Here is a 55,148-nt window from a genome sequence, read left to right as displayed (position 1 = left end):
CATGGCTGCAGTCGCGGAACTGGCAGCCTTCGGCCAGCGCGGCGATGTCCTTGAACGACAGCTCCAGCTCGTCCTCGTCCGCATCCGGCTGCCACGCACGCAGGCCGGGCGTGTCGATGATGCAGGCGCCACCCGGGCAGCGGTGCAGCGAGCGCGCCGTGGTCGTGTGGCGGCCGCGGTCGTCGCCGTGGCGGGTGCCGCCGGTGGCCTGGGCTGTGCCCGCCAGCGCATTGGTGAGCGTGGACTTGCCCACGCCCGAGGAGCCGAGCAGCACCAGGGTCTGCCCTGCTCCCAGCCAGGGCGCCAGCGCGCCGTCGTCCCGCTGCTCCGAGGGAATCAGCTGCAGCAGCGGCACATCCATCGGGATGCGCTGGCGCAGCTGGGCGATCCGCTCCTCCACCGCGCTGCCGATGTCGGGCTTGGTCAGGACCATCACCGGCGCCACGCCGCAAGCGCGCACGATGGCGATGTAGCGCTCCATGCGGCGCGGATTGAAGTCCTTGTCCAGCCCCATCAACAGCAGCGCGGTATCGACGTTGCTGGCCAGCACCTGGCGTCCGGACGGGGTCCGCCTGGACAGCTGGGTGAAGGCCTCGAGGGTGGCGTCGATCCACCAGTCGCCCAGGCCGTGGGTGGCAAGCACCCAGTCGCCCACCACGGGCTGGCCGCCTCCAAGGAAGCGTGCGCTGCGGGCCGGGAAGGCGTCGCGCCCGTCGTCGAGCGTCAGCCAGTCGCGCTGGACAGAGGTGACGCGGGCAAGCCGCTGTTGCGGCGAGGCATCCGCGCATTGTGTGACGAAGTGCTGCTTGAAACCGATCCCGTGCAGGGTCGGGAAATCGAAGTCGATCATGACGATGTGTTTTCCAATCTGATGGCGCAACAGGCGTGCGCAGGCAGCCGCGGCAATGGCGGCAGGATCAAGGAATGGAAGGTCGGCGCGCTGGCGCGCTCAGGACATCGTCGGGATGGACGAGCGGATCAGGCGGCCGACCGGAGGGCGGTATCAGGCTGGTTCATGCGGCGTCTCCGTAGGTCGATTGAAGGGAAGCCTAGTCTGGCAGCGCATTGCCGCAGCGTCAAGGGGCTGGCGGACGAAAGCATCCTGCCGTTTGCGCTATGCTGCACGATTATTCAAACAGCGAGATTGTTTCCGTGACGCCAACCAATCCCTCCGTCCTGCCCTCCCGCGAATATGCTGCTTTCCTGTTCGACATGGACGGCACCATTCTGACCTCGATCAAGTCCGCCGAGCGGGTCTGGACTGCGTGGGCGATCAGGCATGGCCTCGACCCGGTGAGCTTCGTGCCGACCATCCACGGCAAGCGCACCGAAGACACCATCCGCCATCTCGGCCTGCCAGGGGTCGATCCGGTCGCCGAAGCGCTGGGCATTGCCCTGGCCGAGATCGAGGACGTGGCTGACATCGAAGAAATCGCCGGCGTGGGGCGTTTCCTGGCCAGTCTGCCAAGCGACCGCTGGGCCATCGTCACCTCGGCCTCGCGTGCCCTGGCGACGGCCCGTATCGCCGCCGCCGGCCTGCCGCTGCCGCCCCTGCTGGTATCGGCCGATGACGTCAAGCGCGGCAAGCCCGCGCCCGATCCCTTCCTGCTGGGCGCGCAGAAGCTGGGCGTGGCGCCCCAGGATTGCCTGGTGTTCGAGGACACGCCGATCGGCCTCGCCGCGGCGGAAAGCGCGGGCATGGACAGCATCGTCGTCACCGCCACCCACACCCACACCCATCCGGTCGAGACGCGCTCGGCGCCGGTGCCGGACTATGCGGACCTGGTTGCCGTGAGAACAGAAAGTGGTTTGCTGAAGGTGCAGCGCAAGATCGGTCACTGAGAACGCTTGTACCGGCGCGGACAATACCCACATACCGGGTATCGACGTAAATCATGGAGGTGCGCATGCACCGCTACCGCAACACGAGCGGCGAATCCGGCGTCGTCGCCTATGACATCGACAAGGACTCGATCACCATCCAGTTCAGCGGCGGTGATCGCTATCTGTATACCGAGCGCAGCGCCGGTGCCGAGAACATTGCCAGGATGCAGGAACTGGCCCGCGAAGGCCGTGGGCTATCGACCTTCGTGAGCCAGCACATCCGCTCTCGCTATGCGCGCAAACTGAACTGACTCAGCCGCGCGGAGGGTAAGGTGTGCCGTCCTTGTGCGTATAGGAATTCGTGGCGCCGTCATAGCGGAGGTCGACGTCCGGGTAGCTCGCCACATCCTCCTTCACGCGCGAGCCCACGCACAGGAACACGCCCTGGCCCCAGCTGCGGTTGATCAGGTGGTGTCCGTTCGGCTTTCCCGCCGGGAAAGCCGCGCAGTCGCCTGCGCGCATCAGGGTCTCGCCTTGGTCGGTGACCAGTACCAGCTCGCCCGACACCACCATCACGAACTCGTCCTCGTGCGAGTGCCAGTGGCGCTGCGAAGACGCGGCGCCCGGCTGCAGCTCGACAAGATTGACGCCGAACTGGGTCAATCCGCCGGCGTCGCCCAACGCCTGTTTGGTACGTCCGTCCACCAGTTCGGCGAAAGGCTCGGGATAGCCGGTGCCGCCCACCACGGGAATGCTGCTCAGGTCCAGTCTCGACATGCGATAAGTCTCCTTGGTTGTGGCAGCGGACGGCGCCTCGCGTCATCCTAGCCGCGCTTTTGTACCAGCGTCAGGATATCGTAACTCGCCACCAGTTCGTCGTGTTGATTCGTTACCTGCACGTCCCAGGCCACCACGCCCTGGCCGCGGCCCTGCTCGTCCGTCCGGTTGCGGTCGACCTTGCGCTTGCAGGTCAGGCGCGCGCGGATGGTGTCGCCGATCGCCACCGGCGCCACGAAGCGCAGGTTGTCCAGGCCGTAGTTGGCCAGCACCGGACCCGGGGCCGGCGACACGAACAGGCCGGCCGCCGCCGACAGCACGAAGTAGCCGTGGGCGATGCGCTTGCCGAACTGGGTGTCCTTGGCCGCGATCTCGTCGAAGTGCATGTAGAAATAGTCGCCCGAGACGCCGCCGAAGTTGACGATGTCCGCCTCGCTCACGGTGCGGCGGTGGGTCAGCAGCGAATGGCCCACTTCGAGGTCTTCGAACCAGCGGCGGAACGGGTGGATATCGGTTTCCTTGACGGCGCCGCCGCGCACGTATTCGCCGGTGACGGCACCCAGCATGGTCGGCGAGCCCTGCACCGCGGCGCGCTGCAGGAAGTGCTTCACGGCGCGGATGCCGCCCAGCTCTTCGCCGCCGCCGGCGCGGCCCGGACCGCCGTGCTTCAGCTGCGGCAGCGGCGAACCGTGGCCGGTGGAATCCACCGCCGATTCGCGCTCGAGGATGTGGACGCGGCCGTGCGAGGCCGCGGCGACCGGCACCGCATGCGCCGCGATCGCCGGGTCCTTCGTCACCAGGGTGGTCACCAGGCTGCCCTTGCCGCGCGCGGCCAGGTCCAGCGCCTCGTCGATGTCGCGGTAGGTCATCAGGGTCGAGACCGGACCGAAGGCTTCGATGTCGTGCACGGCCTCGTTGACCGAGGCATTGCGGCACAGCAGCAGGGTCGGCGCGAAGAAGGCGCCGTTGGCGCAGCCCTCGCCCACCGGATTGAAACCGTCGCGGGCGCTGAACAGCACCTCGTTACCGCGCGCGAGCATCTCGACCCGTTCCGACACGTCGCGGTGCTGGTCCATCGAGGCCAGCGCACCCATGCGCACGCCTTCCATCTTCGGATTGCCGACCGTGATCTTGGCCAGGCGCTCGCGCAGGCGCTGGCCGACGGCGTCCACGTGCTGTTCCGGCACGATGACGCGGCGGATCGCCGTGCACTTCTGGCCGGCCTTGCCGGTCATCTCGCGCGCGACTTCCTTCACGAACAGGTCGAATTCCGGATCGTCGGGCGTTACGTCCGGCGCCAGGATGGCGCAGTTCAGCGAGTCGGCTTCGGCGGTGAAGGGAACCGACTGACGGATCAGGTTCTGGTTCGCCTTCAGCTTGGCGGCGGTGTCGGCCGAGCCGGTGAAAGTGACGGCGTCGAAGCCGCCCAGGCGGTCGAGCAGGTCGCCGGTCGAGCCGATGACCAGCTGCAGCGCGCCTTCCGGCAGCAGGCCGGACTCCATCATCAGCTTGACGGTGGCGTGGGTCAGGTAGCTGGTGGCGGTGGCCGGCTTGACGATGCAGGGCATCGCGGCCAGGAAGCTCGGCGCGAATTTTTCCAGCATGCCCCAGATCGGGAAGTTGAAGGCATTGATGTGCACCGCCAGGCCGCCGCGCGGCACCAGGATGTGGGTGCCGGCGAAACCGCCGCGCTTGCCCAGGGCGATCGCCGGGCCTTCGTGCAGAACATTCGAAGACGGCAGCTCGCGCCCGCCCATGCTGGCGTAGGCGAACAGGGTGCCGATTCCGCCTTCGACGTCGACCCAGCTGTCCGGGCGGGTGGCGCCGGTCAGGTGCGAGATCTCGTACAGCTCTTCCTTGCGCTCCATCATGTAGAGGGCCAGGGCCTTCAGGCGCTGGGCGCGCTTCTGGAAGTCGAGCTGCATGAGCTGCTTGACGCCGGTCTTGCGGGCGTAGGTGACGGCTTCGTCGAAGTCGATCTTTTCGGCGTGGGTATGGAAGATCAGTTCGTTGTTCAGCGCGCTGTGCAGCGGGGTCTGTGCTTCGGTACCGTGCCAGCGGCCGGCGATCAGGCTTTGCAGGGTTGCGATGTTGCCCATGTTGTTAGTCTCCGTTCAGTTGTCTCTTCAATCCACCGTCAGCCTTAAAACCGTCGTTCCGGCGAAGGCCGGAACCCAATTTTTATGTGCGTCGTGCTAACGCTTTCCTTGGCTACGGCACGAAATTGGATCCCGGCCTTCGCCGGGATGACGTTGATGAAGGGTGCGGGGTCTTCCTAGCTTTTCGGCTTGTGTGCCGTCGCAGAATCAAATTCGATGCCGCGCCGGTCTGCTTCCACTTCCGTAAAGGCCTCCACCTCGCGCATCGTCTGCAGCGAGCGCAGGTTCAGCTCGTGGTACTGCCGCGTCCCGAAACTCTTCCACTTCACGTCATCATCGGTGAGCTCGCGCATGACCTTGGCGGGCGTCCCCATCACCATGCTGCGCGGCGGGATGATCATGCCCGCCTTCACGAAGCTCATCGCGGCCACGATCGACTCTTCGCCGACGACGGCCTTGTCCATCACCACGGCATTCATGCCCACCATCGCATTCCGCTTGATGCGGCAGCCGTGCAGGACCGCGCCATGTCCGATATGGCCGTCGACTTCGACCACCGTGTCTTCGCCCGGGAAGCCGTGCATCACGCAGGTATCCTGCAGGTTGGCGCCCTCTTCCAGGATCAGGCGGCCGAAGTCGCCGCGCATCGAAGCCAGCGGGCCGATGTAGCAGCGCGGGCCGACGATCACGTCGCCGATCAGGACCGCCGACGGGTGCACGTAGGCGCTGGGATGCACCACCGGCCGCACGCCGTCGATCTCGTACACCTTGACCATGCCTACACCCGCTCGACGATGATCGCGATACCCTGGCCGACGCCGATGCACATGGTGCACAGGGCGTAGCGGCCGCCCGTGCGGTGCAGCTGGTTGACGGCGGTCGTGATCAGGCGCGCACCGGATGCGCCCAGCGGATGGCCGAGCGCGATCGCGCCGCCGTTCGGGTTCACGTGGGCGGCATCGTCCGGCAGGCCGAGCTCGCGCATCACGGCCAGGCCCTGGGCGGCGAAGGCTTCATTCAGTTCGATGACGTCCATCTGGTCGAGGCGCAGTCCGGTTTGCAGCAGCAGCTTCCTGACGGCCGGCGCCGGGCCGAAGCCCATGATGCGCGGCGCCAGGCCGGCGGTGGCCATGCCGACCACGCGGGCGCGCGGCGTGAGGCCGTTGCGTACGGCGGTCGTCTCCGAGGCCAGCAGCAGCGCGCAGGCGCCGTCGTTCAGGCTGGAGGCATTGCCGGCGCTGACCGTCCCGTCGGGCATGACCACGCCCTTCAGTTTCATCAGCGCGTCCATGCTGGTCTCGCGCGGCTGCTCGTCGGTGTCGAAGACGCGCGACTCACCTTTTTTTCCATGGATCGTGACCGGAACGATCTCGTCCTTGAAGAAGCCTTCGGCATGGGCGCGCGCCCAGCGCTGCTGGCTGCGCAAGGCGAATGCATCCTGGTCCTGGCGGTTGATGTTGAATTCCAGCGCCACGTTCTCGGCGGTCTCCGGCATCGAGTCGATGCCGTACTTCGCCTTCATCAGCGGATTGACGAAGCGCCAGCCGAGGGTGGTGTCTTCGATCTTGGCCGCGCGCGAGAAGGCACTGTCGGCCTTGGCCATCACGAAGGGCGCGCGGGTCATGCTTTCGACGCCGCCGGCGATGATCAGGTTCGCTTCGCCGGCGCGGATCGCACGTGCGGCGGTGCCGACGGCGTCCATGCCGGAACCGCACAGGCGGTTGATGGTATTCGCCGGGACTTCTTGCGGCAGCCCGGCCAGCAGCGCGGCCATGCGGCCGACGTTGCGGTTGTCCTCGCCGGCCTGGTTGGCGCAGCCGTAGAACAGGTCGTCCACGGCGCCCCAGTCCACGTCCTTGTTGCGAGCGATGAGGGCGGCGATGGGCAGCGCGCCCAGGTCGTCGGCGCGCACACTCGACAGCGAACCGCCGTAGCGGCCGAAGGGGGTGCGGATGGCGTCGCAGATGAAGGCGTCGGTCATGAATGTCTCCTTGTTGTTCAGTTCTTCGGGCGCTTGTCGACCACGCGCCGGGCCTTGCCGGTCAGGGTGCGCTCGATCCCGCCGGGCGGGGTCAGGGTCACGCGCGTGGTCACGCCCACATAGGTCTTGATGCAGTGCTGGAGTTCGCGGCACAGCGCGTCCACGTCAGCTTGAGAAAGCGAGGCTTCGCGCAGCTCCCCCAGCACTTCCAGTGTGTCCAGATGCCCTTCGCGCGCGACCACCAGCTGGTACTGCGGCGCCAGTGCCGGCATCTTCAGGACGATTTCCTCGATCTGGCTCGGAAACACGTTGACGCCGCGGATGATCAGCATGTCGTCCGAGCGGCCCGTGATGCGGCCCATGCGGCGCATCGAGCGCGAGGTCGGCGGCAGCAGGCGGGTCAGGTCGCGGGTGCGGTAGCGGATGATCGGCAGGGCCTCCTTGCTCAGCGAGGTGAACACCAGCTCGCCCTCCTCGCCGTCGGGCAGCACTTCGCCGGTCTCGGGGTCGATGATCTCGGGGTAGAAATGGTCTTCCCAGATGACCGGACCGTCCTTGCTCTCGATGCACTCGCTCGCCACGCCCGGGCCCATCACTTCGGACAGGCCGTAGATGTCGACCGCATCGATGCCGGCGCGGGTTTCGATCTCCCTGCGCATGGCGTCGGTCCAGGGTTCGGCACCGAAGATGCCGACCTTCAGCGAGGACGCGGCCGGGTCGAGCCCCTGGCGCGTGAATTCCTCGATGATGTTCAGCATGTAGGAAGGCGTGACCATGATGATCGCGGGCTGGAAGTCCTGGATCAGCTGGACCTGCTTCTCGGTCTGGCCGCCCGACATCGGGATCACGGTGCAGCCCAGCTTCTCGGCGCCGTAGTGCGCGCCCAGGCCGCCGGTGAACAGGCCGTAGCCGTAGGAGATGTGCACCATGTCGCCGCGGCGTCCGCCGGCGGCGCGGATCGAGCGCGCCACCACGCCGGCCCAGGTGTCGATGTCCTTCTGCGTGTAACCAACCACGGTGGCCTTGCCGGTGGTGCCGCTCGAGGCGTGGATGCGCACCACCTGCTCGCGGGGCACGGCGAACAGGCCGAAGGGGTAGTTGTCGCGCAGGGTCTTCTTGTCGGTGAAAGGGAACTTGGCCAGGTCACTCAGCGTCTTCAGGTCGCTCGGGTGCACGCCGGCGGCATCGAAAGCCGCGCGGTAGTGCGGCACGTTCTCGTAGGCGTGCTGCAGCGACCACTTCAGGCGCTCCAGCTGCAGGGCCTGCAGTTCGTCGCGGCTCGCGCGTTCGATCGGTTCCAGCTCTTCTGGCAACGGATTGCGTTGGACCATCTCGACCTCCTAGTTTTTACTCAAGCTCCGCCACCGTGCCGCTGACACGGTGCGACTTCCCGCGGAACAGCGCCACCGTGCGCCCTTCCTGGTTGCTCACCCTGATGTCGTAGACACCGGTCTTGCCCTGCAGCGCCTGCTCCACCGCTTCGGCCACCAGCACATCGCCTTCGCGGCCCGGCGCCAGGTAATCGATCGTGCAGCCGGCGCCCACGGTATTGAAGTTGTGCGAGTTGCAGGCGAAGGCGAAGGCGCTGTCGGCCAGCATGAAGATGTAGCCGCCGTGGCAGGTGGCGTGGCCGTTGAGCATCTCGCCGCGCACGCGCATCGACATGCGCGCATAGCCGGGACGGATCTCGTCGAGCGTCATGCCCAGGGCCTGGCTGGCCGGGTCGCGCTCGTACATGGTCTTGCCGGCCAGTTCGGCCAGCGCCTGCGGATCGCTATGCATGGAAGCTGGCTCCGTGCGGATTGGCAGCCAGCTTGCGGCGCAGCAGCGGGGAGACGCGGTAACGATCTTCACCATAAGTGGCGGCCAGGTTCGACAGCACGGCCACGATGTGCTCCAGGCCGACGCTGTCGGCCCAGGCCAGCGGCCCGCGCGGATAGTTGACGCCCTTCTGCATCGCGATGTCCACCGCCTTCGCGCTGCACACGCCCTGGTTGACGGCGTCCGCCGCTTCGTTGGCCAGCATGGCGACGGTGCGCATCACGGCCATGCCGGGCACGTCGTCGAGGCGCGTCACGGCAAAACCGGCGGCCTGGAACATGCCCACCACGGCCTGCCAGGCTTCAATGCTGCACTGGTCGGCGCGCGCCAGCGCGATGCGGGTGGCGCCGGCCGGGTCGAGCAGCAGGTCGTAGACGACGGTGTCGTCGTGCCAGCTCTCGGCGGCGCGCTCGGTGGCGCTGCGGCCATCGGTGAGATACACGGCGGCGCCCTGGCATACGAAGCCCGGCGTGCTGTCGAGGGTCTCTTCGTGCGGCAGTTCGTAACCGGCAGCGGTGAGGCGCGCGGCCAGCGCAGCGATCGCGCCCGGTTCGCCGCCGACGATAGCCACCGATGCGGGCCGCGCTTGCGGCGCTTCGGTCTGCACGGCCGGCTTCTCGACGCCTTCGCCGTAGCGGTAGAAGCCGCGGCCGGTCTTGCGGCCCAGGAAGCCGGCGTTGACCAGTTCCTGCTGCAGGATCGAGGGCGTGAAGCGCGGATCGCCGAAGTAGGCGTCGAAGACCGAGTTCGTGACCGAGAAGTTGACGTCGTGGCCGATCAGGTCCATCAGCTCGAAGGGCCCCATGCGGAAGCCGCCGCAGTCGCGCAGCACGGCATCGATGGTGGCCGGCTCGGCGGCCTGCTCCAGCAGGAGGCGCAGCGCCTCGGCGTAGTACGGGCGGGCGACGCGGTTGACGATGAAGCCGGGTGTCGATTTCGCATGCACCGGGCTCTTGCCCCAAGCTTCGGCGGTGGCGTAGGTGGTGTCGGCCACCAGCTTGTCGGTGGCGATGCCGCTGATGACTTCGACCAGGGCCATCAGGGGCACCGGGTTGAAGAAGTGCATGCCCACCAGGCGTTCCGGACGGCGCAGTTTGGCCGCGATCGCGGTGACGGAGATCGACGAGGTGTTGGTGGCCAGGATGCAGTCGTCGCTGACGATGTCCTCCAGTTCCGCGAACAGGGCGCGCTTGGCGTCCAGGTTCTCGACGATGGCTTCGACCACTAGCGCGGCACCTGCCGCTTCCTGCAGCGTAGCGATGCGTTTCAGCCGGCCGCGCGCCTGGTCGGCCGCGGCGGCGTCCATGCGGCCCTTCTCGACCAGCCTGGCGTAGGTCTTGCCGATGTCGGCGATGGCCTTGTCGGCGGCGTCTGGACGGGTGTCGAACAGCAGTACCTGGTGGCCGGCAGTGGCCGCGACCTGGGCGATGCCGCTGCCCATGGCGCCGCTGCCGACGACGGCGATGATGCTGTCTTGCGGGAGTGCCTGCATGGTCTTACTCTCCCTTGAAGTGCGCGGGGCGCTTGGCGATGAAGGCGGCGACGCCCTCGCGGTAGTCGTGGCTGTAGCCCAGTTCGCGCATCATTTCGCCTTCCAGCTTGAGCTGCTCCGGCAGGGTGTTGGCCCAGCTGGCCTGCAGCGCCTTCTTGGTGAAGGCCAGGCCGCGGGTTGGCGCGGCGGCGAAATGCTCGGCCATGGCCATGGCCTGGTCCATCAGGGCTTCGTCCGGGACGCAGGCCCAGATCAGGCCCCATTGCTCGGCTTTCTCGGCGCTCAGTTTGTCGCCCAGCATGGCCAGGCCGGTGGCGCGCGCCTGGCCGATCAGGCGCGGCAAATGCCAGGTGCCGCCGGTGTCGGGGATCAGGCCCAGCTTGCAGAAGGCTTCGATGAAGCTGGCCGATTTCGCGGCCAGCACGATGTCGCAGGCCAGGGCCAGGTTGGCGCCGGCGCCGGCGGCCACGCCGTTGACCGCGCAGATGACCGGCATCGGAAGCGACTTCAGGGTCAGGACCAGGGGAGCGTAGAACTTCTCGACGGATTCGCCGAGGTCGACGCCGGGGGCGCCCGGCGCCACCGCGCGGTCTTGCAAGTCCTGGCCGGCGCAGAAGCCGCGGCCGGCGCCGGTCAGGACCAGCACGCGGACCGATTTATCGGCCTGCAGCTTGTCGAGGGCGTCGCGCACTTCGAGGTGCATGGCCTGGGTGAAGCTGTTCAGGCGATCGGGACGGTTCAGCGTCAGGAGGGCGATGCCGTTTTCGATCTTGAACAGGATGGATTCGTAGGTCATGGTTGTCTCCAAATCTTATTGTTGTCCTCTGCTCCGTCATTCCCGCGAAGGCGGGAATCCAAGTTCGGTGGTTCGCTACGAACGTCAAATTGGGTTCCCGCCTTCGCGGGAACGACGGTCTTTCTGTTAGCGGGCCTATTCGGCGATATCAAAGTCCACGACCACCTTGTCGGTGATCGGGAAGCTCTGGCAGCTCAACACGAAGCCGCGCGCCACCTCGTAGTCTTCCAGCGCGTAGTTCACGTCCATCTCCACCTGCCCGTCGAGGACCTTGCAGCGGCAGGTCGAGCACACGCCGCCCTTGCACGAGTAACGCATGTCGATGCCTGCGCGCAGGCCGGCGTCCAGCAGGGATTCCTTGTCCTTGTCCATCGTGAAGCTGGCCGCGTTGCCGTCCATGATGACGGTGACCTCGGTCTGGTGCTGCTGCCCGGCTTCCAGCTTGCGCGGCTTGTGCTCGTGCTTCGGGATGCTGGCGGCGAACAGCTCGATGCGGATCTTTTCCTTGGCCAGACCGGCCGCCTGCAGAGAACGCGAGACGCCGTGCATCATGTCTTCGGGGCCGCAGATGAAGGCCACGTCGATGTCGCGGATGTCGATCCAGTGGCGAAGGAAAAGGCCGCACTTCTCTTCGGTGATGCGGCCGTTGAACAGTTCGATGTCCTGCTGTTCGCGGCTCATCACATACACCAGCTTGAGCCGCTCCATGTAGCTGTCCTTGAGATCGGTCAGCTCGTCGCGGAAGATCACGCTCGACGAGGCGCGGTTGCCATAGACGATGGTGAAGCGGCTCTTCGGCTCGGCCTTCAAGGTGGTCTTCACGATCGACAGGATCGGCGTGATGCCGCTGCCGGCCGCAAAGGCCAGGTAGTGGCGTTCGCTGTCGGGGTCGAGCGGCACGTTGAAGTGCCCCATCGGCGGCATCACCTCGATCGTGGCGCCCGGCTTGAGGCTTTCGTTGGCCCAGGTCGAGAACTGGCCGCCGTTGACGCGCTTGATGGCCACGCGCAGGGTATCGTCCTGCACCGCCGAGCAGATCGAGTAGGAGCGGCGCACGTCCTCGCCGTCGATCAGCGCGCGCAGGGTCAGGTGCTGGCCCTGCTGGTAGGCGAATTGGGCTTTCAGCTCGGGCGGAACGTCGAAAGTGACGGCGATGGCGTCGCGGGTCTCGTGCTTCACCGCGGCCACGCTCAAGGGATAGAATTTGCTCATCTTAATGACACTTGAAATAGTCGAAAGGCTCGCGGCAGTCGAGGCATTTGTACAGCGCCTTGCAGGGCGTCGAGCCGAACTCGCTGGTCAGCTGGGTGTGCGGCGAACCGCAGTGCGGGCAGGCCACCTCGGGTGCGGCGCGGCGGCGGATGCCGGCGTGCAGGCCGCTGATGTCGATCGCCTGCTGCACCGGCGGTGCGATGCCGTAGCCCTTCAGGGCGGCCTTGCCGGCCTCGCTCATCCAGTCGGTGGTCCAGGCGGGCGCCAGGCGGCTGAGGATGCGCACCTGTTCCAGGCCATGGGCCTGCAGGGCTTCCTTCACCGCATCCGCGATCACCTGCATCGCCGGGCAGCCGGAATAGGTCGGCGTGATCGTCACCACACAGGCGTCGTCTTCGAAGGTCACTTCGCGCACGATGCCGAGGTCCACCACTGAGATGACCGGGATCTCCGGATCGGCAACCTCGCCGAGCCAGCTCCACACCTGTTCCGTCGTGACGCCAGCGAGGCTCATTACCACTGCGCTCCCGGATAGGCGCGCTGCAGGAACTGCATCTCGGCCAGGATGTAGCCGAGGCGCTCGCTATGGCGGCCCTGCTTGCCGCCGCGCTGCATCCAGGCGTCCGGCGACGGCATCGTCAGCGTGGCTTCTGCCAGCACTTCCGCCATGTGATCGAGGCACATCGTGCGCAGCGGCTCGGCGGCCGGGGCGACGCCCTGCTCCACCATGGCATTGTCGACCGCGTCGTAGAGGAACATCTCGCCGCTGTACATCCACAGCTCGTCCAGCGCCGACTGCATCTTGGCGTGGCTGATGTCGGTGCCGTCGCCCAGGCGCACCACCAGGTCGCCCGAGCGGCGCAGGTGGTAGGTGACTTCCTTGATCGATTTTTGCGCGATCTCCGCGATGCGCGCATCGTTTGACCTGGTCAGGCCGTCCATCAGGAAGTAGTGCCAGGTATCGAACAGGAACTGGCGCATCATGACTTCGGCGTAGCTGCCGTTCGGCTGCTCCACCAGCAGGCAGTTACGGTAGTCGTGGGCGTCGCGGTGGAAGGCCAGGCGGTCTTCGTCGCGGCCCTTGCCTTCGAGTTCGCCGGCGTAAGTCAGCCACATGCGGGTCTGGCCCAGCAGGTCGAGCGCGACGTTCGACAGCGCCATGTCTTCTTCCAGCGCCGGGCCCTTGCCGCACAGCTGGCACAGCTGCTGCGACAGGATCAGCGCGTTGTCGCCCTGGCGCAGGAGGTATTCGATCTTCTGATCCACAGCGGCACTCACAGGTTCTTGACTTCTTCCGGCATCGGGAAGAAGGTCGGGTGGCGGTACACCTTGCTGTTGGCCGGCTCGAACAGGGCTTCCTTGTCGTTCGGGCTGCTGGCGACGATGTCCTGGGCGCGCACGACCCAGATCGAGACCCCTTCGTTGCGGCGGGTGTAGACATCGCGCGCGTTGTTGACCGCCATCTCGGCGTCAGGGGCGTGCAGGCTGCCAACGTGCTTGTGGGCCAGGCCGTGCTGGCTGCGGATAAAGACTTCCCACAGTGGCCATTCTTTGCTCATTTTGCTCTCTCCAGATTCTTATGCTGCGGCTTTGGCTGCCGCTTTCTTCTCGGCGTGGGCGACCAGGGCGTCGCGGAACCATTCGCCGTCTTCATAGGCCTTGACGCGGGTGCGCAGGCGCTCGCGGTTGCAGGGGCCGTTGCCCTTCAGGACGTTGTGGAACTCGCTCCAGTCGATCTCGCCGAAGTCATAGGAACCGCGCTCTTCGTTCCACTTGAGGTCGGGGTCGGGGATGGTCAGGCCGAGGTATTCGGCTTGCGGCACGGTCTGGTCGACCATGCGCTGGCGCAGCTCGTCGTTCGAGAACAGCTTGATGCGCCAGGCGCTCGATTGCGCGCTGTTGACCGACTCGGCATCCGAGGGGCCGAACATCATCAGCGAGGGCCACCACCAGCGGTTCAGCGCATCCTGGGCCATCGCCTTCTGCTCGGGCGTGCCCCTGGCCAGGGCCATCATGATGTCGTAGCCCTGGCGCGCGTGGAAGGACTCTTCCTTGCAGACGCGGATCATGGCGCGCGAATATGGGCCGTAGGAGCAGCGGCAGAGCGGGATCTGGTTGATGATGGCCGAACCGTCCACCAGCCAGCCGATCGCGCCCATGTCGGCCCAGCTCAGGGTCGGGTAGTTGAAGATGCTCGAATACTTGGCTTTACCTGCGTGCAGGGCCTGCAGCAGCTCGTCGCGCGACACGCCCAGGGTTTCGGCGGCGCTGTACAGGTAGAGGCCGTGGCCAGCCTCGTCCTGGATCTTGGCCAGCAGGACCGACTTGCGCTGCAGCGTCGGGGCGCGCGTGACCCAGTTCCCTTCAGGGAGCTGGCCGACGATCTCGCTGTGCGCATGCTGCGAGATCTGGCGGATCAGGGTCTTGCGGTAAGCCTCGGGCATCCAGTCCTTGGGCTCGATCTTGATGCCGGCGTCGATGCGCGCCTGGAACGCCGCTTCGTCGGCGCTCATGTCTTCCTCGGTACGGACTTTCTTGAGCCCGGTCTCCACCATCTGTGCGTACATGTCTGGTCTCCATTGCAAACCTGGTCAAACCATAATACGATACAAAAAATTGGATGTACACCAGAATTTTGAATCATATCGGAAGCTCATCAAGATGACACGACTCACCAGCGGCGAGTGGATCGACCACTTCCTGACGACTGATCCGCCGCGCCACAAATCGCTGGTGATGACCCTGTGCGGCGACGCCATCGCCCCGCATGGGGGCGCCTTCTGGCTGGGCAGCATGATCGAGCTGCTGGCGCCGCTCGGGGTCAGTGACCGCCTGGTGCGCACCAGCGTGTTCCGCCTGGTGCAGGAAGGCTGGCTGGTGGCCAGTCGCGAGGGCCGCCGCAGCCGCTACGCCCTGGAGCCGAAGGCCCTGCCGCGCCTGGCGCGCGCCAACCGCCGCATCTATTCGCCGCCGGGACTCGACTGGGACGGCCGCTGGCGCTTCGTGCTGGCGCCGAATGGCAGCATCGACGGCGACCTGCGCGCGCTGCTGCGCAAGGAACTGGAATGGGAGGGTTTCGCGATGCTGGCCACGGGTGTGATGGCGCACCCGGCGCCGGACGGCGATACCCTGCGCGAGATCCTGGCCCGGTCAGGCGCCGAGGGCAAGGTATTCGTGTGCGATGCGGCCGAACTGCCGGGCGTCGGCTCGCGCCCGCTGCCCGAGCTGGCGGGCGACGCCTGGGATTTGTCCGGCGTCGTGGCCGGCTACCGCGGCTTCATCGACAGTTTCACTCCGCTGCTGGACACGCAGGCGGATCTCACGCCGCAGGACGCCTTCGCGATCCGCACCCTGCTCATCCACGCCTATCGCCGCGTGCAGCTGCACGACCCCATGCTGCCGCTCGAACTGCTGCCCGATCCGTGGCCGGGCACCGCCGCCTACGAACTGGCGAAGCAGGTCTACCGGCTCAGCTACGCCCGCGCCGAGGAGCACGTCATGCGCTTGCTGGGCAAGGAAGACGCGCACACGCCCCCGGCCGACGACAGCTTCTACGGCCGCTTCGGCGGTTTGGCTTAGTCGCGCACTACGCGGTATGATCAGCGTTTTACCCAACATCCCTACCCAGGACACACCATGTCTATCAAGATCAGCAGCCAGTTTGACGCCGGCGCCATCGAGGTCGTGAATGCCACAAGCGCGAACGCCATCGACCTGAACATCCGCAAGGATTCCCACGCCGACATTATCCAGTGGTTCTACTTCCGCCTGCAGGGCGCGCAAGGCGAAGCCTGCACCATCCGCTTCCTGAACGCCGGCCAGGCCGCCTATCCGGCCGGCTGGGAAGGCTACCAGGCGATGGCGAGCTACGACCGCGTGAACTGGTTCCGCGTGCCGACCTCCTACGACGGCCAGGTGATGACGATCGAGCACACTCCGGGCATGGACAGCGTCTACTACGCCTACTTCGAGCCGTATTCGTGGGAACGCCACCTGGAGCTGCTCGACCGCGCCCAGATGTCCGAGCAGGTGCGCATGCTGGACCTCGGCTCCACCGTGGACGGCCGCGACCTGAACATGCTGGTCATCGGCGACCCCGCGCCTGAGAAGAAGAAGGTGTGGGTGATCGCACGCCAGCACCCGGGCGAGACCATGGCCGAGTGGTTCGTGGAAGGCATGCTCGACGCCCTGCTCGATCCGGCCCATCCGTTCGGCCGCCAGCTCTTGAAGGAATCGGTGTTCTACGTGGTGCCAAACATGAACCCGGACGGCTCGGTACGCGGCAACCTGCGCACCAATGCGGCCGGCGCCAACCTGAACCGCGAGTGGATGAACCCGACCATGGAGCGCAGCCCGGAAGTCTTCCTGGTGCTCAAGAAAATGCACGAGACCGGCGTCGACCTGTGCCTGGACGTGCACGGCGACGAAGGCCTGCCCTACGTGTTCGTGGCCGGCAGCGAATCGCTCCCCACCTGGAGTGAACAGCAGGCAGCGCAGCAGCAGCGCTTCATCGAGGACTTCAAGATCGCCAGCCCGGACTTCCAGGACGTGCACGGCTACGGCAAGACCCCGTTCACCGACGAAACCCTCACCATGGGTTCGCCGCACATCACCCACGCCTTCGGCTGCCTGTCCCTGACCCTGGAACTGCCGTTCAAGGACAATGCCAACGACCCGGACCCGCAGGTGGGCTGGGACGGCGCACGCAGCGCACGCCTGGGCGGCGCGGTGCTGCAGCCGATGCTGAACGCGGTACGCGCGCTGGGTAAGGTATGACGGTCTTCGCCGCTTCCGTATTCGACGCCACCGTCGTCTTCGAAGGCCAGGAGCTGTTCAAGGGCCGCGGCGCGGCCCAGACCTGGGCCGAAAAAGTGGCCAGGGAGCTCGAGGTCGAGGTGACGGTCGAAAAGATCGGCACCGGCTGGGCCTTGAAGGCGACGGTCGATGGCGAGCCCCGTACCTGGGGTATTTACGGCCAGCGGCTCAGCCGCATCGAGCAGGCCGGCTAGGATGCAATGCACACGGCATAATCCGTGATCTGTTGCATAAAAATCTAGACATGAGGCGCGGTCTCGGCGACATTTACTTGTTCGCCATTAACGATCCGCCTCATGAAAAATCCTGCAGAGCACCTCCCGGTCAACCCGCTCCAGCAAGGCCTCATGAGCGGAACGGCAAACGACACCGCCGATACGACGCCGCCGGTGCTGGTGTCCGCGCCCGTCTACGGCCACGGCGTAGGGGCCGATCTGGTCTTCACTTTCAGCGAGCCGGTAAAACTCGGCAGCGGCACCGTGATCCTGCATGCCTCCGGCGTCGGTGTGGTGTACTCGGCCGCGACCGGCGCCAACCCGCACCTCACCGTGGCGGGCAATACGGTCAGCTTCAATCCCCCGGGCGACCTGAGCCCGAAGACCATTTATTACGTCGAGTTCAGTGCGGGCGCCATCCTCGACCTGGCCGGCAATCCCATGGCGTCGCCCTCGAGCGCCAAGGCGCTCTTCTGGAGCGGACTCAGCCCCACGGCCGTCAACGCGACCGGCACCGCGCTGGCCGACAAGATCCACGGCAGCGATCTTGACGACACCCTGTCCGGCGACGGCGGCAGTGACTACCTCTACGGCTATGGCGGCAACGATCTGCTGCATGGCGGCGACGAGCCCGCGACCATGCGCGAGGGCGACTTCCTCTACGGCGGCGCAGGTGACGACACCCTGCATGGCGACGACGGCAACGACATGCTGCACGGTGAGGACGGCAACGACAAGCTGTACGGCGGCGCCCACAAGGACTTCCTGCTCGGCGGCGCCGGCGACGACCTGCTCGACGGCGGTGCCGGCGACGACCGCTTCTACGACATCGAAGGCGACGACCTGCTGATCGGCGGCGAGGGCAACGACTACCTGTTCGCCGGCACGGCTTCGCTCGGGAAGCTCGACGGCGGCGAGGGGGACGACAGGCTGGAAGGCTTTGCCGGCGCGGACTTCGCCGGTGGCGCCGGCAACGACAGGCTGCTCGTCAAGATGATCGGCAGCGGTCCCGCCGAGTCGGCAGTCGACGCCGGGATCGGCGACGACCGCATCGAATTCCTGTGGGATCGCCCGGCCAATGTGCGGCTCGACGTGGCCGGCGGCAGCGGCGTCGATACCTTCGTGCTGCGGGCAGCCGACGTCGCGGCCGGCGGCAGCGCGGATGTGCGCATCACCGACTTCGCGCCCGGCGCAAACGGCGACCGCATCGACCTGCTCCCGCTGCTGCCGGCCGACTACGACGGCAATCCGTTCAAGAACGGCAGCCTGCGTCTGCTGGCCGACGGCGCCGACACCCTGCTCCAGTGGCGCGCCGCGGATGCTCCCGGTGACTACCACACCCTCTTGAGGCTGGTGGGAGTCGCTCCCGGCAGCCTGAGCGCCGCCAACTTCGTCGACGGCATCGACCCGGCCGGTTCGCCGCTCGGGTCGACCCTGGACGGCACGGTAGGGCCCGATACGCTGAGCGGCACGACGCTGGACGACAGCATCCTCGGACGCGGCGGCGACGACCGCCTGCAGGGCCGCGGCGGTGACGATACGCTCGACGGCGGCGATGGCAACGACAGCCTGTCCGGCGGCAGCGGCGACGACCTGCTGCTGGGCGGCGCCGGCAACGACATCCTGGACGAAAGCGCCGACCTGTCGGGAAGCAACCGGCTCCAGGGCGGCGCCGGCAATGACACACTGAGCGTTGCCTCCCGCGGCGCCAATGTGCTCGAGGGCGGCGAAGGCGACGACCTGCTGCGGATCGGCAGCCTGTCGGCAGAGGCCACCGCGACGACGCAAGGCGGGACCGGCGCCGACAGCTTCGCGATTCTGCATCCCGGCGCGCAAGCGCAGATCCTTGATTTCTCCACGGCCGAGGGCGACCGCCTGGACCTGCGTGCCCTCCTCCCTGCCAGCCTCGGCGACAACCCCTTCGGCCAGGCCGGCTACCTCAAGGCCGAGCAGGTGGGCAGCGACGTCCTGCTCTACGTCGACAGCGACGGCGCGGCCGGTGCGGCGCACGCCTTCCGGCTGGTCGCGACGCTGGCCGGCGTCCAGCTGTCCGCCCTGTCGCGCGCCAGTTTCAGCGGCGGCTACGACTGGCGCGGCAACGAGGCCGGCGACACCATCGTCGGCACCAATGGCGACGACGTGCTGGAGGGCCAGGACCTCGACGACACCATCCGCGGCGGCGCCGGCGACGATATCCTGTCCGGCGGCAAGGGCGACGACCTGATCGAGGGCGGAGACGAATTCGGCGACGGTGACCGGCTGTCCGGCGGCATGGGCAACGACACCCTGAATGGCGGCAAGGGCAACGACCAACTTTTTGGCGACGACGGCGACGACCGCCTGAACGGCGGCGACGGCAACGATTACCTGACCGACTACGCCGGGAACAACGTGTTCGACGGCGGCGAGGGCAACGATACGATCCGGGCCTACGGCGCCAGTTGGATCCCGGACGACGCACCGTCCTTCCAGGTCGTCATCGATGGCGGTGCGGGCGACGATACCATCGAAGCTTCGCTCGACGCCGACCTCGTCCTCGGCGGGACCGGCATCGACCGCATCACGGTCGAGTGGGGCAAGCAGAAGCTCGCGCCGCAGGCGCCGATGCGGATCGATGCCGGAGATGGCGACGACAGCATCACCATCGACACATGGAACGCTTTTGCCGCGGCCATCGAAGCCCGTGGCGGTGGCGGCCGCGACACCTATGCGTTCAACGCCAACCCGGCCCTGCCGCTGCTGACGATCACCGACTTTGCAGTGGGACCGGGCGGCGACCGGCTCGATGTCTTCTCGCTGCTCGACTACGAGGAAAACAGCGGCAATCCCTTCGGCGTCCTCGGCCAGTTGCGGCTGGAGCAGCGCGGCAGCGATACGGTCGTGCAGCGCCTGGCTGCCGGCGGCTGGCAGGATGCCGTGGTCTTGCGCAACGTAGCGGCCGGCGCGCTCACCAGCGACAACTTCATCGATGGCGCGCGTCCCGACGGTTCGCCGCTCGGGATGGAACTCACCGGCACCGCCAACAACGACACCCTGCCCGGCGGGCGGCTCGACGATACGCTGCGTGGCGGGGACGGCCAGGACCGGCTGTACGGCGGCGGCGGCGCCGACAGGCTGTACGGCGACACGGGCGACGACGAACTGTTCGGCGAGGGCGGCGACGACCTGCTGTACGGCGGCGCCGGCAACGACAAGCTGACCGACAATGCGGGCTTCAACCGGCTGGATGGCGGCGACGGCGACGACGTGCTGATGGTGCATTCGCCCGAGGGCAGCGAGCTGCTGGGAGGCGCGGGCAATGACTCGTTGGTCTTCCGTGGCGGAAACGCCGTGCTCGACGGCGGAGCCGGCGACGACCGCCTGTCGCTGGACAACCTGACGGACGGTGCCGCGGCGACCATCTTCATGCATGGCGGCGACGGCAAGGACGTCTTCACTGCCGGCCTGGACGTCAGCCAGAAGCGGGACATCGTGGCCGCCGGCGGGGCCGGCAGCGACACCTACCGGGTAGGGGGAATTCCCTGGGCCTCGTCGTTCAAGATCGTCGATTTCCAGGCCGGCAAGGGTGGCGACCTGCTCGACCTGATCGCCTACGCCGGCTGGACCAGGGGACAGAATCCTTTCGCCCCTGGCAGCGGCCTGCGCTTCGAGCAACGCGGCGCGGACACGGTGCTGCAGGCGCTGGACAAGGACGGCAGCACCTATCGCGACCTCATCCTGCTTGCCGGCGTCGACAAGGCGGCGATCGGCCCGGCCAACATCGTCGGGGGCTTCAACCCAGATGCTTCCTCGACCGGTCTGAGCATCGTGGGCACGGCCGCGGACGAGCAGTTCTCCGACGGCTGGCTAGACGATGAGATTTCCGGCGGCGCCGGCAATGACACGCTGACCAGCACCTCGGGCAAGGATATCCTGCGCGGCGGCGATGGCGACGACATCCTGACACTCCAGCGCGATGCCGCGGCGGCGCCGGGCACCCACACGACCATGCTGGGTGGCGCCGGCGCCGACCGCTTCTCCGTGCAATCCGCGGCGCCAGGCGCCAACCTGGCCACCGCGAGCGGCGGCGCGGGCCGCGACGTATTCGAAGCCCATACCGTCCATTACACGGTGACCGATTTCCAGGCCGGGAGCGGCGGCGACCAGATCGCGCTGGCGCCGCTCATGTGGAGCGGTTTGCGGCTCGACGATCCTTTCGGCAGCGCCGGCTATCTGCGCCTGGTGCAGGAAGGTGCCGACACGGTGCTGCAATACGACCAGGACGGCACGGGCAGCGCCCATGGCTTCGTGAAGGTGATGAGCCTGACGGGCGTCAGCGCGACCAGCCTCACCGCGGCCAATTTCCTTGAGGGTGTGAGCCCGCCTCCTCCGCCACCGCCACCGCCACCGCCACCGCCGCCGCCACCTCCACCACCACCTCCGCCGCCACCGCCACCACCTCCGGTGGCCACCGACCCGCCAGTCACCAGCGTGGGCGGAAGCGGCAACGAAGTGCTCAGCGGCGGCAGCGGCAACGACCGCCTGGACGGTGGCGAGGGCGACGACGTGCTGGTCGGGGGCGCCGGCAACGACACCCTGATCGGCGGCGCCGGCATGGACAGCGCGCGCTACACCGGTGGCAAGGCCGACTATACGGTGACGCGCACCGCGGGCGTGTTCCAGGTGGTCGACCGGCGCGGCAGCGGCGACGGCAGCGACACCCTGGCCGGCGTCGAACGCATCGCGTTTGCCGACGGCGCCATGGCGCTGGACGTCGACGGCGTGGCAGCCCAGGCCTTCCGCATCTACCGCGCCGCCTTCGACCGCGAGCCGGACCTGGGCGGCATGGGCTACTGGCTGCAGGTGATGGACAAGGGTGCCAGCGTCTACAACATGGCGGTCGGCTTTGCCGCCTCGAAGGAATTCGCCGCCTTGTACGGCGCGGCGCCGACGAATGCGGAACTGGTCATGCGTATGTACAAGAACATCCTGCACCGCGAGCCGGATGCGGCGGGCTATGCCTACTGGCTGGATATCCTGGACAGCAAAAAGGCCGACCTGCCGGGCGTGCTGGCCATGATCAGCGAGAGCGGAGAGAACCGCGATGCGGTGGCCGAGCTGATCGCCAACGGCATTCCCTACACGCCCTACGGCTGAATCAGGCGGGGTAATGCGCCCGGGTGGCGGCGGCCGCCTCGGCCACCAGCTGTTCCAGCACGGTCAGGTCGACATCGTCCAGCCGGCGCAGGTACAGGCAGGCCTTGCCCATCTTGTGCTTGCCCAGGCGCTGGCGCAGCGCGTCGGTCGGCGGCAGCTCGCAGGACAGATAGATGCTGATGTCGCCCTTGCGCGACGAGAAGCCGGCAAGGGGAGCGTCGCCTTCGCGGCCGCTGGCGTAGCGGTAGTGATAGCTGTCGAAGCCGACGATGCTGTCGCCCCACATGACGGGCGGCGCCCCCGTCACCCTGCTCATCATCGCCACGATGGTGTCGCAGTCCTGGCGCCGTCCGGCATCGGGAATCGCAGCGAGGTAGTCGCGCACGCTGGCGCCGTTTGCCCGGGTCTTGTTTTCAGCCGCCATGCGGGCGGATCAGAGTTCGACGCCGAGGTGCTTGTTCACCCAGCTGCTTGCGTCGGCGAGCGAATCGAAATGCAGGGTGGCGATGGTGGTCTTGTCGGGCGCCAGGAAGGTCGCATAGGCCTTGCGGGCCTCGTTGCCCGAGCTCAGCAGGTCGGAAGGTTGCGACAGCTCGACCGTGGCCACCAGGTCGAGGTTGAGCAGGACGCTCTTCTGGCTGTTTTCCTTGTCGATGCGAACGAATTTACTCATGGCCTGCTCCTGTTTAGCTGCCGGCAATGACCATCTTCTCGATCAGGATCGAGCCGGTGGACTTGTTGCCGCGGGTGAGGACATCGTTGCCGATAGCCACGATTTGCGTGAACATCTCTCGCATATTGCCTGCGATGGTGATTTCTTCCACCGGGTACTGGATCACGCCGTTCTCGACCCAGTAGCCGGAAGCGCCGCGCGAATAGTCGCCGGTGACATAGTTGACGCCCTGGCCCATCAGTTCGGTGACCAGCAGGCCGGTACCCATCTTGCGCAGCATGCCTTCGAAGTCGTCGGCACGTTTGGTTTGCGTCGAGACCAGGTCGAGATTGTGCGAACCGCCGGCGTTACCGGTGGTCTGCATGCCCAGCTTGCGTGCCGAGTAAGAGGACAGGAAATAACCCTGCAGCACGCCATTGTCGACCACTTTGCGGCGGGTGGTGCGCACGCCTTCCTCATCGAAGGGCGCGGAGCCGACCGCGCCGATCAGGTGCGGGTCTTCGACGATGTTGATGTGGTCCGGGAAGACCTGCTTGCCGAGCGAGTCGAGCAGGAAGCTCGACTTGCGGTACAGCGCGCCGCCCGACACCGCTTGCACGAAGGCGCCGAGCAGGCCGGCCGCCAGCGGCGCCTCGAACAGCACCGGGCAGGTGCGGGTGTCGAGCTTGCGCGCATTCAGGCGCGCCAGTGCGCGCTCGGCGGCATAGCGGCCGACCGCTTCCGGCCTGGCCAGTTTTTTGGGGTCGCGCGCCGAGGTGTACCAGTCGTCGCGCTGCATCTTGTTGCCCTTGCCGGCGATCGGCGCCACCGAGATGGTGTGGCGCGAGAACGGGTAGCCGCCGATGAAGCCGCGCGAATTGGCGCCGACGAAGTGCGACTGCTGCACGTAGACGCTGGCGCCTTCGCTGTTGCTGATGCGCGGGTCGACCTCGAAGGCCGCGTTCTCGCAGCGCTGGGCGAGTTCGACAGCTTCCTCGGTGCTGATCTGCCAGGGGTAGAACAGGCGCAGGTCGCGCGGGCTGGTTTCCAGCAGTTCGGCATCGGGCAGGCCGGCGCAGTCGTCTTCGGCGGTGAAGCGGGCGATGTTCCAGGCCGCTTCCACGGTATCCTTCAGGGACTTGGTCGAGAAATCGGAGGTATTCGCGTTGCCGCGCCGCTGGCCGTAATAGACGGTGACGCCGATGCCCTTGTCGCGGTTCTGCTCGATGGTCTCGATCGTGCCTTTACGCACGGAAACCGACAGGCCGCTCCCTTCGCTGATCTCGACCGAGGCATCGGTGGCGCCCTGTTCTTTCGCAAACGCCAAAACGTCGCGGGCGAGCTGTTTCAGCTGGTCCTGGGTGTGGGGGAACACGGCGGTAGGCGCGGAGGTCGAAGCGGAGTCGTTCATGTCGTGTTTTTCGTAGCGGGCCCTAAAACAGTTATCATAGCAGCCGTTTACAGTTTTCACTGATCGGCTCCCTGCCAATCGGATCAATCAATATCATGCCTAATCCAAATCGCGGCTCCGTCGGCTTCCAGTCCAACGAATTCGAGCAAGAATACGAACGCCCGTCCAAGTCAGAGGCCAAGCGCCAGTCGAACGAGCTGCAGAAGCTCGGCGAACAGCTGGTCGACGCGCCGCGCGACCGCGTCAAGCGCGTCGAGATGCCGGAAGACGTCAAGGAAGCCATCCTGACCTGCCAGAGCATCAGCAACCACGAGGGCCGCCGCCGCGCCCTGCAGTTCGTGGGCAAGAAGATGCGCACCCTGGACGAGGAAGAAGTCGCCGTCATCCAGCGCACCATCGACAGCTGGAAGGGTGCCTCCAAGGCGGAGACCGCCGCGCTGCACGCCCTCGAACGCCGCCGCGAAAAGCTGCTGGCCGACGACAAGGCCCTGACCCAGCTGCTCGAAGAGAACCCGGAACTGGACGTGCAGCACCTGCGTACCCTGATCCGCAACGCGCGCAAGGAACAGGCGGAGAACAAGCCGCCCAAGGCCTACCGCGAAATCTTCCAGATCCTGAAGGACCTGGGCAAGAAGGCCAAGCAGGCCGACGCCGGCGACGAGGAAGCGGTCGATGACGAGTCCGACGACGAGTGACGCCGAACTGGTGATCGGCCTGGTGTCGGTCTCGGACCGCGCCAGCGGCGGGGTCTACGAGGACAAGGGCATTCCCGCCCTGACCGACTGGCTGGCGCAGGCGATCACCACCCCCTATCGACTGGAAACGCGCCTGATCCCCGACGAACGCGCGGAGATCGAACGCACCCTGGTCGACCTGGTCGACACGGCGCGCTGCCACCTGGTCCTGACCACTGGCGGCACCGGGCCCGCAAGGCGCGACGTGACGCCCGAGGCGACGCTTGCCGTCGGGACCAAGGAGATGCCCGGCTTCGGCGAACAGATGCGCCAGATCAGCCTGCGCTTCGTGCCGACCGCGATCCTGTCGCGCCAGACCGCGGTGATCCGCGAGACCAATGGCCACGCGGCCCTGGTCATGAATCTGCCGGGCCAGCCGAAGTCGATCAAGGAGACGCTCGAAGGCCTGAAGGACGATGCCGGCAATGTGCTCGTCGGCGGCATCTTCGCGGCCGTCCCCTACTGCATCGACCTGATCGGCGGCCCCTACATGGAAACCAACCCGCTCGTCAGCAAGACTTTCCGCCCGAAATCGGCGCTGCGTCCTCCTGCGGCCTAAAGGAAACTGAATGACTCAACTGCTGCAAAACATCGAGATCGAAACCGCGCCGAATCCGCAAGTGGCGGTCATCTGGCTGCACGGCCTGGGCGCCGACGGCAATGACTTCGTGCCGCTGGTGAACGAACTGGACCTCTCCGGCCTGCCCGGCATCCGTTTCGTCTTCCCGCATGCGAAGACGATGCCGGTGACGATCAACGGCGGCTACGTGATGCGCGCCTGGTACGACATCACCGGCGCCGAGCTGACCCGCCGCGAGGACGAAGGCGGCCTGCGCGCCTCGCAGCGTGACGTGGAAGCGCTGATCGCCCGCGAAAAGGCGCGCGGCATCCCGGCCTCGCGCATCATCCTGGCCGGCTTCTCGCAGGGCTGCGCGATGACCCTGCAGACCGGCATGCGCCATCCGGAAAAGCTGGCCGGCATGCTGTGCCTGTCCGGCTACCTGCCGCTGGCCGCCACCGTGGCGGCCGAACGCACCGAAGAAAGCCTGGCCACGCCGATCTTCATGGCCCACGGCACCCACGACAACGTGGTGCCTTTCGCCCGTGCGCGCGAGTCGAAAGAGGTGCTGGTATCGATGGGTTACCAGGTCGAGTGGCACGAGTACATGATGCAGCACTCGCTGTGCCTGGAAGAGGTGCAGGATATTTCGAAGTGGCTGCGAAAAGTAATCGCGTAGGGTGGACGGCTTTGCCGTCCGCGCGTTCAAATCACGCTTGAGCAGACGTCGCGGCTGATCGTGCGCTGATTGAACGCGCGGACGGCAATCCGCGCTGCAGATCGTTCGAACGATGGGGTGGAGCCGTCCACCCTACATATGAAGCGCCGCCTCCACCGCATCCGCCAGCCTTGACACGATCTCCGACAGATCCGCCGCCGTCGCAATGAACGGCGGCGCCAGCAGCACGTGATCCCCATACTGTCCGTCGATCGTCCCGCCCATCGGGTACACCATCAGCCCGTTCTCCATCGCCTTGGCCTTGATCGCCGCATGCAGCTTGCGCTCCGGCGCGAACGGCGCTTTTGTTGCGCGGTCCTGCACGAATTCCAGCGCCAGGAACATCCCGCGTCCGCGGATGTCGCCCACGTGCTCGTGCACCCCGAAGACGTCGCCCAGCATGCGCCGCAGCGTGGCGCCGTGGCTGCGCACGCGCCCGAGCAGATCGTCGCGCTCGATCACCTTCTGCACCTCCAGCGCGGCGGCGGCGGCCACCGGATGGCCGATGTAGGTGTGCCCGTGCTGGAACACGCCGCTGCCGCCGCGCAGGCAGTCGACGATGGTCTGGTGCGCCAGCACCGCGCCGATCGGCTGGTAGCCGGCGCCCAGGCCCTTGGCGATCGCGATGATGTCCGGCGCCACGCCGTCCTGCTCGATCGCGTACATGGTGCCGGTGCGGCCCATCCCGCACATCACCTCGTCGGCGATGAACAGGATGCGGTAGCGGTCGCAGATGTCGCGCACGCCCTGGAAGTAGCCCGGCGTCGGGGGGATCGCGCCGCCGGTAGCACCCACCACCGGTTCGGCGACGAAAGCGATGATGTTCTCCGGCCCGGCCTCGAGGATCCGGGTTTCCAGCTCGTCGAGCAGGCCGGCGGTGTAGTCGTCCACGCTCTGGTGGGCGGCGCGGCCGCGGTATTCGTAGCAGGCCCCTACCCGCACCGTGTCCATCAGGAGCGGCGCGAAGGCCTTGCGGCGCCACTCGTTGCCGCCCACCGCCAGCGCGCCCAGAGTGTTGCCGTGGTAGCTCTGGCGCCGCGCCACGAACAGCCGGCGCTGCGCTTCGCCCGCCTCCACCCAGTACTGGCGCGCCAGCTTGAGCGCCGTCTCCATCGCTTCCGAGCCGCCCGAGACCAGGTAGACGCCGCCGATGTCCTGGGGCGCGCCGGCGATCAGGCGGTCCGCCAGCTCCTCGGCCACGTCGGTGGTGAAGAAAGAGGTGTGGGCATAGGCACAGCGGTCGATCTGGCGGTGCATGGCGGCGATCACGTCCGGGTGCCCGTGGCCCAGCGAGGACACGGCCGCACCGCCGCTGGCGTCGATGTAGACCCGGCCGGCCTTGTCGCGCATGCGGATACCATCGGCGGACACCGCGGTCGGCGGCACCTGGCGCAGGTTGCGGTGGAGGATATGGCTCATTGCGACTCCCTTCGTCAGAACAAGGATTTGACGATAAGCGTGTCGCGCGCCGGTTCTTTTGATTTTTAAAGAACGCTGTGCAATTATTTTCTAATTACAACATGCAAACCATTCCATGAGCGACCGACTCGGACCGATCGCGCCAGACGCCATGACCCCGGCCCAGCGCGCCGCGGCCCAGGCCATCATCGACGGGCCGCGCGGCGCGGTGTACGGGCCCTTCGTGCCGCTGCTGCGCAGCCCCGAGCTGATGGAATATGCCCAGCGCATGGGCGAATACCTGCGCTACCGCAGCGCGATCGGGGTGCGCCTGTCGGAACTGGCGATCCTGGTCACGGCGCGCCAGTGGAACCAGCAGGTGGAATGGGCGATCCACGCGCCGATCGCGGCCCAGGTGGGCATTCCGGCCTCCGTGATCCACGCGATCGCGCAGCGCCGGCGGCCCGCGGACATGCTGGTGGACGAAGCGGTGGTGCACGACTTCTGCGTCGAGCTGCATGAAAGGAAATCGGTATCGGACCGGGTGTACGCCGACGCGCTCGCGCTGTTCGGCGAGCAGGGGGTGGTCGATCTCATGGGGGTCAACGGGTACTACACCCTCCTGGCCATGGTGATGAACACGGCCAGGACGGCGGTGCCGGCGTCGAGCGCGGAACCGATGCCGGACTAGCTTGCGGCTTACTTGGGGAAGGCCACCACTTCCTGCTGCTGCTCCCCCAGACCCGCGATGCCGAGGCGCAGCTTGTCGCCTTTCTTGAGGAAGCGCTGCGGCGAGCGTCCCATGCCCACGCCCGGCGGGGTGCCGGTGGTGATGATGTCGCCCGGCTCCAGGGTCATGAAGCGCGACACGTAGCTGACGATTTGCGCCACCGTGAAGATCATGTTGGCGGTATTCCCGGTCTGCATGCGCTTCCCGTTCAGTTCCAGGTAGAGGTCGAGGTCCTGCACGTCGTAGATTTCGTCGCGGGTCACCAGGAAGGGACCGACCGGGCCGAAGGTGTCGCAACCCTTGCCCTTGTCCCACTGCGAGCCCAGCTCGAACTGGAAGGCGCGCTCGGACACGTCGTTGACCACGCAATAGCCGGCCACGTACTTGAGCGCCTCGTCTTCGCCGACGTATTGCGCGCGGGTGCCGATCACGACGCCCAGCTCGACTTCCCAGTCGGTCTTCTTCGAGCCCTTCGGCAGCTGGACCGGATCGTCCGGGCCGGACAGGCAGCTGATGGCCTTGGTGAAGAAGATCGGTTCCTTCGGCACCGTGGCGCCGGTCTCGGCGGCGTGGTCGGCATAGTTCATGCCGATGCCGATGAACTTGCCGACACCCTTGACCGGCACGCCCAGGCGCGGGTTGCCGCGCACCAGAGGCAGGGTCTTCCAGTCGGTCTTCGCCAGCTTGCGCAGTGCCTTGTCGTTCAGTTGCGACCCATCGATGTCGTCGATGATCCCGGACAGGTCGCGCAGGCGGCCTTCTTCGTCGAACAGGCCCGGCTTTTCCTTGCCGGGACGGCCATAGCGTACCAATCTCATTCTTGTCTTCCCCGTGTTGAACAGGGGGCGATGATACCAAAGCTCAGCGGGTCAGGAGGTAGGCGCTGATATCCAGGGCATCGCGCTCGCTCACGCCCATGTTCGGCATCGCGGTGTCGGGATCGACCGATTGCGGATCGCGGATCCAGCGCACCAGGCCGGCCTGGTCGGCCGGCAGCGCGCCCGCCAGCAGCTTGCGCCGCGCCATATCCGACAGGGGACGGCCGACGTAGACCTTCGATCCCGGCACGCCGGGAATCAGGTGGCAGGACTGGCAGGCATACTGCGTCACCGCGATCTTGCCGCGCTCCGGGTCGCCCTGCACGCCCACCGGCGGGCGCTTGGGCGAGCAGGCCGCCAGCGCCAGGACCATAGGCAGGATCGTCCAGGCTTTCATGGCACCGCTTTCTGCTCGGTCCACGCCCGATAGTCCCGCGCGCTCATCGCCGGCATCCGTGTGACGAAGGCCACCACCGCCCACAGCTCGTCCTCGCGCAGGTGGTATTCCCAGGCCGGCATGCCGCTCATCTTGATGCCGTTCTTCGTGACCCAGTACAGCTCGCGCGGCTCCCAGCGCTGGGTCGCATCCACCAGCGGGCCCGGAATCGGCTGCATGCTCATGCCGATGGTGGACTGGGCAAACCCGGGTCCGCCGTGGCACTGCGCGCACTTGTCGCGGTAGACCCGGGCGCCCAGGCGCAGCTGCTGCTCGCCTCCTAATCCAGACTTGGGCATCACGATGTCCTGTGCGTGATTGCGCACCGAATGCTTCATGCCCTCTTCCAGCACCGTGTACACGAAGGGGAAGTGCTGGGCCGTGGCCCCGAGGTTGTACCAGCCGCCGTACAGGACCGCGAGGCCGGCCGCTCCCGCGCTGACGCCCGCCGCCACCAGCGTCAGTACAGCGGTCTTCACGATCAGCCGGTGGCGGTTCGAGAGCATGGAAAGGGGTGCGTCCGATTGGGTTCGTTAAAAAAATTGCATCACTCTTTGTGTATTATAAAAGCCACCCCAACAATGTCGATTCCCCAAGCGTGCGCACCTGCCCTTCCCGCGATTCCGTCCGCCATACCCGAGGACTTGCCGGCATGATGCTGGCCGGCGCGGTGCTGCTCGGCGGGTGCAAGGAAGATCCACGTTCGATCGTCCCCGGCGGCGAGGTGCGGCAGGGCCTACGCCTGGTGACCCAGTACCAGTGCGGCGCCTGCCACACGATCCCGGGAGTGCAGGGCGCGGCCGGCCGGGAAGGCCCGGCGCTCGACCACATCGGCCGCCTGAGCTACATCGCCGGCGGCATCCCCAACCAGCCCGCCAACATGCTGCGCTGGCTGCGCGTGCCGCACGCCGTCAAGCCCGGCACCGAGATGCCGCCGATGGGCCTCACGGAACAGGAAGCGCGCCACATCGCAGCCTTCCTGTACACCCTCCGATGAGCACGACAACCAGCGCCCTGCACTCGGTCCTGCAACCGGCCGGCTGGGACGCCGCCATCATCAGCCAGTTCGCCTGGGTGATGTTCGGCGCCGGCGCCCTGATCTTCGCCGCCGTGATGGCGCTGCTGGCGCTCAGCCTGCGGCGCCGCGAACGGCCGGCACGCGCGCTGCTGTGGATCGGCGGCGGCGGCATCGCCTTCCCCGTCGTGGTCCTCACCGCGCTGCTGGCCTGGAGCACCTGGCGCAGCACCCAGCTGGCGCCGCAGTCCTCGCGCGATGCGCTGACCATTTCCGTGACCGCCAAGATGTGGTGGTGGGAAGTGCGCTACCACGACCCGGCGAGCGGACGCGAGATCGTCACCGCCAACGAGATCCACATCCCGACCGGGCGCGCGGTCTACCTCGGCCTGAATTCGGCCGACGTGATCCACAGCCTGTGGGTGCCCTCGCTGGCGGGAAAGCGCGACATGGTGCCGGGCCGGGTCACCGGCCTGACCCTGCGCGCCGACCAGCCCGGCATCTACCGCGGCCAGTGCGCCGAATACTGCGGCGCCCAGCATGCGCGGATGGCGCTGCACGTGGTGGCGTCCAGCCCGCAGGACTTCGCGGCCTGGCTGGCGCGCCAGGCCCAGCCGGCCCTGCCGGCGAACTCCCCGGTGCTCGAACGCGGCCGCAGAGTCTTCCTGGAACAGCGCTGCCAGGCCTGCCACACGATCCGCGGCGTGGCCGAAGGATCGCGCCTGGGTCCCGACCTGACCCACGTCGGCAGCCGCATGCACATCGGGGCCGGCCTGCTGCGCACCCACCGCGACACCCTGGGCGGCTGGATCGCCGACCCGCAGGCCGCCAAGCCCGGCGTCTTCATGCCCGGTTCGCCGGAACTCGACCGCGACACGCTGCGCGCCCTGGCCACCTACCTCGAGCACCTGAAATGAGTTTGCCCAGTTCACTCCCCCGTCCGGACGGCGAATTCGAGCGCCTCAAGGAAGTCTGGCGCACCCCCACCGGCTGGCGCTTCTTCAAGTCGGTGAATAACACCAGCATCGGCCTGCTCTACATCGGCACCGCGCTGCTGTTCTTCATCCTGGCCGGCATCCTGGCGCTGCTGATGCGGGTGCAGCTGGCCGTGCCCGACAACACCCTGCTCAGCCCGGACACTTACAACCAGGTCTTCACCATGCACGGCACGGTGATGATGTTCCTGTTCGCGATTCCCATCGTCGAGGCGATCGCGGTCTACCTGCTGCCGAACATGCTGGGCGCGCGCGACCTGCCCTTCCCGCGCCTCTCGGCCTACGCCTACTGGGCCTATGCCTTCGGCGGCCTGGCCTTCTTCTGCACCATCTTCGTCGGCCTGGCGCCGGACGGCGGCTGGTTCATGTACCCGCCCTACACGGGCAACCAGTATTCGCCCGGCCTGAACGCCGACTTCTGGCTGCTGGGGATCGGCTTCATCGAGATCTCGGCGATCGCCGGCGCGGTCGAGCTGATCGTCGGCATCCTGTTCACGCGCGCGCCCGGCATGACGCTGCGCCGCATGCCGGTGTATGCCTGGGCCATGCTGGTGGTGGCGGTGATGATCGTGTTCGCCTTCCCGGCGGTGATCGCCGGCACCGCCCTGCTGGAACTGGAACGCGCCTTCGACTGGCCCTTCTTCATCGCCGAGCGCGGCGGCGACCCGATCCTGTGGCAGCACCTGTTCTGGTTCTTCGGCCACCCCGAGGTCTACATCATCTTCCTGCCCGCCGCCGGCATGGTCTCGACCATGATCCCGACCATCGCCGCCACCCGGCTGGTGGGGCGGCGCGCCATCATCGTAGCCCTGGTCGGCGTCGGCTTCTTCAGCTTCGCGCTGTGGGCCCACCACATGTTTGCGGCGGGCCTGGGCGTGCTCGAGATGAGCTTCATCTCGGCGGCCAGCATGGCGGTGGCGATCCCGACCGGCATCCAGGTGTTCGCCTGGATCGCCACGCTGTGGAACGGGCGCGTGCAGATGCACTCCCCGGCGCTGTTCCTGATGGGCTTCATGTTCATCTTCGTGCTGGGCGGCCTGACCGGCGTGATGGTGGCGGTGATTCCCTTCGACTGGCAGGTGCACGACACGTATTTCATCGTGGCCCACCTGCACTACGTGCTGATCGGCGGGATGGTGTTCCCGGTGTTCGCGGCGATGTACTACTGGCTCCCGCTGATCAAGGGCCAGCCCCTGTCGGAAAAGATGGCGCGCTGGGTGTTCTGGCTGATGTTCGGCGGCTTCAACCTCGCCTTCTTCCCGATGCACATCACCGGCCTGGTCGGCATGCCGCGCCGGGTCTATACCTATGACGCCCAGCTCGGCTGGCAGCTGCTGAACATGCTGTCCACGGTCGGCGCCTTCGTGTTCGCCTTCGGCGTGCTGCTCTTCATCATCGACGCCGTGCGCACCCTGCGCCGGCCCGAGAAGGAAGTCGGCAATCCCTGGAATGCGCCGACGCTCGAATGGCTCACCTCGGAATCCTACGGCAACCGCAGCATCCCGCGCATCACCTCGGATGACCCGCTGTGGGACCAGCCGACCTTGTCGGAAGAAGTCGACCGCGGCCAGCACTACCTGCCCGGCACCGCCACCGGCCTGCGCGAGACCATCGCCACCAGCCCGGTCCAGGCCGAGCCGCGCTACCTGATGGTGCTGCCGGGCGACAGCTGGCTGCCGGTCATCGCGGCCCTCGGCACGGCCGGCTTCTTCCTGCTGCTGACGGTGAAGGCGATGCTGCTGGCCTGGCTGTTCGGCCTGATGGCGGTGGCCGGCACGGTGGCCTGGCTGTGGCAGTCGGACCGCAAGCCGCCGATCCTGCATGCCCGCGTCGCCGACGACCTGGTGCTGCCGGTGAACGCCAGGACCACGGCCTCGCAGTCGTGGTGGGGCACGATGGTCATGCTGGTGGTCGATGCCTGCATCTTCGCCTCCTTCGGCTACACCTATGTCCACGTGTCGATGCGCCTGCTGGTCTGCCCGCCGCCCGGCGCCGCCCTGCCGGACCTGCCCTGGCAGCTGGCCTCCGGCGGCCTGCTGCTGGCCGGTTCGGCGCTGATGCTGCTGGCGGTGCGCGCGCTCGGCAAGCGCCGCCTGCCCTGGCTGGTGCTGCTGGCATTGGGCTGCACCGCGGCCTCCTTCATGCTGGACCTGCGCGGCCACCAGTTCGCCGGGCTCGACCCGAGCGCCAGCGCCTGGGCCGCCGCGATCGGCGCGCTGCTCGGCTACCAAGGCCTGCACGTGGTAGTGCTGGCGATCGCCGGCCCCTACCTGTGCCTGCGAGCCTGGCGCGGCCATTTGGGAGAACACAGCCGCGCCACGCTCGACAACGTCGCCCTGCTCTGGCACTACACGACGCTGCAGGGCCTGGCCGGCATGGCGCTGGTGCAGGGCTTGCCGGCATTGATGCCGCTGCTGATGGAGTAAACCATGCACGACCATTTTTTCCGCCAGCTCGTGCGCGGCACCCTGCCCCTGCTGGTATGGGCTGCGCACTTCAGCTTCTGCTACCTGCTGGCGGCGGCCCAGTGCACCCCGGCCGCGATGCGCGCGGGCGGGCCGGACCGGCTGCTGCTGGGAGTCGCAAGCGGCGTGGCGCTGCTGCTGTGCCTGTGGCTGGCCTGGCGTGAGCGCGGCATCCTGCGCGATCCACAACATGCCGGGCTGCTGGACTGGGCGGCCGCACTCAGCGCCGTGCTGGCGCTGGTGGGAATCGTGTGGACCGGGCTGCCCTTGCTGCTCGTCGCAGGCTGTGCGTAGGGTGGGCGGGAGACCCGCCCACCCTACGATCTACTGGCCGGCCGGCGTGACGCGCCAGATCACATTCCCGACATCGTCGGCGACCAGGATCGCGCCCTGCTTGCTCACCGCCACGCCGACCGGACGGCCGAGCGCATCGCCATTCTTGTCCACGAAGCCCGTCAGGATGTCGACCGGCTTGCCGGCCGGCTTGCCCTCCTTGAACGGCACGTAGACCACGTTGTAGCCCGCCAGCGGCTTGCGGTTCCAGGAACCATGCTGGCCGATGATGGCGCCGTTCGCGAACTGGGGCAGCAGCGAACCGGTATAGAAGGCCAGCCCCAGCGCCGCCACGTGGGCACCGAGCGCATAGTCGGGTGCGATGGCCTTGGCTACCAGGTCCGGGCGCGGCGGCTTGACCCGCTCGTCCACGTGCTGGCCGTACCAGCTGTAGGGCCAGCCGTAGAAGCCGCCGTCCTTCACCGAAGTCAGGTAGTCCGGCACCAGGTCGCTGCCGATCTCGTCGCGCTCGTTCACGACGGTCCACAAGGCGCCGGTTTCGGGGTTCCAGGCCATGCCGTTCGGGTTGCGCAGGCCGGACGCGAACAGGCGGGTCTTGCCGCTGGCGATGTCCACTTCGAGGATGGCGGCGCGGTCGACCTCCTTGTCCATGCCGTTTTCGGCGACGTTGCTGTTCGAGCCCGAGGTGGCGTACAGCTTGCGGCCGTCCCGGCTGGCGATGATGTTCTTGGTCCAGTGGTGGTTCAGCGGGCCGCCCGGCAGCGGCGCCACCTGCTGCGCGCCCGCGGTGATCTCGGTGTCGCCTTCCTTGTAGGGGAAGCGCACGATGCCGTCGGTGTTCGCCACGTACAGCATGTCGCCGACCAGCGCCATGCCGAAGGGCGAATTCAGGCCCTTCAGGAAGACCTTCTTCAGCTCCGCCACGCCGTCGCCGTCGGCGTCGCGCAGCAGCGTGATGCGGTTCGCGCTCGGCACGCCGGCGCCGGCCTTCGCCATCACCTTGCCCATGACGTAGCCCCGGATGCCTTTCTTGTCTTCCGGACGTTCCGGCGCATTGCTCTCGGCAACCAGCACGTCGCCGTTGGGCAGCACGTGCAGCCAGCGTGGATGGTCGAGGCCGGAAGCCATGGCATTCACCGCCAGTCCGGCCGCCGCGACCGGCTTGCCGCCCTGCGGCCAGCCCTTGGCCGGGGCGATGTCCACGGTCGGGAACATGGACTTCTTCGGCGCCACCAGGGTCGGCTGCGGACCGACGTCGGCGCCGGGAGCCAGGGTGGATTTTTCGGCGCAGGCAGCGAGCAGCAGGAGCGTGGCGCCCGCCGACAGGCGAAGCAGAGTGTGGTCGCGCATGGTGTTCTCTCGGTAGGTACGGACGACGCCCGTTTTGCCGGCATACTAGCCAATCTGGCAATAGTGCGCCGTCCGTTACCGCAGAGAAAACCCAGCCTCAGGTGGGGACCGCCTGTACTTCCTCGACCACCCGCGTCGCTTTGCGCCGGCGCCGCCGCACGAAGCCGACCAGGCCCGGCAGTTGCACCAGCACAAGCATCGCGAAGGCCGCGCGGTAGGCCATGGCCGGGACCTGCCCCGCATCGTCGAGCGGCCACAGGCCGATCATCAGGCCGAAGCCGGCCTGCACCACGAAGGCGCCGATGAAGATCAACAGGTTCAGGCAGGTCGCCGCGCGCCCGGTCAGCTCGCGCGGCATCGATTGCGCGATGATGGCGTACTCGATCCCGGTGATGGTGCCGACCAGGGTGAACAGCACCGACAGCAGCTGGAAGCTGGGCTTGTAGCTGACGACGAAGCCGGCCTGCACCAGCAGGAAGACGGCGATGCCGGCGGCGGCGACGTCGAGCGGGGCGATGCCGCGCCGCCCGGCCCATTCGGTGATCATGCCCACCCCGATGGCGCCGAAGATCACCGCGGCCATGCCCATGTACAGCAGGTAGGCGACGGCGGCGTCGGGAAAGCGCGCCACGTCCGACAGCCAGCGTCCGATCCACAAGCCCTGGATGCCGAAGAACACCGCATGCGGGATCAGGACCAGCGAGGCCGTGGTGCGGAACACCGGCGCCCGGAACACTTCGCGCAGCGCCTGCCCCAGCGGGCCGCGCCTCGGCACCGATGCGCCTCCGCTCCCATCGTCGCGCGGGTACACGAGCGCGATCAGCAGGCCGCAGCAGGCGGTGAGCCCTGCCAGCATGACGAACAGGCCGCGCCAGTCGGTGTACTCGAGCACCAGGCGCACCGGCATGGTGGCGGTGGCCGCCCCCAGTCCCCCTACCGCGATCAGGTAGCCGTGCACCGAGGGCAGCTTGCTTGGGGTGATCCAGGTCGAGACTCCCTTGACCGCCGCCATGAAGCAGCCACCCAGGCCCAGGCCCATGACGGCGCGCGCCACCACCAGCTGGCCGAAGCCGCTGCCGCGCGAGAACAGCAGCGCGCCGATGGCGCCGACCAGCATCATCGTCAGCTGCACCTTGCGCGGCCCCCAGCGGTCGAGCGCGATGCCGACCGGCAGCTGGACCAGGGCGAAGGCGAAGAAGAAGGCGCTGGTGAGCAGTCCCAGCTCGGCCGGCGTGAGCGCGAGCGCGCCCACCAGGTCGGGGGCCAGCACCGCGTTCACGTTGCGCAGCAGTGTCGACAGGTAGTGTCCCAGCGCGAACGGCAGGAACACGTAGAAAAAAACCGCCACGCCGGACAGGCGTGGCGTGCTGGTCTGGTCCTGCATGGCCGGGCCCCGATCGGATCTCAGGCGGCGTCCTGGGTTGCGTTGCCGCGCAGCTGCCCGGCCGGCACCAGGGGGATGACGCGACCGCCGGGACCGTGCAGCGGACTGCCGCCCTCCTGCTCGAAGAAGAACTTGTCGCGTCCGAAAGCGGGCTTGAGGTGGTCGAGCCAGGTGGCGTCGGCATCGTACTTGGCGAAGAAGGGGCGGCGCACCCACTCCGGATTGCGCGCCTGCAGGAACTGCAGCGCGAACAGCTTCTCGCCGTTGATCGTCACCACGCCGTCGATCACCACCTTGCCCGGGAAGGCGCTCATCGAGGGACCGCGCACGGTGCGCGACAGGCCCGACACCATCGAGTAGGCCTCCTGGAAGATCTGGTGGGCGCGCGCCAGCGGCAGCGCGAAGTAGTCGCGCGGGCCGGTGTCGCGCTCGACGAACATGTAGTACGGGATGGCGCCCAGGCGCACGCCGGTGGTCCACAGTTCGGCCCAGCTCTTCGGGTCTTCGTTGATGTGGCGGATCAGCGGGCCCTGCATGCGCAGGGTGGCGCCGGTGCCGACGATGCGCTTGACCGCCTGCTGGGCTACGGACGCGCGCAGCTCCACCGCGTGGTTGTAGTGGCCCATGATGGCCAGGTTCTTCCCCGATCGAACGACTTTCTCGAACAGGCGCAGCAAATCGTCGCTGTCCTTGTCCGACACGTAGCGCTGCGGCCAGTAGGCCACCGACTTGGTGCCGATGCGGATGTTCTGGATGTGGGCCAGGTTCGGCTCCAGCAGCGGCTCGAGGAACTCGGCCAGCGAACGGGTATTCATGATCATCGGGTCGCCGCCGGTGATCAGGACGTCGGTGACGTCGGGATGGTTCTCGAGGTAGGACACCAGCTCGCTGCTTTCGCGGGCGTCGAACTTCATGTCGTCCATGCCGACGAACTGCGGCCAGCGGAAGCAGAAGGTGCAGTAAGCGTGGCAGGTCTGGCCCGAGCTCGGGAAGAACAGCACGGTCTCCTTGTACCTGTGCTGATACAATACGCCCATCATGAAAGCATATTCTTACGCCCGATTTTCAAGTGACGCCCAGCGGCACAACACATCCATTGATCGTCAGCAGACCTTAGCTCGCAAGTGGTGCGAGAAGAACAAGGTTGAGCTGTCTGATCGCGTGTTCGCGGATGAGGCGGTCTCAGGTTTCGACGGGTCAAATGTCAATACAGGCGCACTTGGTGAGTTCATTGCTGCTCGTGAGTCGGGCGAAATCCCACCCGGTAGTATCCTGATCTTAGAGCATTTGGACCGCTTAACGCGCATGGAGCCGTGGGACGCCGTAGGGCTGCTGCAACGGCTGCTAAAGCTTGAAGTTACCGTTGTCACTGTTCAGCCTGAGATGAGGCTCGACCCAGAAAAGCGGGACTCTATGCAACTTCTGCAAGCTGTTCTCTATCTGGACAACGCGCACAAGGAGAGCGCCCGTAAGAGCGAGATAGGTATCGGTAAGTGGGCAGATCGGTTTGCCGCTGCGAGAGCAACGGGACATCACATAGGCGGACGCGTTAGCAACTGGCTCACACTCGGGGACGACAAGCAGTACCACTTGAACGATCATGCTGATACCGTCCGTGAAATCTTCCGGCTCTGCCTTGAGGGATTGGGCAGCACGGCAATTTCCCAAGCTCTAAACGCAGAACCTGAACGGTTCAAGACCTTCAACAAAGGCAGTCGTTGGGGTACTACCGCAGTTCTTTCGATTCTTCAAAACCGTGCTGCCATAGGCGAGCTTGCACTAAAGGACGGTGGGGAGCCGATACAGAAGTACTTCCCGGCAGCAGTGGACGAAAACACGTTCAAGTCCGCACAAGCGATTATCGAGGCCCGCAAGACCGGCTCAATCCCGAAGCAGTCATCAGACTTTAATGTGTGGGGAAAACTTGTCTTCTGTGGGGCATGTGGTAGTCCCATGAACATCATTCATCGCACTAAGTTCCGTTACTTGATGTGCGCAAACCGCCGCTACGGTGCGTGTGAAGGCTCCAAGAACGTGCGGCTCGATGAAAGCGAAGATGTGCTTATGGCGATGCTGCTGCATCTGGACGCTATAAGCTTGGTCATGCCTGACCCTGACAAGCTACACCGAGAGTTGACTGTAGCAGAAGGGAACCTACTAGACGAACAGGTTAAGTTAGCGAAGTGGGCAGCAAAGCTTGAAGAGAACCCAGATTCTCCGACTTATGATGGCCTCGTCTTGAAAAGTGAAGGCAGAATCAGGGAGTTCAAGGCAGAGGTAGCGCGGCTAACAGGAATGCTGACAGGCGGCGAAAAGCTAACCCTACAAGAGATACGGGCAAAGCTCGACTTTACCGACAAACCTACTCGCAGGCGTGTGAACGCCTTCCTGCGTCGATTGGCGGTTCAAGTTCGTATCGCAGAGGGCTATCTGCTGACCCAGCATGACGTAGCCATAGCGATGTTTGCTGTAGCAAAGAACAAGATTGGGTTCATAGCGCTCGATAATGATATGAGCGAGCCGCCAGAGTCAGACGATATCGTTCTCACAGGTGGCAAGGGCGAGCTACCGGGTCTTGAACAAGCTAACACCATCGCATCAGGCGTCAAGAAGCGATTGCTGAAAGGTGGCATCGGCTCTAGCGCTAAGGGCATGTTGACCAATCCGAATGGCAGGGGTACACGGAGACAGAAATCCGTACCAGCGTAATTTTCAAAACCGTTTTTCCGGGACATGGCCTGTCGAACGATGGGCCAACAGTCCAGGCGAATATATCAGCGAGCGCTCCACCGTGTCTTAACCGCTACCGGCGTCGGTTTAGAAGCCCTTGTCAGGCCACGGAAATATCGATAGACGCGGCCAGAGAGGCCAACAGGGGGGGAAGGATAGGCTGGGGCTGAGAACGTCTCTACGAGGCTCTACAAATCCCAGTTACCTAGTCGGAGTAATCCGGCGCTTCGGTAGCTCAGCCGTTCCCGCTTCGTTGTCAATGAAGACTAGCCACGATTGCCGGTAGTCCACTACTTGCCCGGCTTCGCTCACAACTCGTTCGTACCCGGCAAGAGTCATTCTTCCATCGTTAGCCCATACGAGGCTCACGTCTTTCAGCTCGGCTCGGATCATCTCACCTTGCAGCAGTCGAGCCGTCTTGCAGGGGCGATGCAGGCCTTGATCGGTTACATCTGCAATGATGAGTAGACCGCGAGCACCAGCCGCATCACGTAACAAACGTCTGTCGATTTCGACGCCGTGATTCCTCATCTTGACGATACGAACCTGCATGCTTGCCATAATGAAATACTGTACATTTGTACAGTATATACGCACATCGCGACGCTGCTTTGTGTTTTTCACGAATTTCGTGCATGCTCATTTCAGCGATTCCTACAACAAATTGAGCGTAAGCAAAGTAGATGAGCCGCAGTACGTTTATCATTGACGCTCAGGGCAGTGCTGTGACAGCATTGAGGTTATGAACTTTGAATAGTTAGTAGCTAAGGAAATGAAAAGGCCCTTGTCCAAGACAAGGGCCTGAAAAGGTGAGTAGGTCAACGGTCGCCAAACCGCCCTACTCGTGTTTTGACCCCCGCTGTGGAAGCGAAAAATGGCAATGATAGTTGCCAAGAAGGGAGGATCAACAGCCTCGTAACCCTACGAGGAGGGCTTGGGACTGAGTTGCTGCAACCGAACCGTTTACACAACTTTTCGGTTGCGCGCAACTCATTCTAAGTCCGGTTGCAATCAAGTGCAATTGAAAAGTTTGTCCAATTGTGTTTTTTACTATAGCAATCTGACACGGAGTAAGTATGTCAAAAGCAAACATTCCGCCAGACGAGGCGGTTGATGGCGAGGCTATGTCCCCGCTCGATGTGAAGAAGCTCAGCGGCTCTTCATCTATCTTGGTCGTGCTAGCTGCGGTTGTGATGGGCGTAGCGGCTTGGCCGAAGGCATTTGAGGAGCATGTGCGGGGTGGACTTGTCGTCACGCTCTTAGTGATCCTGACACTAGCGTCTTGGGTGGCTGTCACTTGGATTCAATACGGCTGACCTGACAGGTCAGGTGGGCCGGGTGCTCTATGAGTATCCGGCCTTTTTTGTGGCTCAGGCGGCTTGCTTCTGGGCTTTGATAATTCGGTACACTGAAGCGATGCCTATTTCGCAGGCTTTCGCAATCTCTTCCTTGGTCAAGCCTTTATTGTGCAGCTTCAACACCTGCGCGGCCTTTGCTTGAGCCGTGGGAGCACGACCAGTGTATTTACCCTCGGCCTTAGCGGCAGCAATGCCTACCTTCTGTCGTTCCAGCATGTTTTCGCGTTCGAACTGAGCGATGGAGCTGAACAGGTTGAACGTCAAGCGGCCTTGGGGCGTGCTGGTGTCAACGTTCATGTCAAGAATCTGGATGGAAGCACCGGCAGCGGCTACAGCGGCTTCAATCTCGATCATGTGGATCATCGAGCGTGCTACGCGTGAGAGACTGGTGAAGACCAGGACATCTCCCTTCCCCAACTTCGCCAGCACCTTTGTAAACTCCACCCGGTCAGCCATCTTCACGCTGCTGATCTGTTCTTGATAAATCGTCTGATCGGTGCAGCCTGCTTCCTTCAACTTCGCTACTTGGTCTGCCAGTCCGGCTACCTGCTCGATCGTGCTCGTTCTTGCGTAGCCGTATTTGGTCATGTTGTTTGTCCTTTTTCACAAGAGTCTAGATGCAGTGATAATATCACTAGGGTCTAGAGATTGCAATCCGGTTGATAGGTTTTTGCTGAGTTCGCCTGAACTATCTTTCAACCCTGCCCTTGTGATATCGGACCCGATGCACCTCATCGCGTCAACATCTTCAATTTCTTATAGTCAACTTTATCGTTAGTCAACGAAGGGAAATGTTCTCGCAACGAGATTGTTAACTTTAAATCAACATGTTTCTAGTTTGCGGTGTGCGACTACCATAATTCGTGGATTTTAGGTGCAAATTGCAGTACGTAGCCGGATTCAAATTCATACCATTGGTTTCCATGCGGAAACAAAAATCAAACTCTTCAAACTTGGCAATGAGAAAATCAACGAATTCTCACATTTTCGTTGCGAGATTGTGTTGACATGTCCGGAATGGGCTTATAATTAGCACACGCTGATGAGGCACTTGACGGAAGGACGCAATGAACGAGTTTGAAAAGAACGTGATGCAGCAGATATCGCTGTTGGATGACGAGCTGAAGGGACTCACTGAGCGACGCAAGGTAGTTGAAGCGAAAATCGCGGGCTTGCGGATGTTCCTGTCTGCGTCAGCAGTACGATCTGAGGCCCTCGACATTTCTTTGGATGTTCAGGCTGCTTCAGTTCTGCCTGAGGCTCCAAAGGTTGCGGTCAAGGATAAGGTCGTTGAAGCTGCTTTGCGCATTTTGGCGGACGGAAAACCACGCCGTACAAATGATCTCGTGGCGGAATTCTTCCTCGATGGAATCGAGGTAGGCGGCACCAACAAAACCGCAACTGTCAGCAGCATCCTTAGTCGCGATCACCGATTCAAGGCAGATCGTACTCACGGATGGTCGCTGATAAAAAAAGAAAGCCCCGCTGGAAACGAGGCTTTCGATCTCCAACCCACGCCTTAAAGGCAACAGTGCAGAACTGTTTTTTGCAGAAAGGAGCTGCTTGTACTACTTAGGCACTGGAATGCCTAAGCGCGAGGTGATCAGGGGCGACCTTTTCACCGGGCGCAAGTGTCTTAGCGGACGACGGTAGTTTACGTCAACGTGCGCCTGCACGCAAGAATTAACAGCCCCTGTTGACAAATTGCAAGGGGTTCAAAATGTTTAACAACAAGGTTAAGTCTGTTTTCGTTCGCCAATACATGCGGTTTCGCTTCGGTAGGTACGAAAGTGTATGCCAGCACTGGCGGTCGCATCCGGGACAACTGAGTTTGTTCTAACTTGATGAGAGCCGCGTCATGAACTCATGGCGCGGCTTTTTTCATGCCCTTCAGAACGGATCGGGGGCAACAAGGCTCCGGTTGTGAGCTGCGATAGTGGCTTCGTATCGCTTGCGGTCTGACATCGCGATTTCAGCAAATGTACGCTCCCGGTCATGGTGGTCAGGTGTAACGCTGTAGCCGTAGGTTCGGGTCTTCAGTACGTATGGAACGAAAAGCCCATGCTGAGCCAGTTCTATAGTACGCAACATATCCAGGAGTGTCTTCTCGGTGCAGAAGACCAACCCCGCTTCGATGTAACGCTTGGCGTCCTTTTGCGATGGGTTCTTCTTGAAGCATACGATGTATCGTTGCCATCCGTGCTCTGCCTGAAGTGCCAGCATCTTAAACAAGCTATGGTTCCATGCGTGATCGAGTAGGACCCGAGGGCTGGTGCGGTAGAAGTGGTCAGTCAAGAAGTTGTATGTCTTCTCTCTGGCATCGTGCATCGTCCGCATGAATTCATCTTGCAGTGCTCGGTGCGAACTGGCCTTGTCAGGATGAAAATTCAGGGTCCCATTCTTCGCCTCGATGAAGGTGTAGCTGCGGCCTTGAGTAGCGAGGGCGTCGGGCCTGCCTTCCAGTTCAACGTTAGCTCCGTCTCGATACTGGCTTGGCAGGAGCGGTGAGAAGGTCTGGGTAGGTACTACGGGGACAGGCAACGTCGCGTAGAACGCGAGAGCTTGGCGTTCGGATGCCGAGATGGATGCTGCTATGTTCATGTGCTATCTCCTTTCAGGAGGACGGAACTACATATTGGAAGTAATAATTCGCAGTTCGTCCGTTTCGTCTGCTCCCCCTATGAGGGCGTCTGTTTTTCGTCTGTGTTTCGTCCGTTCCGCGTCCGTTCTAAAACGGCTCCTGCGGCTCTTGTGCAGCTAGAATCGCTTCGGCCTCATGTCGTCGCATGGCAACCGGGAACCACCAGCGGGTCCTATGCCCGTTCACGTCGAGCAATTCTTGTCGATATCCAGCGTAGGCCAGCAGTTCAGACAAGGCTTTGTTACTCGGCTTGTTCAGTCCGTTTTTTGAGAACGCGCCTCCCAGAGCGCCAGACTTCAGAACTTTCGTCGCATGCTCTTCAAGGAAGTCAGTAGTGAAAACCTGCTCCTGTGTGATCGACTTCGTTATCTGCTCACGTAGGGTTTCCGTCATCGGAGCCGACTTAGGGTTGAAGCCGTCTAGCGGATAGCGCATGAAGTAGTCGTGGATTGCCTCAAGAGCGCCTTCGTGTTTCAAGTCGTCCGAGAGCGGTTGAATCACGTTCCTCACTCGCTCCTTCCTGCCTTCGTCACCGCTCAGTCCTTGGGAGTAGCCAAGACGCTTCGGTATCCACCAACGGCGATCTGTATCGTCGATGTTCAGCGGTACTTCTTCATTGCTGGCAAGAATGAATCGCGTGTAGGTAGTGACCATCCCAGCGGCCAGACCTTTTTGCTCAAGCAGCACACGCTCTTCAGTCATGAGCGACTTCAACTGCGTTTGCGTATCAGCACGCCCTGATTTGCAGTCGTCCAACTGGACGAGGATCGTGCCATCCATGGCATTGGCAAACCTGCCGACGAGTTCAGAGTACTTCTTCACCAGCATGGTTTGCTTGCATAGCAGCGGCGTCAGGATCGAGTTGAAAAGGAAGCCTTTTCCGGTCCCCGTCTCGCTGAGCAACATGGGATGCCAGCTCGGGCGCACCTCAGGCTGCTGGAACATGTGAGCTAGGTATTGCGTGAACGTGTGGCGCTCGTCATGGTCAGGAAACATGCATTCCAACAGGGCCAAGAAGTGAGCGGACAGCTTGCAAGGCGGATGCTCCGGCACGAATTCCCGATACGTGTTCACGTAACGATGGCGCGTTCCTTTAGCGCGGACGATGGCAGGCCCCTTCGGCAAGAAGATCGTTCCGGTCACTGACTGGAGCCTATCTGCAAGGTAGTCTGGACTCGGAGCCGGTCTTACAGGCTGCTTACCCTGCTCCCGGCAAAAGTCTGCGAAGTCCCCACTGAGCCACGCCATCGGCAACGGTTCGTGTGGGGCGGCTCCCGAAATCACGCGGGGATATGGACTTGCTGCGTTGTACAGCTTCGCGTAGCCTGCGCTCGCAAGGTAGGCTTGATACTGTTTGATCAGCTCCCCCTGAGCGAAGGTGTACTGCTGTTGGGTACTGGGAGCGGTCGGTTCAGGTTCTTGTCTTACCGGCAGTGGTACTACTGTCATTCGCGTTCTCCGTTACTTGGTTGCCACTACTGGCTAGGGAAATGAGGTTCTCGATAATCTGGCTCCCGCTTCTATGCTGAGCTTTGGCAAGGCGCTCAAGGGCTTCCCAGGTCTTCGCAGGCAAGAAGACGTAGGAGCGCTCAAGGTGGACGCCGGAGATAGAGACAACTCTCTGGCGTCGAGTTTGCGGAATCGTTTGTGGTCTGATCATGTTGTTTGTCGTTTTCGGTTGTCTCAACGCCGAGAGGGCGAGTCTGCATCATTTCTGTATGGCTGCCTATGTTACGGAACGTACCTAAAATTCCCAGCACCTCGCCCCTCAGTCACGCAGCGACAAGGCAAAGGAAGGGCCTGTCGGGCGCAACGACTCAGATTTGAAGTGTGTTGTGGAGTGCAGCCAGCGGCAGTGCTGGGCTAGACGCGCGCCCTGCTCAGGCGGCTGAGGAGGGAGGTGTTACTGCTGGTTCAGCTTGGCTAGCTCTGCTTCGGCCTGCCTGCGCAACTTAGCGATTTCTTTTTCGTGAGCCGCGACAGCTTCTGTTACCTTTTTCTCTAGAGCTTCACGCGTTTGGCGCTCTACCAGAATCGCGGCTTCGTGTCTTACCGCTGCTTTGAACTCTGCTGCTTGGAGCGCTAGTGCGTGTTCATTCGACTCACGAGCCATATTGATCGCGATTTGGTCGGGGTTGCCTTGAACAAGGTAGAACGAAGCGTTACCGTTGTTGAACAACTCCACTGGACGATCTGGATGGAAGATCATCCCGGCGCGGATGTGCACCGATGCTTGAGCGAACGCAGGAAACGCGGGGCCGATGATGTGGAGGGAAGTTGGCATCGCGGCGGATGGATTAGTAGTGGTTGCTTGTGTCATGAAGATTTCCTTTTAGTTTGTGTTGGTGTTTGTGTTAGTGCTCAGGCCGCGTTGACGCACGTAATTCGCGACGTGCATACGATGCCACTCAAGACCGCTCGGGGTCCGAAGGCCCAAAGAGTTCAAGTGATTCGCCACCGTTCGAAGGGTGGAAAAGGGACGAAGCGTGGTGACGATGCCGTCAACGGTTTTATAGAAATCGGCGTCGCGTAGCGGCTTACCGAACTCGGGTACAGCTTTATGCATAGGCATAGGAATAGCCTCCTAAAGTTACAAGGTTAGAAAATGGGGATGGAAGTGATTCGAAAGGAATCGAGATCAGTAGCGCGGACAGGACAACGGAGTGGTACTGATACAACGATAATAACATACGACAACGATTTTGTCAAATTTCGGCCACTTTATTGCATGTTTGCCATTTACAATTCCCAAGAAGTATGAATCATACACCTTCAGCAAATACGCTGGGTATCATCGTACATACAGGTCCAGTTTCGTCGGGCTGGAGCCCTGAATTCTGCGAAATAAATGAAGAAGATGAACATCCGATTGCTCAGCACAGAGCGGATCGGCCACGCAGTCGGATTGAGCAGAATCCAGTAGTGTGTTCTGTCGTTATTTGTGCGGAGCGGTGGCCCTAGACATCACAAGAGCTAGCGTTGGGTTCCTGAGCAAGAGGACGTTCAACCGGAATCAAGCCAAGAACTTCCCAGATCACATACGTGTCGAATCCATACTCTTCAAGAAATCGCATTGCATACAAGATGCCATGCGTGCGTCGCAATTGTATGGCTGCACCTAAGAGGCGAGCATTGCGAAACTGATCCGATGATGGATGAGTAGTCATGTTTAAATTTTGACTTTGTGCCGCTCACTCTGCATTGATTTACGTCAAATAGTTGAGAACAAAAAAGAGACGTTTTACAGCAGCACAAGTACTTGTGCTGCAGGCCCTTGAGCGGGGCGTCGTTCACGCGCGGGACGTTGTGCGTCATCTGGCCGGCCGGATGCGGATTCATGCGCATGCGGATGCCGTGCACCAGCTTCGCAATGGCCGTCTCGTCCTTCTTGTACAGCACCAGCTCGCGCAGCTGCTCGTACTCGTTCGAGGGCAGCATGTCGCGGTGCGGGAAGGTGAGCCGGTAGATCGGATCGTCCGGCACCTTGTCCCAGTCGATCAGCTCCTCCAGTACGTAGGCGTTCACGCGGAACGGCAGCACATGGGACACCACCTGCACCGCTTCCTGCAACTCCGGCGTCATCCATTGCCACTGGCGCGCCAGGTGGATCGTCTGCCGGGTATAGGGCTTGAACTTGGAGGGAGTCGATTCGGTCGTGATCACGGGAGTTCTCCAGGAAACGAGGGATGGAAATATCCGGCGGGGGTAAAACATTGCCGGTAAGAATTCATCTTACGTTGCGGAAATCGGCCCGGAATTGCCGTCAATCAATCAGACAGTTCCTATGGTGGGGGTTAGCACAAGAGGAGCATTATTTGGTCGCGCGCCGGCGCATCCATTCGGCGAAGTGCCTGCCGACCAGCAGGTCGCCGTCGTAGCTCAGGTGGTTGGCGTCGCGGTACATCAGGCGTCCGTCGATCATGGCGCGGCAGCTGCTGTCGTCGCACAGCGCGGCGGACGAATCGAACCAGGCGATCTGCGGGAATTCGCGGGCGAAGCCGCCCAGGATCTCGCGGTGCTGCCTGATCTGCTGTTCCCATTCGGCGCGCGTGATCGCGCAGGGCACGCGGGTGGCCGACGAAGCGACCCCGGCGCGCTTGATGCACGAACGCGGGTCGAAGCCGATGATCGGCACGTCGTTCATGAAGATCACGCGCTTGCCGGCGGCGGTGAAGCGGCGGAAGGTCTCGCGCGCCGCATCCACCCAGACGCGCTGCTCGGGACCGGGGCCGAAGCGCAGGTGGGTCGAGAACACCACGGTCTTCACCGAAGGCATGCCGAGGGCCAGTTCCAGCATCGGCTGGGTGGCTTGCTGGTAGGGGTCGCCCTGCGGGTCGAGGCCCCAGTAGGGATGGCGGGTGCCCAGCATCAGGAGGTTGTCGCCGATGCCGCTGTAATACTTCGTCAGGCCGGCAACCACGTGGTAGGCGTGGCTGTCGCCCAGCAGCACCACGGTCGGATCCTTCGCCGCGTCGGCCAGCAGGCAGTATTCATAGGACGAGTCGAAGCCATAGCGCTTCTTGCAGGCCTCGGCATTGGCCCTGTCCTCGACCACCACCAAGGCCTTCTGGTTGGCCAGGTTGTCCTGCACCGGCTTGCGGCCCGGCAGGCCTTCGTTCAGGTAGATATATCCGCCTGTGGCAGCGCAGGCGGCCATCAGCGCGCACAGTGCCGCGAGCTTGCCGCGGCCGGCGCCGGGGCCGCCGCGCAGCGGGCGCTCGACCACCCGCCAGGTGAGCCAGGCCAGCAGGAGCGCGAGCAGCAGCGCACCCGCGCGGATGGCCGGCGCCGGCTCGCGCGACTCGATGATCTGGGCGAAGGACAGCAGCGGCCAATGCCACAGGTAGAGCGGATAGCTGATCAGGCCGATCCAGACCATGGGGCGGCTCGACAGCACGACCCGGTTGAACCAGGCCTGCGGTCCGGCGCCGATGAGCAGCAGCGCACCGAGCGCGGGCAGCAGTGCGAACCATCCCGGGAACTGGTCCTTGCGCGTGATCAGCGCCAGCCCGGCGGCCAGCAGGACGACACCCAGCCAGGCAAGCAGATTGGGAGCGACGCGCGGCAGCCCCACAGACCTGGCGGCCGGACGCGCGTGCAGGCAGGCCAGGCCGGCGCCCAGCAGCAATTCCCAGGCGCGGCTGGCCGGGGAATAGAAGGTGGCGCTGGCGTAGTGGACGATGCCGCCGACGTTGACGGCAAACGAAGCCAGCGCCAGCAAGGCCGCGACCGCGAACAGCTTGGCCCGCAAGCGCCAGCCCAGCAGCAGGATGATCGGCCACAGGATGTAGAACTGTTCCTCGATGCCGAGCGACCACAGATGCAGCAGCGGCTTGGTGTCGGCCGCGGTGTCGAAGTAGCCGACCTGGGCCCAATAGAAGAAGTTGGCGGCGAAGCCGGCGCCGCCGACCACGTGCTTGCCGAGCTGCTGGTACTCGTCCGGGAACAGGGCCAGCCAGCCGAAGGCGAGGCAGGACCCCAGCACCAGCACCAGGGCCGGGAAGATGCGCCGCACCCGGCGCGCGTAGAAGCCGGCGAAGCTGAAGCTGCCCCCCTCCAGCTCGCGCAGCAGGATGCTCGAGATCAGAAAGCCGGAGATGACGAAGAAGACGTCGACGCCGATGAAACCGCCCCGCAGCACCGACGGGAAGGCGTGGAACAGCAGCACCGACAGCACGGCGACGGCGCGCAGGCCGTCGATGTCGCGGCGGTAGGCCAGGTGGGCCGCAGGCGCCGTTGCCGGCCCGTCCTCGAAGGGAATCTGTTTCTCTAGCTTCATGCCAACCCGCCAACGAAACTGCCGATTCTACATGAGATGATTGCAATAAAACAACTTTTTTACCTTAAATCCAACACTGCTTCCCACCCTTGGTACGCAATGCAATTGCGCCACCGCAATCCCTGCCATTTCCACCCCGGTACATTTGCCAATGCACTTTAGCAATATTGGTCCCAGAAAATTCCACTCGAGGAGTCAACAATGAAACTGTTCGCACCTACCGCCGCCCTGTGCCTGGCCATCGCCGCCGCCCCCGTCCTCGCCAGTGGCCCGACCGAGAAAGACGCCATCGCGATGGTCGAGCGCGGTGTTGCCCTGGTCAAGGCCAAGGGCAAGGACGAAATGATGAAGAAGATCAACGCCAAGGATGCGGACTACGTCCAGGGCGAGCTGTACATGGATATTCGCGACCTGAAGACCGGCATCGTGCTGGCCCATCCCTATAACCCTTCGATCGTCGGCAAGGACCTGACCGACGTGCCTGACGCGAACGGCAAGAAATACCGCCGCGAGATCATCGAACTGGCTGCCGCCAAGGGCAAGGGCTGGGTCGACTACCAGTACAAGAACCCGACCAGCGGCAAGATCGAGCCGAAGACCACCTTCGTCCAGCGGGTCGACGACGTGGTGCTCGAAGTCGGCATCTACAAGAAATAAGCTTCCCGTCCACGCCCGGAGCCAAGCATGCTGAACAAACTACGGATCGGCCCGAAACTGCTGCTTGCCCCGGGCCTGGTACTGGTGCTGCTGACGATGCTGTCGGCGGCCGCCTATTACGGCATGGTGCGCCAGAACGCCTCGCTCGAGCACATGGTGCAGGTACGCGCCGCGCGCCTGCAGGCCGTGGCCGACGTGGCGGGCGAGGCGCGCTTCGCCCATGCCAACATCTACCAGTTGCTGGCCTGGGTGAACGGCAGCTTCGCCCAGAGCCGCCTGGCCGCCCTGACCGCCGACATCCACAAGAAGCACGCGGCGATCGGGACCAGGCTGGGCGACCTGGCGAAACTGGCGGAGCCGAGCGAGCGCGCGCCGATCGAAGCCTCGCTGACGGCGCTGGCGAGCTACCGCAAGATGGTGAGCGAGACCATCGAGCTGGCCCAGGTCGACCAGTCGATCGCCACCAATTCGATGCAGAAGGCAGAGAAGCAGTTCGTGGCGCTCGACAGCGGCTTGCAGAACCTGGCGGCGCTGGAAAAGAAGCTGAGCGTGGAAGCCCACGCCGCCGCCAAGGCCGAATTCCGCTCGCTCGGCATCACCATGGCCGGCCTGGTGCTGCTGTCGATCGGCCTGTCGCTGATGGTGACGATGCTGGTGCGGCGCGCCATGCTGGCCGACATCCGCTCGATCGCCACGGTAGTGAACGACCTGGCCGACGGCCGCCTGCGCGCTTCCGGCACAGCGGGCGGCGGGCGCGACGAAATCGCCGACACCTCGCGCGCGCTCGACCACAGCATTACGCGCCTGGACGGCGCCCTGCGCAGCATATTGAGCTCGGTGCGCTCGATCGACACCGCGTCGAAGGAGATCGCCAGCGGCAACCTGGACCTGTCGACCCGCACCGAACTGCAGGCCGGCTCGCTCGAGCAGACCGCCAGCACCATGGAAGAACTGACCACCGCGGTCAAGGAGAACGCCAACAATGCGCGCCTCGCCTCCAACCTGGCGGCCGAGGCGCAGCAGCTGGCCTCGAACGGCGGCCAGGCGGTCGGCCGCGCGGTGGCGACGATGGAATCGATCCAGGCCAGCTCGCGCAAGATCGTCGAGATCACCGGCGTGATCGACGGCATCTCGTTCCAGACCAACCTGCTGGCCCTGAACGCCGCGGTGGAAGCGGCGCGCGCCGGCGAGCAGGGACGCGGCTTCGCGGTGGTGGCGGCGGAAGTGCGCACCCTGGCGCAGCGCTCGGCGGCGGCGGCGCGCGAGATCAAGGCCCTGATTGCCGACTCGGTAAAGATCATCGAGGACGGCAGCGCCTCGGTGAGCGAGGCCGGCGCCAGCATGGGCGACATCGTCGCCTCGGTGAAGCAGGTGAACGACATCATCGGCCGCATCAGCATCGCCAGCACCGAGCAGGCCGACGGCATCGCCGAAGTGAACAAGGCGGTCGGCCAGATGGACGGCATGACCCAGCAGAACGCGGCGCTGGTGGAAGAAGCCGCCGCCGCCGCCGAAAGCCTGCACGAACAGACCGTCAACCTGGCCAAGGCGGTCTCGATCTTCAAGTTCGACGGCATCGAGGCCCCGGCGATCGAGGAAGAAGACGGCGACCAAGGCTTCCACGGCCTGCAGGAGCGGCGCGCACCCGGCAGCGCGATGCGCGGGCGCGCGGTCGCGGCCCTGCCTGCGGCCGCAAGCCGGCGCTGCGCGTGAGGGTTTAACGGAAGGGCCGGCTGACGAAGCGCGAACCGGCCAAGCCGAAGCGCCAGGGTACGTCCATCGCCTTCGAAATGCCGATGCGCGGCCCGGTCACGACTTCCAGTCCCGGGGGACCGGGCAGCAGCTCGAACGGCGCCTCCGACAAGGCCATGCCGTTCAGCGCGCGGGTCACGCCCAGCGCCTGGCACAGCTTGCCGGGACCGGAACACAGCAGCCACTCGTCATCCGCATCGCGGCGCCGGCGCATCTCGTCCAGGCCGACGAGCGGCTCGAGCGCCCGGATCAGGACCCCGGCGCCATGGCCCTCTTCGCGGCACACGAAATTCAGGCACCAGTGGATGCCATAGGAGCGGTAGACGTAGGCATGGGCGGGCGGGCCGAACATGGAGGCGTTGCGCTCGGTGGGGCCGGAAAAGGCGTGCGAAGCCGGGTCTTCGCGGTCGTAGGCTTCGGTCTCGACGATCCGCCCGCCGACGCCGTCCACCAGCACCGTCACCCCGATCAACTGGCGCCCCACGATCTCCGCCGGCTGGGAAAAATCGATTCCTGCTATTGTCGAAATGGCCATACACGGATTCTAACCCGGGCTGTTGTTGAACGGCGTTTTGGTGGAATTGACACAAAATATTGTTTTAAAAATAATGTTTTTACATTGCTTTGCTGCAATGAAATGTGCGCTGGGGTATAGTGGCACGGTTGTTTGTTTCTCTTCCGCAACTCCTCCTGCCCCTGCCCATGAATACCGTCGCCGATCCTGTCCAGCACCTCGACCAGGTCGATGCCCTCATCAAATCGATCCGCATCCCGCCGCGCCCGAGCCTGCTCGCCGACATGCAGCGCGAGCTGTCGTCGGAAGACCCCTCGCCTGAAGCGATCGGCAAGATCGTGGCGAGCGACGTCGGCATGTCGGGCGCACTGCTCAAGCTGGCCAATTCGGCGGTCTACGGCGGCCGGCGCAAGGCCAAGTCGATCGAGCAGGCGATCCTGTTCCTGGGCATCAACCAGGTCGCGGCCCTCATGACCGGCCTGCTGGCGCGCCAGGCGATTCCCGCCAACAGCGCGGCGCTGGCCAGTTTCTGGGACGTGTCGACCCGCCGCGCGCAAGCCATGGTGTTCCTGTCGCGCCGCCTGCGCATCGGCGAGCCGGACGTGGCCCACACCTTCGGCCTGTTCTGCGACACCGGCGTGCCGCTGCTGATGGACCGCTTCCCCGACTACGCCGCGACCTACGCCGCCGCCTCCCTGGAAGCGGAACGTCCGTTCACGGCGCTCGAGGACGAGCGCCACTCCAGCTCCCATGCCTCAGTCGGCTGCCTGCTGGCACGCAACTGGGGCCTCTCGGCCGACGTCGGCTGGGCCATCCTGCACCACCACGATTTCAGCGTGCTCGACGACGCCTCGAGCGCCGCTGCGGTGCGCTCGCTGGTCGCCCTGTCGGTGCTGGCCGAGAGCGCGATCTGCCGCTACCAGGGCCATGGCGAGTCGCTCGAGTGGAACAAGGGCGGTGCCGCCGCCTGCGCTTATCTCGGTCTGTCGGACGAAGAAACGGCCGAGCTGCTGGACGAACTGGTGGAAGCCTTCCACGAGGACTAAGCACTTTTTCAAGAGCGCCGAACAAAACCCCGAGGGCAAGGCGCATCGCCGCAGCGGCGGACCGCGAAGACAGTACGCTAGTACGGCGAGACGATGCAACGCAGCCATCGGGGGAATTGTTGGGCGCTCCTTTGACATCGCCCTTGCAGAGGCAGATACTTCGCTGTAAGTACGCCCTTGGGAGTGAGTCATGAAATGCTTCGCCATCCTGCTGTCCCTGTCCCTGCTGGCCGGCTGCGCCAGCGTGGAACCCGTCACGGCGCCCCCTCCCCCGCTGGCGGACGCGCGCTTCGCGCCGCCCTCCGAGAAAGTCGGCGCCGAGGGCCTGTTCGCCGTCAGTCCCGCGATGCGCTCCTACCTGGAGAGCGCGGCCTTCTCGCGCCACCTGCGCGAGAGCGGCCAGCGCCACGGCCTGGTCAACGCCCTGTACAGCAAGACCGACCTGAAGCTCGAATACGAATCCACCAGGACCCGCACCGCCGCCGAAACCTATGCCGACCGTGCCGGCAACTGCCTGTCGCTGGTGATCATGACCGCGGCCTTCGCCAAGGAACTGGGCATGCCGGTGCGCTTCCGCAGCATCGACGCCGGCAGCACCTGGAGCCGCACGGCCGGCCTCTACCTGGGCAACGCGCACGTCAACATCGCCATCGGCAGCAAGCCGGAAATCGGCCTGCGCAGCAGCGACCTGGGTGAAATGCTGGTGGTCGACTTCATCCCGCAGGACGAAGCGGCCCGCCTGCGCGCGCGCGAGCTGGACGAAGACGACATCGTCGCCCTGTACATGAACAACCGCGCCGCCGAAATGCTGGTGCAGGGCCGCACCGACGACGCCTACTGGTGGGCGCGCGCGGCGGTCGGCAAGCGCCCCGGCATGGTCGCGGCGCTCAACACCCTGGCCGTGATCTACGACCGCCACGGCGACGTCACGCTGGCCGAGCAGACCTACCGCGCGGCGCTCGCGCGCGAGCCGGAAAACCTGATGGTGATGCGCAACCTGCAACCCCTGCTCGCCATCCAGGGCAAGCACGCCGAGTCGCAGGCAATGGCGCAACGCATCGCCAGCATCGAGCCCTTCCCGCCCTACCACTTCTTCGACGAGGGGATGGTGGCCCTGCGCGCCGGCGACTACGACCGCGCCAAGGGCCTGTTCGAACGCGAGGTGAAGCGCGCGCCCTTCAACGATGAATTCCGCTTCTGGCTCGGGGTGAGCCACCTGCGCCTGGGCGACGTCAAGCACGCGCGCGAGCAGATCGCCAAGGCGGTGGATTCCAGCACGCGGCAGGAGATGCGGGAGCTGTATTCGGCCAAGCTGGCCTACCTGCGGCGGGTGAGTGCTACCGGGACGCGCATCCAATAGATGCTAGCGCTTGAACTTCGCGCGCGAAGGTGTTACCTTGGTAGCACCTAGCATTTGCGAGTGAACTATGGCAACAACCTCATTAAAACTTCCTGATGAACTAAAGCAGCGCGCCGCTGTCGCTGCCCAAGAGCTGGGCGTCAGTCCTCACGCATTCATGGTCGATGCGATCAGGCAGGCCGCC

The 55,148-nt window shown here is 64.6% G+C and carries 52 protein-coding genes and 2 pseudogenes (2 of these 54 only partly in view); 22 read left to right on the top strand and 32 right to left on the bottom strand.

What is annotated here, in order from left to right; translation table 11 throughout:
* Positions 1 to 850 carry the 5' portion of a ribosome small subunit-dependent GTPase A gene (rsgA, locus tag ACSQ25_RS03005; protein WP_436104233.1) on the bottom strand. The gene continues 185 nt to the left of window position 1, outside the view, so only the first 850 of its 1,035 coding nucleotides appear in the window; it begins with the start codon at positions 848 to 850; its stop codon lies off the left edge, out of view.
* Between the two features lie 302 nt (positions 851 to 1,152).
* Here rsgA and ACSQ25_RS03000 point away from each other — a divergent pair, with 302 nt between their 5' ends.
* Together ACSQ25_RS03000 and ACSQ25_RS02995 are read left to right on the top strand one after the other, a co-directional pair.
* Entirely contained in the window at positions 1,153 to 1,842 is a 690-nt protein-coding gene (locus tag ACSQ25_RS03000) for an HAD-IA family hydrolase (protein ID WP_436104232.1), read from the top strand.
* A gap of 65 nt (positions 1,843 to 1,907) precedes the next feature.
* Positions 1,908 to 2,135, top strand: a complete 228-nt coding sequence (locus tag ACSQ25_RS02995) for a hypothetical protein (RefSeq protein WP_436104231.1) — start codon at positions 1,908 to 1,910, stop codon at positions 2,133 to 2,135.
* Position 2,136: 1 nt separating this feature from the next.
* Here the strand turns inward: ACSQ25_RS02995 and ACSQ25_RS02990 are convergent, their stop codons facing one another.
* The 13 genes from ACSQ25_RS02990 to paaA form a co-directional block, all read right to left on the bottom strand.
* The gene (locus ACSQ25_RS02990; protein WP_436104230.1) at positions 2,137 to 2,601 is read right to left on the bottom strand and encodes a cupin domain-containing protein; all 465 of its coding nucleotides are present in this window, start codon (positions 2,599 to 2,601) and stop codon (positions 2,137 to 2,139) included.
* 47 nt (positions 2,602 to 2,648) lie between these two features.
* The gene (gene paaZ / locus ACSQ25_RS02985) at positions 2,649 to 4,700 is read right to left on the bottom strand and encodes a phenylacetic acid degradation bifunctional protein PaaZ (protein WP_436104229.1); all 2,052 of its coding nucleotides are present in this window, start codon (positions 4,698 to 4,700) and stop codon (positions 2,649 to 2,651) included.
* A gap of 176 nt (positions 4,701 to 4,876) precedes the next feature.
* The gene (gene paaY, locus ACSQ25_RS02980; protein WP_436104228.1) at positions 4,877 to 5,476 is read right to left on the bottom strand and encodes a phenylacetic acid degradation protein PaaY; all 600 of its coding nucleotides are present in this window, start codon (positions 5,474 to 5,476) and stop codon (positions 4,877 to 4,879) included.
* Between the two features lie 2 nt (positions 5,477 to 5,478).
* Entirely contained in the window at positions 5,479 to 6,681 is a 1,203-nt protein-coding gene (gene pcaF, locus ACSQ25_RS02975; protein WP_436104227.1) for a 3-oxoadipyl-CoA thiolase, read from the bottom strand.
* A gap of 17 nt (positions 6,682 to 6,698) precedes the next feature.
* Positions 6,699 to 8,012 (bottom strand): phenylacetate--CoA ligase PaaK, encoded by a 1,314-nt coding sequence (gene paaK, locus ACSQ25_RS02970; protein ID WP_436104226.1) that lies wholly within the window; start codon positions 8,010 to 8,012, stop codon positions 6,699 to 6,701.
* A gap of 16 nt (positions 8,013 to 8,028) precedes the next feature.
* Complete coding sequence (paaI, locus tag ACSQ25_RS02965; RefSeq protein WP_436104225.1) at positions 8,029 to 8,463, bottom strand: hydroxyphenylacetyl-CoA thioesterase PaaI; 435 nt, start codon at positions 8,461 to 8,463, stop codon at positions 8,029 to 8,031.
* On the bottom strand, positions 8,456 to 9,994 hold the full coding sequence (paaH, locus tag ACSQ25_RS02960) for a 3-hydroxyacyl-CoA dehydrogenase PaaH (RefSeq protein WP_436104224.1): 1,539 nt from the start codon (positions 9,992 to 9,994) through the stop codon (positions 8,456 to 8,458). Before paaH ends, paaI begins: the two co-directional genes overlap by 8 nt.
* 4 nt (positions 9,995 to 9,998) lie before the next feature.
* Positions 9,999 to 10,790 (bottom strand): 2-(1,2-epoxy-1,2-dihydrophenyl)acetyl-CoA isomerase PaaG, encoded by a 792-nt coding sequence (gene paaG, locus ACSQ25_RS02955; RefSeq protein WP_436104223.1) that lies wholly within the window; start codon positions 10,788 to 10,790, stop codon positions 9,999 to 10,001.
* 135 nt (positions 10,791 to 10,925) lie between these two features.
* Entirely contained in the window at positions 10,926 to 12,002 is a 1,077-nt protein-coding gene (paaE, locus tag ACSQ25_RS02950) for a 1,2-phenylacetyl-CoA epoxidase subunit PaaE (RefSeq protein WP_436104222.1), read from the bottom strand.
* A 1-nt stretch (position 12,003) separates the two neighbouring features.
* A complete protein-coding gene (gene paaD / locus ACSQ25_RS02945) occupies positions 12,004 to 12,516 on the bottom strand; it encodes a 1,2-phenylacetyl-CoA epoxidase subunit PaaD (RefSeq protein ID WP_436104221.1) in 513 nt (170 codons plus the stop codon).
* Complete coding sequence (gene paaC, locus ACSQ25_RS02940) at positions 12,516 to 13,268, bottom strand: 1,2-phenylacetyl-CoA epoxidase subunit PaaC (RefSeq protein ID WP_436104220.1); 753 nt, start codon at positions 13,266 to 13,268, stop codon at positions 12,516 to 12,518. The genes paaD and paaC overlap by 1 nt, the downstream gene beginning before the upstream one ends.
* Before the next feature lie 8 nt (positions 13,269 to 13,276).
* Positions 13,277 to 13,561: a 1,2-phenylacetyl-CoA epoxidase subunit PaaB gene (gene paaB / locus ACSQ25_RS02935; RefSeq protein WP_224946646.1), complete on the bottom strand. Its 285-nt coding sequence runs from the start codon at positions 13,559 to 13,561 to the stop codon at positions 13,277 to 13,279.
* Between the two features lie 18 nt (positions 13,562 to 13,579).
* The gene (paaA, locus tag ACSQ25_RS02930) at positions 13,580 to 14,569 is read right to left on the bottom strand and encodes a 1,2-phenylacetyl-CoA epoxidase subunit PaaA (RefSeq protein ID WP_436104219.1); all 990 of its coding nucleotides are present in this window, start codon (positions 14,567 to 14,569) and stop codon (positions 13,580 to 13,582) included.
* A gap of 94 nt (positions 14,570 to 14,663) precedes the next feature.
* On the opposite strand from paaA, the gene paaX reads away from it, so the two are divergent.
* From paaX to ACSQ25_RS02910, 4 genes are all read left to right on the top strand, one after another.
* Positions 14,664 to 15,581 carry a phenylacetic acid degradation operon negative regulatory protein PaaX gene (gene paaX / locus ACSQ25_RS02925; protein ID WP_436104218.1) on the top strand — a complete coding sequence of 306 codons (918 nt, stop codon included), beginning with the start codon at positions 14,664 to 14,666 and terminating at the stop codon, positions 15,579 to 15,581.
* 57 nt (positions 15,582 to 15,638) lie between these two features.
* The gene (locus tag ACSQ25_RS02920; RefSeq protein ID WP_436104217.1) at positions 15,639 to 16,778 is read left to right on the top strand and encodes a M14 family metallopeptidase; all 1,140 of its coding nucleotides are present in this window, start codon (positions 15,639 to 15,641) and stop codon (positions 16,776 to 16,778) included.
* Entirely contained in the window at positions 16,775 to 17,011 is a 237-nt protein-coding gene (locus ACSQ25_RS02915) for a hypothetical protein (protein ID WP_436104216.1), read from the top strand. The genes ACSQ25_RS02920 and ACSQ25_RS02915 overlap by 4 nt, the downstream gene beginning before the upstream one ends.
* Before the next feature lie 102 nt (positions 17,012 to 17,113).
* Positions 17,114 to 22,168, top strand: coding sequence for a type I secretion C-terminal target domain-containing protein (locus tag ACSQ25_RS02910; RefSeq protein WP_436104215.1), 5,055 nt, complete (start codon positions 17,114 to 17,116; stop codon positions 22,166 to 22,168).
* A 1-nt stretch (position 22,169) separates the two neighbouring features.
* Here ACSQ25_RS02910 and ACSQ25_RS02905 read toward each other — a convergent pair whose 3' ends face one another.
* The 3 genes from ACSQ25_RS02905 to pmbA are packed head-to-tail and all read right to left on the bottom strand — an operon-like array spanning position 22,170 to position 24,231.
* Positions 22,170 to 22,592: a DUF1801 domain-containing protein gene (locus tag ACSQ25_RS02905; RefSeq protein WP_436104214.1), complete on the bottom strand. Its 423-nt coding sequence runs from the start codon at positions 22,590 to 22,592 to the stop codon at positions 22,170 to 22,172.
* A 9-nt stretch (positions 22,593 to 22,601) separates the two neighbouring features.
* The gene (locus ACSQ25_RS02900) at positions 22,602 to 22,841 is read right to left on the bottom strand and encodes a hypothetical protein (protein WP_436104213.1); all 240 of its coding nucleotides are present in this window, start codon (positions 22,839 to 22,841) and stop codon (positions 22,602 to 22,604) included.
* 13 nt (positions 22,842 to 22,854) lie between these two features.
* Positions 22,855 to 24,231 (bottom strand): metalloprotease PmbA, encoded by a 1,377-nt coding sequence (gene pmbA / locus ACSQ25_RS02895; RefSeq protein ID WP_436104212.1) that lies wholly within the window; start codon positions 24,229 to 24,231, stop codon positions 22,855 to 22,857.
* A 95-nt stretch (positions 24,232 to 24,326) separates the two neighbouring features.
* Here pmbA and yjgA point away from each other — a divergent pair, with 95 nt between their 5' ends.
* Genes yjgA through ACSQ25_RS02880 form a run of 3 tightly spaced genes read left to right on the top strand, consistent with a single transcriptional unit; the run spans position 24,327 to position 26,203 of the window.
* Positions 24,327 to 24,926 (top strand): ribosome biogenesis factor YjgA, encoded by a 600-nt coding sequence (yjgA, locus tag ACSQ25_RS02890; RefSeq protein WP_436104211.1) that lies wholly within the window; start codon positions 24,327 to 24,329, stop codon positions 24,924 to 24,926.
* The gene (gene mog, locus ACSQ25_RS02885) at positions 24,904 to 25,524 is read left to right on the top strand and encodes a molybdopterin adenylyltransferase (RefSeq protein WP_436104210.1); all 621 of its coding nucleotides are present in this window, start codon (positions 24,904 to 24,906) and stop codon (positions 25,522 to 25,524) included. Before yjgA ends, mog begins: the two co-directional genes overlap by 23 nt.
* A 10-nt stretch (positions 25,525 to 25,534) precedes the next feature.
* Positions 25,535 to 26,203 carry an alpha/beta hydrolase gene (locus tag ACSQ25_RS02880; protein WP_436104209.1) on the top strand — a complete coding sequence of 223 codons (669 nt, stop codon included), beginning with the start codon at positions 25,535 to 25,537 and terminating at the stop codon, positions 26,201 to 26,203.
* Positions 26,204 to 26,335: 132 nt separating this feature from the next.
* Here the strand turns inward: ACSQ25_RS02880 and ACSQ25_RS02875 are convergent, their stop codons facing one another.
* A complete protein-coding gene (locus ACSQ25_RS02875) occupies positions 26,336 to 27,661 on the bottom strand; it encodes an aspartate aminotransferase family protein (RefSeq protein WP_436104208.1) in 1,326 nt (441 codons plus the stop codon).
* A 115-nt stretch (positions 27,662 to 27,776) separates the two neighbouring features.
* Between ACSQ25_RS02875 and ACSQ25_RS02870 the strand changes: the two genes are divergently transcribed.
* Positions 27,777 to 28,331 carry a carboxymuconolactone decarboxylase family protein gene (locus ACSQ25_RS02870; RefSeq protein WP_436104207.1) on the top strand — a complete coding sequence of 185 codons (555 nt, stop codon included), beginning with the start codon at positions 27,777 to 27,779 and terminating at the stop codon, positions 28,329 to 28,331.
* Positions 28,332 to 28,339: 8 nt separating this feature from the next.
* Here ACSQ25_RS02870 and ACSQ25_RS02865 read toward each other — a convergent pair whose 3' ends face one another.
* The 3 genes from ACSQ25_RS02865 to ACSQ25_RS02855 are packed head-to-tail and all read right to left on the bottom strand — an operon-like array spanning position 28,340 to position 30,130.
* Positions 28,340 to 29,188: a fumarylacetoacetate hydrolase family protein gene (locus tag ACSQ25_RS02865; protein ID WP_436104206.1), complete on the bottom strand. Its 849-nt coding sequence runs from the start codon at positions 29,186 to 29,188 to the stop codon at positions 28,340 to 28,342.
* Between the two features lie 43 nt (positions 29,189 to 29,231).
* Positions 29,232 to 29,585, bottom strand: coding sequence for a c-type cytochrome (locus tag ACSQ25_RS02860; protein ID WP_436104205.1), 354 nt, complete (start codon positions 29,583 to 29,585; stop codon positions 29,232 to 29,234).
* Entirely contained in the window at positions 29,582 to 30,130 is a 549-nt protein-coding gene (locus ACSQ25_RS02855) for a c-type cytochrome (protein WP_436104204.1), read from the bottom strand. Before ACSQ25_RS02855 ends, ACSQ25_RS02860 begins: the two co-directional genes overlap by 4 nt.
* Before the next feature lie 146 nt (positions 30,131 to 30,276).
* Between ACSQ25_RS02855 and ACSQ25_RS02850 the strand changes: the two genes are divergently transcribed.
* The 4 genes from ACSQ25_RS02850 to ACSQ25_RS02835 are packed head-to-tail and all read left to right on the top strand — an operon-like array spanning position 30,277 to position 34,393.
* Positions 30,277 to 30,621: a c-type cytochrome gene (locus ACSQ25_RS02850; RefSeq protein WP_436104203.1), complete on the top strand. Its 345-nt coding sequence runs from the start codon at positions 30,277 to 30,279 to the stop codon at positions 30,619 to 30,621.
* A complete protein-coding gene (locus ACSQ25_RS02845) occupies positions 30,618 to 31,556 on the top strand; it encodes a cytochrome c oxidase subunit II (RefSeq protein WP_436104202.1) in 939 nt (312 codons plus the stop codon). The genes ACSQ25_RS02850 and ACSQ25_RS02845 overlap by 4 nt, the downstream gene beginning before the upstream one ends.
* The gene (gene ctaD / locus ACSQ25_RS02840; protein WP_436104201.1) at positions 31,553 to 34,060 is read left to right on the top strand and encodes a cytochrome c oxidase subunit I; all 2,508 of its coding nucleotides are present in this window, start codon (positions 31,553 to 31,555) and stop codon (positions 34,058 to 34,060) included. Before ACSQ25_RS02845 ends, ctaD begins: the two co-directional genes overlap by 4 nt.
* Positions 34,061 to 34,063: 3 nt before the next feature.
* Entirely contained in the window at positions 34,064 to 34,393 is a 330-nt protein-coding gene (locus tag ACSQ25_RS02835; RefSeq protein WP_436104200.1) for a hypothetical protein, read from the top strand.
* Positions 34,394 to 34,423: 30 nt separating this feature from the next.
* Here the strand turns inward: ACSQ25_RS02835 and ACSQ25_RS02830 are convergent, their stop codons facing one another.
* The 3 genes and pseudogenes from ACSQ25_RS02830 to ACSQ25_RS02820 form a co-directional block, all read right to left on the bottom strand.
* Positions 34,424 to 35,743, bottom strand: coding sequence for a PQQ-dependent sugar dehydrogenase (locus tag ACSQ25_RS02830; protein ID WP_436104199.1), 1,320 nt, complete (start codon positions 35,741 to 35,743; stop codon positions 34,424 to 34,426).
* A 97-nt stretch (positions 35,744 to 35,840) separates the two neighbouring features.
* The gene (locus ACSQ25_RS02825; protein WP_436104198.1) at positions 35,841 to 37,127 is read right to left on the bottom strand and encodes an MFS transporter; all 1,287 of its coding nucleotides are present in this window, start codon (positions 37,125 to 37,127) and stop codon (positions 35,841 to 35,843) included.
* Positions 37,128 to 37,147: 20 nt separating this feature from the next.
* Positions 37,148 to 38,149, bottom strand: a pseudogene (locus ACSQ25_RS02820) (KamA family radical SAM protein); the annotation flags it as partial.
* Positions 38,150 to 38,165: 16 nt separating this feature from the next.
* Between ACSQ25_RS02820 and ACSQ25_RS02815 the strand changes: the two are divergent.
* The gene (locus tag ACSQ25_RS02815) at positions 38,166 to 39,836 is read left to right on the top strand and encodes a recombinase family protein (RefSeq protein WP_436104197.1); all 1,671 of its coding nucleotides are present in this window, start codon (positions 38,166 to 38,168) and stop codon (positions 39,834 to 39,836) included.
* 222 nt (positions 39,837 to 40,058) lie between these two features.
* Here ACSQ25_RS02815 and ACSQ25_RS02810 read toward each other — a convergent pair whose 3' ends face one another.
* A complete protein-coding gene (locus tag ACSQ25_RS02810; RefSeq protein WP_436104196.1) occupies positions 40,059 to 40,481 on the bottom strand; it encodes a hypothetical protein in 423 nt (140 codons plus the stop codon).
* A 452-nt stretch (positions 40,482 to 40,933) separates the two neighbouring features.
* Here ACSQ25_RS02810 and ACSQ25_RS02805 point away from each other — a divergent pair, with 452 nt between their 5' ends.
* Positions 40,934 to 41,173 carry a hypothetical protein gene (locus ACSQ25_RS02805; RefSeq protein WP_436104195.1) on the top strand — a complete coding sequence of 80 codons (240 nt, stop codon included), beginning with the start codon at positions 40,934 to 40,936 and terminating at the stop codon, positions 41,171 to 41,173.
* A gap of 54 nt (positions 41,174 to 41,227) precedes the next feature.
* Here ACSQ25_RS02805 and ACSQ25_RS02800 read toward each other — a convergent pair whose 3' ends face one another.
* Positions 41,228 to 41,803 carry a recombinase family protein gene (locus ACSQ25_RS02800; protein WP_436104194.1) on the bottom strand — a complete coding sequence of 192 codons (576 nt, stop codon included), beginning with the start codon at positions 41,801 to 41,803 and terminating at the stop codon, positions 41,228 to 41,230.
* A 479-nt stretch (positions 41,804 to 42,282) separates the two neighbouring features.
* On the opposite strand from ACSQ25_RS02800, the gene ACSQ25_RS02795 reads away from it, so the two are divergent.
* Positions 42,283 to 42,738, top strand: a complete 456-nt coding sequence (locus ACSQ25_RS02795) for a hypothetical protein (RefSeq protein WP_436104193.1) — start codon at positions 42,283 to 42,285, stop codon at positions 42,736 to 42,738.
* 367 nt (positions 42,739 to 43,105) lie between these two features.
* Here ACSQ25_RS02795 and ACSQ25_RS02790 read toward each other — a convergent pair whose 3' ends face one another.
* The 5 genes and pseudogenes from ACSQ25_RS02790 to ACSQ25_RS02770 form a co-directional block, all read right to left on the bottom strand.
* Positions 43,106 to 43,816, bottom strand: coding sequence for a hypothetical protein (locus ACSQ25_RS02790; RefSeq protein WP_436104192.1), 711 nt, complete (start codon positions 43,814 to 43,816; stop codon positions 43,106 to 43,108).
* 127 nt (positions 43,817 to 43,943) lie between these two features.
* Positions 43,944 to 45,305 (bottom strand): primase-helicase family protein, encoded by a 1,362-nt coding sequence (locus ACSQ25_RS02785; protein WP_436104191.1) that lies wholly within the window; start codon positions 45,303 to 45,305, stop codon positions 43,944 to 43,946.
* Between the two features lie 454 nt (positions 45,306 to 45,759).
* Complete coding sequence (locus ACSQ25_RS02780; protein ID WP_436104190.1) at positions 45,760 to 46,176, bottom strand: hypothetical protein; 417 nt, start codon at positions 46,174 to 46,176, stop codon at positions 45,760 to 45,762.
* 935 nt (positions 46,177 to 47,111) lie between these two features.
* Positions 47,112 to 47,519: pseudogene (locus ACSQ25_RS02775) on the bottom strand (lysine 2,3-aminomutase); the annotation flags it as partial.
* 148 nt (positions 47,520 to 47,667) lie between these two features.
* Positions 47,668 to 49,635, bottom strand: a complete 1,968-nt coding sequence (locus ACSQ25_RS02770) for an acyltransferase family protein (protein ID WP_436104189.1) — start codon at positions 49,633 to 49,635, stop codon at positions 47,668 to 47,670.
* A 201-nt stretch (positions 49,636 to 49,836) separates the two neighbouring features.
* On the opposite strand from ACSQ25_RS02770, the gene ACSQ25_RS02765 reads away from it, so the two are divergent.
* Positions 49,837 to 50,292, top strand: coding sequence for a cache domain-containing protein (locus ACSQ25_RS02765; protein ID WP_436104188.1), 456 nt, complete (start codon positions 49,837 to 49,839; stop codon positions 50,290 to 50,292).
* Between the two features lie 27 nt (positions 50,293 to 50,319).
* The gene (locus ACSQ25_RS02760; protein WP_436104187.1) at positions 50,320 to 52,005 is read left to right on the top strand and encodes a methyl-accepting chemotaxis protein; all 1,686 of its coding nucleotides are present in this window, start codon (positions 50,320 to 50,322) and stop codon (positions 52,003 to 52,005) included.
* A 4-nt stretch (positions 52,006 to 52,009) separates the two neighbouring features.
* Here ACSQ25_RS02760 and ACSQ25_RS02755 read toward each other — a convergent pair whose 3' ends face one another.
* Positions 52,010 to 52,579, bottom strand: coding sequence for a DNA-3-methyladenine glycosylase (locus ACSQ25_RS02755; protein WP_436104186.1), 570 nt, complete (start codon positions 52,577 to 52,579; stop codon positions 52,010 to 52,012).
* A 167-nt stretch (positions 52,580 to 52,746) separates the two neighbouring features.
* On the opposite strand from ACSQ25_RS02755, the gene ACSQ25_RS02750 reads away from it, so the two are divergent.
* The 3 genes from ACSQ25_RS02750 to ACSQ25_RS02740 all read left to right on the top strand — a co-directional run.
* Complete coding sequence (locus tag ACSQ25_RS02750; RefSeq protein ID WP_436104185.1) at positions 52,747 to 53,604, top strand: HDOD domain-containing protein; 858 nt, start codon at positions 52,747 to 52,749, stop codon at positions 53,602 to 53,604.
* A gap of 190 nt (positions 53,605 to 53,794) precedes the next feature.
* Positions 53,795 to 54,964, top strand: a complete 1,170-nt coding sequence (locus ACSQ25_RS02745; protein ID WP_436104184.1) for a tetratricopeptide repeat protein — start codon at positions 53,795 to 53,797, stop codon at positions 54,962 to 54,964.
* Positions 54,965 to 55,031: 67 nt separating this feature from the next.
* Positions 55,032 to 55,148: the 5' portion of a CopG family ribbon-helix-helix protein gene (locus ACSQ25_RS02740; RefSeq protein WP_436104183.1), read on the top strand. Its footprint extends 168 nt past the window's final position; only the first 117 of its 285 coding nucleotides appear in the window; the start codon lies at positions 55,032 to 55,034; its stop codon lies off the right edge, out of view.

Source organism: Massilia sp. LjRoot122, from assembly GCF_964252725.1.
Classification (GTDB): Bacteria; Pseudomonadota; Gammaproteobacteria; order Burkholderiales; family Burkholderiaceae_D; genus Telluria.
The sequence above is the reverse complement of the archived record's forward strand: the minus strand, read 5'-3'. Positions and strand labels throughout refer to the sequence as shown.

Bases quoted from the DNA above. Each gene is read 5' to 3' on its own strand.
- ACSQ25_RS02995 (WP_436104231.1), top strand. From the start codon at position 1,908: ATGCACCGCTACCGCAACACGAGCGGCGAATCCGGCGTCGTCGCCTAT.
- ACSQ25_RS02990 (WP_436104230.1), bottom strand. From the start codon at position 2,601: ATGTCGAGACTGGACCTGAGCAGCATTCCCGTGGTGGGCGGCACCGGC.
- paaZ (WP_436104229.1), bottom strand. From the start codon at position 4,700: ATGGGCAACATCGCAACCCTGCAAAGCCTGATCGCCGGCCGCTGGCAC.
- paaY (WP_436104228.1), bottom strand. From the start codon at position 5,476: ATGGTCAAGGTGTACGAGATCGACGGCGTGCGGCCGGTGGTGCATCCC.
- pcaF (WP_436104227.1), bottom strand. From the start codon at position 6,681: ATGACCGACGCCTTCATCTGCGACGCCATCCGCACCCCCTTCGGCCGC.
- paaK (WP_436104226.1), bottom strand. From the start codon at position 8,012: ATGGTCCAACGCAATCCGTTGCCAGAAGAGCTGGAACCGATCGAACGC.
- paaI (WP_436104225.1), bottom strand. From the start codon at position 8,463: ATGCATAGCGATCCGCAGGCGCTGGCCGAACTGGCCGGCAAGACCATG.
- paaH (WP_436104224.1), bottom strand. From the start codon at position 9,994: ATGCAGGCACTCCCGCAAGACAGCATCATCGCCGTCGTCGGCAGCGGC.
- paaG (WP_436104223.1), bottom strand. From the start codon at position 10,790: ATGACCTACGAATCCATCCTGTTCAAGATCGAAAACGGCATCGCCCTC.
- paaE (WP_436104222.1), bottom strand. From the start codon at position 12,002: ATGAGCAAATTCTATCCCTTGAGCGTGGCCGCGGTGAAGCACGAGACC.
- paaD (WP_436104221.1), bottom strand. From the start codon at position 12,516: ATGAGCCTCGCTGGCGTCACGACGGAACAGGTGTGGAGCTGGCTCGGC.
- paaB (WP_224946646.1), bottom strand. From the start codon at position 13,561: ATGAGCAAAGAATGGCCACTGTGGGAAGTCTTTATCCGCAGCCAGCAC.
- paaA (WP_436104219.1), bottom strand. From the start codon at position 14,569: ATGTACGCACAGATGGTGGAGACCGGGCTCAAGAAAGTCCGTACCGAG.
- paaX (WP_436104218.1), top strand. From the start codon at position 14,664: ATGACACGACTCACCAGCGGCGAGTGGATCGACCACTTCCTGACGACT.
- ACSQ25_RS02920 (WP_436104217.1), top strand. From the start codon at position 15,639: ATGTCTATCAAGATCAGCAGCCAGTTTGACGCCGGCGCCATCGAGGTC.
- ACSQ25_RS02915 (WP_436104216.1), top strand. From the start codon at position 16,775: ATGACGGTCTTCGCCGCTTCCGTATTCGACGCCACCGTCGTCTTCGAA.
- ACSQ25_RS02910 (WP_436104215.1), top strand. From the start codon at position 17,114: ATGAAAAATCCTGCAGAGCACCTCCCGGTCAACCCGCTCCAGCAAGGC.
- ACSQ25_RS02905 (WP_436104214.1), bottom strand. From the start codon at position 22,592: ATGGCGGCTGAAAACAAGACCCGGGCAAACGGCGCCAGCGTGCGCGAC.
- ACSQ25_RS02900 (WP_436104213.1), bottom strand. From the start codon at position 22,841: ATGAGTAAATTCGTTCGCATCGACAAGGAAAACAGCCAGAAGAGCGTC.
- pmbA (WP_436104212.1), bottom strand. From the start codon at position 24,231: ATGAACGACTCCGCTTCGACCTCCGCGCCTACCGCCGTGTTCCCCCAC.
- yjgA (WP_436104211.1), top strand. From the start codon at position 24,327: ATGCCTAATCCAAATCGCGGCTCCGTCGGCTTCCAGTCCAACGAATTC.
- mog (WP_436104210.1), top strand. From the start codon at position 24,904: ATGACGAGTCCGACGACGAGTGACGCCGAACTGGTGATCGGCCTGGTG.
- ACSQ25_RS02880 (WP_436104209.1), top strand. From the start codon at position 25,535: ATGACTCAACTGCTGCAAAACATCGAGATCGAAACCGCGCCGAATCCG.
- ACSQ25_RS02875 (WP_436104208.1), bottom strand. From the start codon at position 27,661: ATGAGCCATATCCTCCACCGCAACCTGCGCCAGGTGCCGCCGACCGCG.
- ACSQ25_RS02870 (WP_436104207.1), top strand. From the start codon at position 27,777: ATGAGCGACCGACTCGGACCGATCGCGCCAGACGCCATGACCCCGGCC.
- ACSQ25_RS02865 (WP_436104206.1), bottom strand. From the start codon at position 29,188: ATGAGATTGGTACGCTATGGCCGTCCCGGCAAGGAAAAGCCGGGCCTG.
- ACSQ25_RS02860 (WP_436104205.1), bottom strand. From the start codon at position 29,585: ATGAAAGCCTGGACGATCCTGCCTATGGTCCTGGCGCTGGCGGCCTGC.
- ACSQ25_RS02855 (WP_436104204.1), bottom strand. From the start codon at position 30,130: ATGCTCTCGAACCGCCACCGGCTGATCGTGAAGACCGCTGTACTGACG.
- ACSQ25_RS02850 (WP_436104203.1), top strand. From the start codon at position 30,277: ATGATGCTGGCCGGCGCGGTGCTGCTCGGCGGGTGCAAGGAAGATCCA.
- ACSQ25_RS02845 (WP_436104202.1), top strand. From the start codon at position 30,618: ATGAGCACGACAACCAGCGCCCTGCACTCGGTCCTGCAACCGGCCGGC.
- ctaD (WP_436104201.1), top strand. From the start codon at position 31,553: ATGAGTTTGCCCAGTTCACTCCCCCGTCCGGACGGCGAATTCGAGCGC.
- ACSQ25_RS02835 (WP_436104200.1), top strand. From the start codon at position 34,064: ATGCACGACCATTTTTTCCGCCAGCTCGTGCGCGGCACCCTGCCCCTG.
- ACSQ25_RS02830 (WP_436104199.1), bottom strand. From the start codon at position 35,743: ATGCGCGACCACACTCTGCTTCGCCTGTCGGCGGGCGCCACGCTCCTG.
- ACSQ25_RS02825 (WP_436104198.1), bottom strand. From the start codon at position 37,127: ATGCAGGACCAGACCAGCACGCCACGCCTGTCCGGCGTGGCGGTTTTT.
- ACSQ25_RS02815 (WP_436104197.1), top strand. From the start codon at position 38,166: ATGAAAGCATATTCTTACGCCCGATTTTCAAGTGACGCCCAGCGGCAC.
- ACSQ25_RS02805 (WP_436104195.1), top strand. From the start codon at position 40,934: ATGTCAAAAGCAAACATTCCGCCAGACGAGGCGGTTGATGGCGAGGCT.
- ACSQ25_RS02800 (WP_436104194.1), bottom strand. From the start codon at position 41,803: ATGACCAAATACGGCTACGCAAGAACGAGCACGATCGAGCAGGTAGCC.
- ACSQ25_RS02795 (WP_436104193.1), top strand. From the start codon at position 42,283: ATGAACGAGTTTGAAAAGAACGTGATGCAGCAGATATCGCTGTTGGAT.
- ACSQ25_RS02790 (WP_436104192.1), bottom strand. From the start codon at position 43,816: ATGAACATAGCAGCATCCATCTCGGCATCCGAACGCCAAGCTCTCGCG.
- ACSQ25_RS02785 (WP_436104191.1), bottom strand. From the start codon at position 45,305: ATGACAGTAGTACCACTGCCGGTAAGACAAGAACCTGAACCGACCGCT.
- ACSQ25_RS02780 (WP_436104190.1), bottom strand. From the start codon at position 46,176: ATGACACAAGCAACCACTACTAATCCATCCGCCGCGATGCCAACTTCC.
- ACSQ25_RS02770 (WP_436104189.1), bottom strand. From the start codon at position 49,635: ATGAAGCTAGAGAAACAGATTCCCTTCGAGGACGGGCCGGCAACGGCG.
- ACSQ25_RS02765 (WP_436104188.1), top strand. From the start codon at position 49,837: ATGAAACTGTTCGCACCTACCGCCGCCCTGTGCCTGGCCATCGCCGCC.
- ACSQ25_RS02760 (WP_436104187.1), top strand. From the start codon at position 50,320: ATGCTGAACAAACTACGGATCGGCCCGAAACTGCTGCTTGCCCCGGGC.
- ACSQ25_RS02755 (WP_436104186.1), bottom strand. From the start codon at position 52,579: ATGGCCATTTCGACAATAGCAGGAATCGATTTTTCCCAGCCGGCGGAG.
- ACSQ25_RS02750 (WP_436104185.1), top strand. From the start codon at position 52,747: ATGAATACCGTCGCCGATCCTGTCCAGCACCTCGACCAGGTCGATGCC.
- ACSQ25_RS02745 (WP_436104184.1), top strand. From the start codon at position 53,795: ATGAAATGCTTCGCCATCCTGCTGTCCCTGTCCCTGCTGGCCGGCTGC.